The 57,671-nt window shown below is 29.7% G+C and carries 50 protein-coding genes, 1 tRNA gene and 1 other annotated feature (1 of these 52 running past the window's edge); of the genes, 35 read left to right on the plus strand and 16 right to left on the minus strand.

All coding sequences use genetic code 11. The features are described from left to right. Positions 1 to 340: 340 nt before the first annotated feature. Positions 341 to 1,669: a glycosyl hydrolase family 18 protein gene (locus HBE96_RS19575; RefSeq protein ID WP_169299401.1), complete on the minus strand. Its 1,329-nt coding sequence runs from the start codon at positions 1,667 to 1,669 to the stop codon at positions 341 to 343. 977 nt (positions 1,670 to 2,646) lie between these two features. Then, positions 2,647 to 3,780: an acyltransferase gene (locus tag HBE96_RS19580; protein ID WP_169299402.1), complete on the minus strand. Its 1,134-nt coding sequence runs from the start codon at positions 3,778 to 3,780 to the stop codon at positions 2,647 to 2,649. Positions 3,781 to 4,196: 416 nt separating this feature from the next. On the opposite strand from HBE96_RS19580, the gene HBE96_RS19585 reads away from it, so the two are divergent. Both HBE96_RS19585 and HBE96_RS19590 read left to right on the plus strand, forming a co-directional pair. Beyond that, a complete protein-coding gene (locus tag HBE96_RS19585) occupies positions 4,197 to 4,577 on the plus strand; it encodes a BlaI/MecI/CopY family transcriptional regulator (protein WP_169299403.1) in 381 nt (126 codons plus the stop codon). A 1,099-nt stretch (positions 4,578 to 5,676) separates the two neighbouring features. Continuing rightward, on the plus strand, positions 5,677 to 7,881 hold the full coding sequence (locus HBE96_RS19590; protein WP_169299404.1) for a M56 family metallopeptidase: 2,205 nt from the start codon (positions 5,677 to 5,679) through the stop codon (positions 7,879 to 7,881). A 199-nt stretch (positions 7,882 to 8,080) separates the two neighbouring features. Here the strand turns inward: HBE96_RS19590 and HBE96_RS19595 are convergent, their stop codons facing one another. The 3 genes from HBE96_RS19595 to HBE96_RS19605 all read right to left on the minus strand — a co-directional run bounded on the left by HBE96_RS19595 (position 8,081) and on the right by HBE96_RS19605 (position 12,733). Further along, on the minus strand, positions 8,081 to 9,223 hold the full coding sequence (locus HBE96_RS19595) for a toxic anion resistance protein (RefSeq protein WP_169299405.1): 1,143 nt from the start codon (positions 9,221 to 9,223) through the stop codon (positions 8,081 to 8,083). Between the two features lie 30 nt (positions 9,224 to 9,253). Beyond that, a complete protein-coding gene (locus tag HBE96_RS19600; protein ID WP_169299406.1) occupies positions 9,254 to 10,432 on the minus strand; it encodes a 5-bromo-4-chloroindolyl phosphate hydrolysis family protein in 1,179 nt (392 codons plus the stop codon). A 504-nt stretch (positions 10,433 to 10,936) separates the two neighbouring features. After that, positions 10,937 to 12,733, minus strand: a complete 1,797-nt coding sequence (locus tag HBE96_RS19605) for a C25 family cysteine peptidase (RefSeq protein WP_169299407.1) — start codon at positions 12,731 to 12,733, stop codon at positions 10,937 to 10,939. 1,336 nt (positions 12,734 to 14,069) lie between these two features. On the opposite strand from HBE96_RS19605, the gene HBE96_RS19610 reads away from it, so the two are divergent. The 4 genes from HBE96_RS19610 to HBE96_RS19625 all read left to right on the plus strand — a co-directional run bounded on the left by HBE96_RS19610 (position 14,070) and on the right by HBE96_RS19625 (position 19,704). Then, positions 14,070 to 14,228, plus strand: a complete 159-nt coding sequence (locus HBE96_RS19610; RefSeq protein ID WP_169299408.1) for a hypothetical protein — start codon at positions 14,070 to 14,072, stop codon at positions 14,226 to 14,228. Beyond that, positions 14,216 to 16,420, plus strand: a complete 2,205-nt coding sequence (locus HBE96_RS19615) for a M56 family metallopeptidase (RefSeq protein ID WP_169299409.1) — start codon at positions 14,216 to 14,218, stop codon at positions 16,418 to 16,420. Before HBE96_RS19610 ends, HBE96_RS19615 begins: the two co-directional genes overlap by 13 nt. A gap of 318 nt (positions 16,421 to 16,738) precedes the next feature. Beyond that, complete coding sequence (locus tag HBE96_RS19620) at positions 16,739 to 17,119, plus strand: BlaI/MecI/CopY family transcriptional regulator (RefSeq protein ID WP_169299410.1); 381 nt, start codon at positions 16,739 to 16,741, stop codon at positions 17,117 to 17,119. Between the two features lie 1,190 nt (positions 17,120 to 18,309). Continuing rightward, entirely contained in the window at positions 18,310 to 19,704 is a 1,395-nt protein-coding gene (locus HBE96_RS19625; RefSeq protein WP_169299411.1) for a CCA tRNA nucleotidyltransferase, read from the plus strand. Between the two features lie 172 nt (positions 19,705 to 19,876). Here HBE96_RS19625 and HBE96_RS19630 read toward each other — a convergent pair whose 3' ends face one another. Then, the gene (locus HBE96_RS19630) at positions 19,877 to 21,283 is read right to left on the minus strand and encodes an amino acid permease (protein WP_169299412.1); all 1,407 of its coding nucleotides are present in this window, start codon (positions 21,281 to 21,283) and stop codon (positions 19,877 to 19,879) included. Positions 21,284 to 21,618: 335 nt separating this feature from the next. Here HBE96_RS19630 and HBE96_RS19635 point away from each other — a divergent pair, with 335 nt between their 5' ends. From HBE96_RS19635 to HBE96_RS19665, 7 genes are all read left to right on the plus strand, one after another. Further along, positions 21,619 to 21,801 (plus strand): hypothetical protein, encoded by a 183-nt coding sequence (locus HBE96_RS19635; protein WP_169299413.1) that lies wholly within the window; start codon positions 21,619 to 21,621, stop codon positions 21,799 to 21,801. A 101-nt stretch (positions 21,802 to 21,902) separates the two neighbouring features. Then, positions 21,903 to 22,625, plus strand: coding sequence for a lysophospholipid acyltransferase family protein (locus tag HBE96_RS19640; protein WP_169299414.1), 723 nt, complete (start codon positions 21,903 to 21,905; stop codon positions 22,623 to 22,625). 107 nt (positions 22,626 to 22,732) lie between these two features. After that, positions 22,733 to 23,593 carry a sensor histidine kinase gene (locus HBE96_RS19645; RefSeq protein ID WP_169299415.1) on the plus strand — a complete coding sequence of 287 codons (861 nt, stop codon included), beginning with the start codon at positions 22,733 to 22,735 and terminating at the stop codon, positions 23,591 to 23,593. Between the two features lie 146 nt (positions 23,594 to 23,739). Beyond that, complete coding sequence (locus HBE96_RS19650; RefSeq protein ID WP_169299416.1) at positions 23,740 to 24,240, plus strand: NfeD family protein; 501 nt, start codon at positions 23,740 to 23,742, stop codon at positions 24,238 to 24,240. A 22-nt stretch (positions 24,241 to 24,262) separates the two neighbouring features. Then, complete coding sequence (floA, locus tag HBE96_RS19655) at positions 24,263 to 25,255, plus strand: flotillin-like protein FloA (protein ID WP_169299417.1); 993 nt, start codon at positions 24,263 to 24,265, stop codon at positions 25,253 to 25,255. A 5-nt stretch (positions 25,256 to 25,260) separates the two neighbouring features. After that, positions 25,261 to 25,728: a hypothetical protein gene (locus HBE96_RS19660; protein WP_169299418.1), complete on the plus strand. Its 468-nt coding sequence runs from the start codon at positions 25,261 to 25,263 to the stop codon at positions 25,726 to 25,728. Then, complete coding sequence (locus HBE96_RS19665; protein WP_342590205.1) at positions 25,679 to 26,476, plus strand: LytR/AlgR family response regulator transcription factor; 798 nt, start codon at positions 25,679 to 25,681, stop codon at positions 26,474 to 26,476. The genes HBE96_RS19660 and HBE96_RS19665 overlap by 50 nt, the downstream gene beginning before the upstream one ends. Before the next feature lie 161 nt (positions 26,477 to 26,637). On the opposite strand, the gene HBE96_RS19670 is transcribed toward HBE96_RS19665, so the two are convergent. Continuing rightward, entirely contained in the window at positions 26,638 to 27,675 is a 1,038-nt protein-coding gene (locus HBE96_RS19670; RefSeq protein ID WP_169299419.1) for a C40 family peptidase, read from the minus strand. Positions 27,676 to 28,012: 337 nt separating this feature from the next. Then, positions 28,013 to 28,888, minus strand: a complete 876-nt coding sequence (locus tag HBE96_RS19675) for an AraC family transcriptional regulator (RefSeq protein ID WP_169299420.1) — start codon at positions 28,886 to 28,888, stop codon at positions 28,013 to 28,015. A gap of 321 nt (positions 28,889 to 29,209) precedes the next feature. Here HBE96_RS19675 and uxuA point away from each other — a divergent pair, with 321 nt between their 5' ends. The 12 genes from uxuA to gatB all read left to right on the plus strand — a co-directional run bounded on the left by uxuA (position 29,210) and on the right by gatB (position 44,572). Then, positions 29,210 to 30,265, plus strand: a complete 1,056-nt coding sequence (gene uxuA, locus HBE96_RS19680; protein ID WP_169299421.1) for a mannonate dehydratase — start codon at positions 29,210 to 29,212, stop codon at positions 30,263 to 30,265. Between the two features lies 1 nt (position 30,266). Further along, positions 30,267 to 31,124, plus strand: a complete 858-nt coding sequence (locus HBE96_RS19685) for an SDR family oxidoreductase (protein WP_169299422.1) — start codon at positions 30,267 to 30,269, stop codon at positions 31,122 to 31,124. A 259-nt stretch (positions 31,125 to 31,383) separates the two neighbouring features. Continuing rightward, entirely contained in the window at positions 31,384 to 32,745 is a 1,362-nt protein-coding gene (locus HBE96_RS19690; protein ID WP_206155008.1) for an MFS transporter, read from the plus strand. 16 nt (positions 32,746 to 32,761) lie between these two features. Next, positions 32,762 to 34,162 (plus strand): glucuronate isomerase, encoded by a 1,401-nt coding sequence (gene uxaC / locus HBE96_RS19695; RefSeq protein WP_169299622.1) that lies wholly within the window; start codon positions 32,762 to 32,764, stop codon positions 34,160 to 34,162. Between the two features lie 88 nt (positions 34,163 to 34,250). Then, entirely contained in the window at positions 34,251 to 36,740 is a 2,490-nt protein-coding gene (locus HBE96_RS19700; RefSeq protein WP_169299424.1) for a TIM-barrel domain-containing protein, read from the plus strand. A gap of 106 nt (positions 36,741 to 36,846) precedes the next feature. Further along, positions 36,847 to 37,494, plus strand: a complete 648-nt coding sequence (locus HBE96_RS19705; protein WP_169299425.1) for a bifunctional 4-hydroxy-2-oxoglutarate aldolase/2-dehydro-3-deoxy-phosphogluconate aldolase — start codon at positions 36,847 to 36,849, stop codon at positions 37,492 to 37,494. 17 nt (positions 37,495 to 37,511) lie between these two features. Further along, on the plus strand, positions 37,512 to 38,459 hold the full coding sequence (locus HBE96_RS19710; protein ID WP_169299426.1) for a sugar kinase: 948 nt from the start codon (positions 37,512 to 37,514) through the stop codon (positions 38,457 to 38,459). 545 nt (positions 38,460 to 39,004) lie between these two features. Beyond that, positions 39,005 to 39,169 carry a zinc-ribbon domain-containing protein gene (locus HBE96_RS19715; RefSeq protein WP_169299427.1) on the plus strand — a complete coding sequence of 55 codons (165 nt, stop codon included), beginning with the start codon at positions 39,005 to 39,007 and terminating at the stop codon, positions 39,167 to 39,169. A gap of 316 nt (positions 39,170 to 39,485) precedes the next feature. Further along, positions 39,486 to 39,732 (plus strand) — a binding site (T-box leader). A 226-nt stretch (positions 39,733 to 39,958) separates the two neighbouring features. Then, entirely contained in the window at positions 39,959 to 41,242 is a 1,284-nt protein-coding gene (aspS, locus tag HBE96_RS19720) for an aspartate--tRNA(Asn) ligase (RefSeq protein ID WP_169299428.1), read from the plus strand. 44 nt (positions 41,243 to 41,286) lie between these two features. After that, positions 41,287 to 41,571 carry an Asp-tRNA(Asn)/Glu-tRNA(Gln) amidotransferase subunit GatC gene (gatC, locus tag HBE96_RS19725; protein WP_169299429.1) on the plus strand — a complete coding sequence of 95 codons (285 nt, stop codon included), beginning with the start codon at positions 41,287 to 41,289 and terminating at the stop codon, positions 41,569 to 41,571. Between the two features lie 79 nt (positions 41,572 to 41,650). Beyond that, the gene (gene gatA, locus HBE96_RS19730) at positions 41,651 to 43,111 is read left to right on the plus strand and encodes an Asp-tRNA(Asn)/Glu-tRNA(Gln) amidotransferase subunit GatA (protein ID WP_169299430.1); all 1,461 of its coding nucleotides are present in this window, start codon (positions 41,651 to 41,653) and stop codon (positions 43,109 to 43,111) included. A 21-nt stretch (positions 43,112 to 43,132) separates the two neighbouring features. Further along, positions 43,133 to 44,572, plus strand: coding sequence for an Asp-tRNA(Asn)/Glu-tRNA(Gln) amidotransferase subunit GatB (gene gatB, locus HBE96_RS19735; RefSeq protein ID WP_169299431.1), 1,440 nt, complete (start codon positions 43,133 to 43,135; stop codon positions 44,570 to 44,572). A 65-nt stretch (positions 44,573 to 44,637) separates the two neighbouring features. Here gatB and HBE96_RS19740 read toward each other — a convergent pair whose 3' ends face one another. The 3 genes from HBE96_RS19740 to iadA all read right to left on the minus strand — a co-directional run bounded on the left by HBE96_RS19740 (position 44,638) and on the right by iadA (position 47,389). Beyond that, positions 44,638 to 45,315, minus strand: coding sequence for an ATP-binding cassette domain-containing protein (locus HBE96_RS19740; RefSeq protein WP_169299432.1), 678 nt, complete (start codon positions 45,313 to 45,315; stop codon positions 44,638 to 44,640). 20 nt (positions 45,316 to 45,335) lie between these two features. Further along, a complete protein-coding gene (gene modB, locus HBE96_RS19745) occupies positions 45,336 to 45,995 on the minus strand; it encodes a molybdate ABC transporter permease subunit (protein ID WP_169299433.1) in 660 nt (219 codons plus the stop codon). Positions 45,996 to 46,213: 218 nt separating this feature from the next. After that, positions 46,214 to 47,389, minus strand: coding sequence for a beta-aspartyl-peptidase (iadA, locus tag HBE96_RS19750; protein WP_169299434.1), 1,176 nt, complete (start codon positions 47,387 to 47,389; stop codon positions 46,214 to 46,216). A 183-nt stretch (positions 47,390 to 47,572) separates the two neighbouring features. Here iadA and HBE96_RS19755 point away from each other — a divergent pair, with 183 nt between their 5' ends. Beyond that, a complete protein-coding gene (locus HBE96_RS19755; protein ID WP_169299435.1) occupies positions 47,573 to 47,953 on the plus strand; it encodes a zinc-ribbon domain-containing protein in 381 nt (126 codons plus the stop codon). A gap of 99 nt (positions 47,954 to 48,052) precedes the next feature. Next, positions 48,053 to 48,127, plus strand: a tRNA-Glu gene (locus HBE96_RS19760). Between the two features lie 68 nt (positions 48,128 to 48,195). On the opposite strand, the gene HBE96_RS19765 is transcribed toward HBE96_RS19760, so the two are convergent. Continuing rightward, positions 48,196 to 49,899: an ATP-binding protein gene (locus HBE96_RS19765; protein ID WP_342590210.1), complete on the minus strand. Its 1,704-nt coding sequence runs from the start codon at positions 49,897 to 49,899 to the stop codon at positions 48,196 to 48,198. On the opposite strand from HBE96_RS19765, the gene HBE96_RS26785 reads away from it, so the two are divergent. Genes HBE96_RS26785 through HBE96_RS19780 form a run of 3 tightly spaced genes read left to right on the plus strand, consistent with a single transcriptional unit; the run spans position 49,878 to position 50,720 of the window. After that, positions 49,878 to 50,012 carry a hypothetical protein gene (locus HBE96_RS26785; RefSeq protein WP_281064366.1) on the plus strand — a complete coding sequence of 45 codons (135 nt, stop codon included), beginning with the start codon at positions 49,878 to 49,880 and terminating at the stop codon, positions 50,010 to 50,012. The two genes, HBE96_RS19765 and HBE96_RS26785, sit on opposite strands and share 22 nt — an antisense overlap. A gap of 13 nt (positions 50,013 to 50,025) precedes the next feature. Next, positions 50,026 to 50,220 carry a hypothetical protein gene (locus HBE96_RS19775; RefSeq protein WP_243187001.1) on the plus strand — a complete coding sequence of 65 codons (195 nt, stop codon included), beginning with the start codon at positions 50,026 to 50,028 and terminating at the stop codon, positions 50,218 to 50,220. A 32-nt stretch (positions 50,221 to 50,252) separates the two neighbouring features. Then, on the plus strand, positions 50,253 to 50,720 hold the full coding sequence (locus HBE96_RS19780; protein ID WP_243187002.1) for a M15 family metallopeptidase: 468 nt from the start codon (positions 50,253 to 50,255) through the stop codon (positions 50,718 to 50,720). A 410-nt stretch (positions 50,721 to 51,130) separates the two neighbouring features. Here HBE96_RS19780 and HBE96_RS19785 read toward each other — a convergent pair whose 3' ends face one another. Then, positions 51,131 to 51,730 carry a TetR/AcrR family transcriptional regulator gene (locus tag HBE96_RS19785; RefSeq protein ID WP_169299436.1) on the minus strand — a complete coding sequence of 200 codons (600 nt, stop codon included), beginning with the start codon at positions 51,728 to 51,730 and terminating at the stop codon, positions 51,131 to 51,133. A gap of 380 nt (positions 51,731 to 52,110) precedes the next feature. Between HBE96_RS19785 and HBE96_RS19790 the strand changes: the two genes are divergently transcribed. The 4 genes from HBE96_RS19790 (at position 52,111) to HBE96_RS19805 (ending at position 55,613) form a co-directional block, all read left to right on the plus strand. Further along, the gene (locus tag HBE96_RS19790) at positions 52,111 to 53,103 is read left to right on the plus strand and encodes an HlyD family secretion protein (protein WP_243187003.1); all 993 of its coding nucleotides are present in this window, start codon (positions 52,111 to 52,113) and stop codon (positions 53,101 to 53,103) included. Positions 53,104 to 53,119: 16 nt separating this feature from the next. After that, positions 53,120 to 53,773: an HlyD family secretion protein gene (locus HBE96_RS19795; RefSeq protein ID WP_169299437.1), complete on the plus strand. Its 654-nt coding sequence runs from the start codon at positions 53,120 to 53,122 to the stop codon at positions 53,771 to 53,773. A gap of 16 nt (positions 53,774 to 53,789) precedes the next feature. Further along, a complete protein-coding gene (locus HBE96_RS19800) occupies positions 53,790 to 55,334 on the plus strand; it encodes a DHA2 family efflux MFS transporter permease subunit (RefSeq protein WP_169299438.1) in 1,545 nt (514 codons plus the stop codon). Positions 55,335 to 55,454: 120 nt separating this feature from the next. Beyond that, positions 55,455 to 55,613 (plus strand): hypothetical protein, encoded by a 159-nt coding sequence (locus HBE96_RS19805; protein ID WP_169299439.1) that lies wholly within the window; start codon positions 55,455 to 55,457, stop codon positions 55,611 to 55,613. Positions 55,614 to 55,681: 68 nt separating this feature from the next. Here HBE96_RS19805 and HBE96_RS19810 read toward each other — a convergent pair whose 3' ends face one another. Together HBE96_RS19810 and HBE96_RS19815 are read right to left on the minus strand one after the other, a co-directional pair. Continuing rightward, a complete protein-coding gene (locus HBE96_RS19810) occupies positions 55,682 to 56,677 on the minus strand; it encodes a biotin--[acetyl-CoA-carboxylase] ligase (RefSeq protein ID WP_169299440.1) in 996 nt (331 codons plus the stop codon). 104 nt (positions 56,678 to 56,781) lie between these two features. Beyond that, complete coding sequence (locus HBE96_RS19815; protein WP_169299441.1) at positions 56,782 to 56,952, minus strand: hypothetical protein; 171 nt, start codon at positions 56,950 to 56,952, stop codon at positions 56,782 to 56,784. Between the two features lie 352 nt (positions 56,953 to 57,304). Between HBE96_RS19815 and HBE96_RS19820 the strand changes: the two genes are divergently transcribed. Next, complete coding sequence (locus HBE96_RS19820) at positions 57,305 to 57,526, plus strand: helix-turn-helix domain-containing protein (RefSeq protein ID WP_169299442.1); 222 nt, start codon at positions 57,305 to 57,307, stop codon at positions 57,524 to 57,526. Between the two features lie 89 nt (positions 57,527 to 57,615). On the opposite strand, the gene HBE96_RS19825 is transcribed toward HBE96_RS19820, so the two are convergent. After that, positions 57,616 to 57,671 carry the end of an AAA domain-containing protein gene (locus tag HBE96_RS19825; protein WP_169299443.1) on the minus strand. The gene runs 3,988 nt beyond the window's last position, so only the last 56 of its 4,044 coding nucleotides appear in the window; its start codon lies beyond the right edge, outside the window; its stop codon occupies positions 57,616 to 57,618.

Genomic DNA, 57,671 nt, shown 5'->3' on the forward strand with positions numbered 1-57,671 from the left:
AATATATACAAATGACTTTTAATATCTGAGGTTGAAAATTTACTTTCAATCAATACAAATTAATCCAAAACTAGAAATCAAATTTTAATTATTTTTAGTGTTACCATTTTTAACATTTGTATATTATCCCAGTAGGCTTCGCCTAAAAAATTGGAAGCTAAAGGAATATTATGGTTAATGCTAACAGGAAATTATGTGCAAATATAAGTTTTATATTTGTACGAAATTTAGGTAATTAAAATATGAGTATTGGGTAATATGTGAGTATTATTTAAAAAGTAATTAACTTTTGATGATTTAATACAGATTTTTAATGTATAAGAACATTAGGTATGGATTGTTATTGCATAAGTTTAGTTTTTACTACTGTCCAATAATCAGCATTTTCTAAACCCAGTCTCCAAATTGCAATACCTAAAATGTTACTGCTATTTACTACATCTAGTTTATATGAAAGGCTTGTACTATTTTCAAACCATACAGTATGTTGTATGCCGCTAGCATCTGTGTAATTGAAATAAGGGCTTTGAGAAACTGAATCCCACATTATTTGAGCTCCATAAGTTGAAGCTAGGTTATAAACTCCACTAATACTGTATGCTTTAGTACCGTTTGATGACCAATCATATCCATAAGCAGCACATCCAAGAAGAACTTTGTTTGCAGGTATTACTGTCACTGCATAGTTTACAACATTCTTAACCCAGCCTATTGAAGCAATTGATCCAGCTGAGCCACCTGGATAATGTTCATCGTAAGCCATTAAAACTACCTGATCAGAGTAATTTGCTATTTGAGCATAGTCAAAAGCTCCACTCCAGGAATTAGTAGTACTATCAGAAGTTTTAGCTGGTACGGAAACTGTAACTGTGAATCCTTGTGGATGTAAAGCTGTATAAAGTTCGCTCATAAAAGTAGTAAAGTAGCTTCTGTCATAATAATAGATTCCTTCTAAATCTATATTAACTCCTTTATATGAATTAACCTTTAAAGCATTTGTTATATTGTTAATTAAAGTTTGTCTGTTAGTTGAACTTTCTAGTAAAGTTTTAGCTATGCTTCCATCAAAATTATTTGTTATCATAGCATAAGGCTTAATTCCATTGCTATTAGCATAGGATATTTGATTTGATGGAACAAGACCACTAATGTTCCCTAAACCATCTGTAGTAAAAGTATCTGTTGCAATTTCGTTTATTGCAGCAGAATTAGTTACCATAGAGTTATAGGATGAATTATCACCAGAATAATAGTAAGTTGCAAACCCTAAAACTACTTTACTAGAAGAAGGGACAACTACTACCTGATTGGTAGTGGCACTTATATGAGTAGAATCAACAGAAGTGCCATAAGAATTATATGCTCTTACGAAATACCAGTATTTAGCAGAAGTGTTTAATCCTGTATTTTTATAAGTGTTAGAAGTTAGAGTAGCTATTTGAGTATAATTAGAATCGTAAGTAGATGCTCTAAATACCTTATAGCCTGAAGCACCTGATACAGTATTCCAAGTTAAATTAATTTCAGAAGACGTTAAGTTTGTTACTGTAAGTCCAGTAGGCGCCGAAGGTGGTGGTTGTGATGAGCGAGGTTTTGCTAAAACAATACTGAAGTTAAAAATTGTTAAGAATAGGGCTAAGACTAGTGAAAGTACCTTTTTTTGTTTCATTTTCATATACCTCCATTGTTTTCTAATTTACTATTCAATTTTATTATCGAAAAATGTAGAATTAAGTTGAATGGAAATGTTTTCCGAAGGTTAGTTTAGTCATTAAAGCAAGTAAAATGAAAACAATAAGGCACATTCAATAAAATAACTAGTCAAAGATGTTAGTCTATTTTGTATCAGACAAGGAAGTAGGTAAATTTGTTGTTGATGTAATGAATGAAAGTTACTATGAGCTTATTGGTTGGTGAATTGATTATTGTATGATGTGACATGTTATAATGTAAAAAAATTAAAAGAACAGAAAATTGGTTATATTGTGTAAGGGAAAAGTAAAAAGAAGAGTCATCAATGTAGTATATTTACTATATTGATGACTCTTCAGCACTTTAACCGAAATCTACTTTTAGATTTTAGTAGTGCATATAAAGAATATAACAATCTATCTTGCACAATTATAGATAGCTTATCACCTCATTATGATATTGCTACCATAATAAAGCAAATCACAACCTATAATCATGGTTCGTTCAACCAAACAGAATACTTACTCAACCCTATGCAACCTTTCGGCTGCATAGGATCGAAAGGAATAAAATAAAATTTACAAAATTATAGTTAAAACCATAATGAATTGTGTTTTATTTAATCCGTTAGCACCCTGAGTAGTCTTAACTCGACCTTATAGAATAAATTGGAATCCCATTATAATCAATTGATCGATGTCGACTATAATAAAACTTTTCTCCACCCTATAAAATCTGCCCTCTGACTATATAACAGCCATTTTGACCATCATATAATCGTTGGTCGACCTATATACACCCAGTTTAATGAGCATATATAAGTCTTCGCTCAACTGTTATGTCCCTTATGCTATTAATATGTGCAGTTTTTGTTGAAAAATACATGGTAAACATAAGAAATTTATTTGGATATTAATTGAAAATAAAGTCATCATGATAATTATATTTTCAATCTTAAAAACTACGTTTAACAGTTTCAACTACTCTTTTTATATTTATACTTTTAATCATTTCTATATAAGATTTTTGTTTGTTACCTGTTATAAAATGACCATAAGGAATATGGCTAATAGCTTTAATTAAAATAGTATTTACTATACAAGATGAAATCCATAAAATTATTCCCACTGCTAGCCAATCTCTTATGCGATATTTGAACATTATTATTTTCAAGATTGATTGAATTAATAAAACATGAGATAAATAGCTACCAAAGGAATATTTACCAAAGAAATTAAAAATGCTATATGTGATAGTTTTGCTAGATAGAATAACAGAAATTACGTACCAGGCCAAAATAGAAAAAACAAAATAAAGCAAATACAATGATATAATAAATGGCATAATATTCATTTCATTTAAGTATGCATATGTAAATAGACCTATGTATATTATAATTACTAAAATTTTAAACTTTAAAACTGTCTTCTTAAAAATTTCATAATTTAATGCTATATATATTCCCATTATGAAATATAAAAACCAGAAAAAAGGAGATATATTTATGATTTTCATTTGAATTTCTGTAGGATTATTAAATATGAAATGGATTATTTTATCAGAAATTATATTTTGATATTTTGACACTTCATAATAGGATATAGCTACAGTAATAAAAACAGATAATCTCAAATAAAAACTTTGACTATGAATTTTTCTTGAAATCCATAAAATCACTGGCAAGTATATAAATAATCTTACTATCATTCCCATATACCATAAGTGATAAGAAGCATCTCCTGATAGTACTTGCATACATAAATTAGGGACATTAATATGCTTTTTAAAATAATTCATATATACTATTGACCATAATATATATGGTATAAATATATATGATAATTTTTTTATATAATATTTTTTTAATGAGAAGTTTTTTAAATATGAATAAGAAATTACTATTCCACTAATACAAAGGAAAGCCGCTACTGCTGGCTTTGCTAAAGTATATACAAATTTGAATATTTCATAATAAAAATAACTAATGCCTTTTATATTAAAATACCCACCCATAGTATGTTGCTCTACTACAAAAATAAAAGCAAAAGCTCTTAAAACATCTAATTCTTTTAATCTAGTATTTTTCAAGTCTATTTCCCCCTGCCTGATTTAACTGTTTGTCCATATTGCATTATAACACAAGCTTTTAAAAAGCAGCATAAAATTACTATACCTTTAAAATAATTTTTACATTTAATTTTATGAAAATTGTATAAGGCATATGAAAGAAAATAGCAAGTCAAAGATGTTAGTATATTTTGCGATGGACAAGGAAACAGGTTCCGCTGATAGTTGTTCTATCAAAGGGTTCTGTTGACGCAGTATGACGCAAAATATACTAACATACTGACTTGTTATTTTTTTGAATATGCCTAAGATGGTCTGAAGATAATTATTGATTAGATAATTATATAAGCTATTATTTTTAACTTGACAATTATATTTTACAAATGTAAAGTATAATTGTAGGTCTACATTTGTAAACTTTAAGGGAGGAATATAGCATGAAAGATGTACCAAAAATCTCAGCAGCTGAGTGGGAAGTAATGAAGCTTTTGTGGAAGGAAAATCCTTTAACTTCTGAAAAAATAATTAATTCGTTAACAAATAAAATGAATTGGTCAACACAAACGGTAAAAACATTTATAACTAGGCTTTCAAAAAAAGGAGCTATAAGTTTTGATAAAGTAGGCAGAACCTACAATTATTATCCACTAGTATCTGAAAATGAATGCATAAGAGCTGAAAATAAATCTTTTTTACAGAAAGTATATGATGGAGCTGTAGGAATGCTATTTACAAAGTTTTTAGAGGAAGAGTCTTTATCTGAAAAAGAGATTGAAGATTTGGAACAGCTTCTTAAAAATAAAAAGAAAGAGAAGTAAAATTTTAACATGCACTATGGATTATAATTATCATAAGATTTATAGTGCTTATAGAACTTTAAGGCAAATTTAATTTATTTAATTTGTGGAGTCTTTAAAAAAGGTGAAAACTATAAATGATTGCTAGGTAGCACCTTTAGCAAATTCTAATAATTATAAGTTAAATACAAATCATAGTGGAAATAATGGAAGTATATCATCTGTACAAGGAAAAAATTTGAAAGATTATAATAATGTGAAGAAAAAAGTTAAGCCAACAAATAGAAATATTAGTTACTTTTACAGTGAAATATTTAAGCTTTTTTATATTTTAACAAAGCCAGCAGTAATTTTTCTTTTTATTAGTGGAATAGTAATTTGTTATTTACTTTTAAAAAGTTTTATATTAAGAAAATATTATGCATATTTCAATTATATATATTATGGTTCATAGCATATAGGATTTATCATAAGAGCATGTTAATATTTTTGTAAGGTCATTTTAATAGTAATTTTACCATTAAAAATGATCTTTTTATTTTAAGTTAAAATTCTAGTAATAGGCTTAGGACAAATTATTTTGTATAAATATAGACAGTTTATCTGTAAGTGGCTTTTAAACTAACAAAAGTACAAAATAATGAAAAAGTGCACATTTTTTCTTGACAGTTTTAGTTTACAAGTGTAGACTGTAGTTGTAGGTCTACAACTGTAAACTAAGCTGGATAGTATGATAGGAAAGAGGTAATTAAAATCTCAGCAGGTGAACAGAGAGTAATGAAATTTCTTTGCAAAGAGAATTTTTTAACATCTAAAACTAACTAATTCATTAGCAAACACAATGAGTTAGTTAGTATGAACAGTAAAAGTATTTATAACTAGACTTTAAAAAAAGCAATAGATTTCCATAAAATAAGTACAGCATATAACTATTCTTTAACACATGAAAATAAGTTTTTGTTCAAAAACTATATGATGGAACTATAGAAAGCTATATACAAAATTGGTAAAGGAAAATTCTTTATCTGGAAAAATGAGGAAGATAGAACGGCGTTTTAAAAATAAGAAGAAAAGTAAGATTTAATTAAAACTTTGAAATTAAAGATAGGAGGATGCTTAAATGGATATTTTAATTAGAAGCTTTTTATGGGTTTTCCATGCTTCTATAACAGCAAGTATTGCAGCGCTATTAATAATTTTAATTTCAAAGTTATTTGATAAACATATTTCAATAAGACTTCAACATGCGTTATGGATTATAGTTGTTATTAAATTAATAATACCTATAGAGTTTCAAAGCAATTTAAGCTTATTTAACTTGCTGCATGAAAGGCAGAATAATAGTTCAAATATTGAAAATAGAAATACAGTAAAAAATATCACCTATGCTGCAGCTGACTTTTTGAGAGAAGGAAAAGCTCAGCAGAAACATACGGCTAAAAATCAAATATCACAAGGGGCTCAATCTAAGAAAGAAAATGCAAGAGAATATATTATTACTAACGCTTGGAAAATAGCTTCTTGTATATGGATAGGCGGATTTTTTATTGCAGTTGCATTTTTGCTAGTCGTTAAGTATAAATTTAAAGGAAAAAATTCAAATTTAGAGGAAGTAAAAGATTTAGAAATTGTAAAATTGTTTAACAAGTGTAAAAACGAAGCAAAAATAAATAAATATATACCTGTTTATACTTGCGATAATTTTGAAAGTCCATGTATATTGGGAATTGTTAAACCTAAGATTTATATTCCACGGTATATAATTAGTGAAAATAATTTTAAACAATTATATCATATACTTTTACATGAATTAGTTCATTATAAAAGAAGAGATTTAATTTATAATTTTCTTGCTGTTTTTGCTGTTATATTGCACTGGTTCAATCCTATTATATGGTTTTGTATGAAAAGAATGAAACTTCAAAGAGAGTGTGTTTGTGATGCTTATGTACTTGAAATTATAGGAGAAGAGCAGGCTGAAGAATATGGAATGACATTAATTAATTTTTCTAAATTAATGTCAATTAACAAAAGGCCTCAATTAGTAGCTTTTTTTGAAACAAAAAATCAAATTAGGGGGAGAATAAAAATGATAAAAAAATTTAAAAAAGGTTCTTATAAAATGTCAGTGGTTGCGGTGTTATGTTGTGTGTTAGCTTCAGGAGCTGTACTTACTACTTCTGTAAGTGCTAAAGGAATGAAATTAGATAATGCTGCTGCAGTGACTAGCAGTAATGGTTTATCAATAAAAAGTGAAAATAATAAATTCCTTATTGATGCACCAGTTAAAGTTTATGATAATTTAAAGAAAGCAGAAGAAATTACAGGATTTAAAATTAAAGTACCAGATTATCTCCCAGCCAATTATGAAGTATGGAGAGGTTTTAAGGTTGTAAAAGTTTCTGATAAAGATAATTATTTAAAAGTGTATTTGAGAGATAAACAAGAAGGTGGCCTTTTTAGTTTCCAAGCTTCTAAGGTTAATTTGGAAGAGTGCTTAAGCCATGGAGCAGAAAATGTAATTAAGATGTATCAAAGTCAAACTTCTGATACGACAAAAGATTCAAAAAACGGAAAAATTCAAATTAGTAAAGAAAAAATAAATTTATCAGGAATAAATGGGACTAGTATTACTGTAAAAATTATAGATCCTGAATTGCCTAGATTTGCTGATGTAAGAAAATATTTTGTATGGCAAAATGATGGAATGTATTATGGCATAGAATATAATTATGGTATACAGGTAGATGGAGAAATTCCAAAAGATTCCGTGATTCCACAAAGTGAAGTGGAGAAAATTATATCTTCTTTAAAATACATTAAGGATATTAAAAATGTAAATTATTCTGTACAAACAGAAGTTTCTCCAAAAGTTGAAGCCTTATCAATTTATGATAAAGAGGATTTAAAAAGAGCTAAGGAGTTTTTGGGATTTGATTTTAAATTTCCATTAAGTATTAATAAGGATATAACGATAGATAGTTCTGGAGTAGCACCATCAGAAGATTCTGATATAAAAAATGGAAAGATTAATTATCAATTAAATACACGATATAATGCAAAAGCTGAACAAGTATTGTTTACACAAGAAAAAAGCTCCAAAAGTTATGATTATACAAAGAAAACAGTTAAGCCAATAAATATTGGTGATAAAGAAGTTTTTAAACAAGAAACTTATAAAAAGTCAAAAACAAATGAACAATTAAAAGAATATATATATACTTGGAAAGAGGATGGATTTTATTGTAAGCTCTCTACAGCAGAGAGTAATGGAAATCCAGATAAAATAGCTAAGGAATTTATTAATTCAAAATTAATAAATTAAATTTGATTCAAGCATTATGTTAAAGAAATTTGATATGCATTGGAAGATTAGTTTGATTTTTGTAGAAAAATTTAATATGTACAAAATGTGCATTTTAACTATTAAAAATTAACTATCAATTAATTAAGTAAAGGGGGTCATTTTAATAGTAAATTAACTATTAAAATGACCTTTTAATTTTAAATACAAGGTATATTATCTATCTAAGCTTTAAAAGCCTATTTTTTAATTGTTCTTCAATGTTTTGTAATTCTACTTCAGCTTCTTTGCGCTTTTGACGTCCTTCTGTTTGTATACGAAGCACTTCATCAAGAGTAGAAATTAATGATTCATTTGTTTGACGAAGAGTATCGATATCAACAATTCCACGTTCAGATTCTTTGGCCACTTCTATAGTTGACATTTTAAGTGTTTCTGCATTCTTGCGTAGAAGTTCATTTGTCATATTGGTTACTTCATTTTGAACTTTAGCTGCATTGCTAGAATGAGCAACTCCAAGAGCTAATACTATCTGACTCTTCCAAAGTGGAATTGTATTCACAATAGTAGATTGTATTTTTTCAGACATTAAGGAATCATTATTTTGAACTAAACGAATTTGAGGAGCCATTTGAAGAGAAATCATTCTAGTCAGCTCCAAATCATGAATTTTTTTCTCAAAGCGGTTACAAAGAGCTACAAAATCATTTGTTGCTTGTGCATCTTCAGGAAGTCCACTAGCTCTTGCTCTTTCTGCTAGAATAGGAAGTTCTTCTTTTTCTAGATTTGAAAGCTTCTTTCTTCCAGCTAAGATATACATGCAAAGTTCTTTAAAGTATACCTTATTTATTTCATACATTTTATCAAGCATAGCAATGTCTTTTAAAAGCTGTATTTGATGCTTTTCAAGGGTATTGCAAATTTTATTTATATTTCCCTCAACTTTGTCATATTTTGTTTTCATGTGATCAATCTTTTCTGAAGCTTTTTTAAAAAAGCTAAAAAATCCTTTTTTCTCTTCTGAAGTATCGAAATTTTTTAGTTCAACTACTACATTAGAAAGCATATCACCTATTTCACCTAGGTCCTTAGTTTTTACATTATTTAAGGCAGTTTCAGAGAAATCTGCAATTTTTTTTTGAGCACCTACTCCATATTGAAGAATTGAATTTGTATTAGTTATATCAATCTTATCAACAAATTCATCTACCAGTTTTTTTTCCTCTTCTGTTAAATAGCTATCATCAAGAACATCTGGTTGATTCTTTTCCTCTTTTATTTTATTAATGGGAAGCTCATCTTGAAAAGGTTCAAAGCTTAAGCTTGGTGTCATATCAACATTTTCCTTAAATTCATTATCCAATTTTAATTTACCCCCTTTGTTTTTTAGCTGTTACTTTTTAAAATCTTCCTTAGTCAGTCCTTCTTGTGTAAATAGTGTTTCAAGTACAGAAATATCTGTGGAAATATCTAAAGCTACTTCACCAAATAAGTCATCTAACAGTTTTTCGAAGGCAGTATTTATGACATCTATACTTCTTTCAATTTCATTTTTTGCATTTTTTATGTTATCACCTTGAACTGGCTGTTCATTTAGCTCCCTATAGGAATTAACTAGCTTTAATGTAATTGGAAGATAGTGATTGGTAAATTTATTAACTTCAGGAAGCTTTTGAGGATTATTCTCTAAATGATGAAATATTTGACTTACAACATTTTGAAGTCTGCATAATTTTATTGAGATTTTTTCTTTATTAATAGCTGTGTTTGCACTTCCTATTTGTTCAATATAGTTTTTTCCTAATTCAATTACATTTCTTAATTCTTTTTTTTCTGGATCGTTTAGTTCGTCTTGTCTTTTTAATTCAGCTTCATTGCGGCGCTTAAGAGACTCTTGTGACTCTAAGTAATTGTCATAAACTTCATCATTTAACATGAAATATGTCTGTTTATCGTCAATATGTGCTTGTGGAAACATATTTAAATCAATCATTTTTCTTAAATCTTTAACAACAAATTTATTATTTCTTCTAGCATCAGATGCTAATTTTTCTATTGAACAATAATCAAGGCCATTGAGGGTACTTACATAGCCTTTAAAACGCTTTACCCTTTTTCTTAAACTTAGCCCCCTTAAGGCTAAAGCTATACTTGCAATAAAAAAAGAAAATAAAAGTCCCAAAGTAATAAAGTTAACTGTTGAAATTATACTTAGAAAAGAAATGAATATAGAGTATGAAATTAGCATGACACATAAAGTTCCGCTGCCAATAAACCCGAAAACTGTATAAAGTATTCCTGATATACTTCCAACTGGTTTTTTAGCAATGTACATTTTGGTCTTATTTGTGTCCTTGGAAGCCATACTTTTGTGTCTGTAATATCTTTTTCTTTTTATTTTTTCATTAAAATAGTGTGACCTATCTCTTAACTTTGCTTTAACTTCATTTAAAGAATTTTCAGTTCTATCGTTAATATCATCTTTTAATCCAGCGAAGTCTATAGCATCGAATGTATTTTTTAACGTATCTCTGATTTGATCTTCAAAATCAGAAAAATCCTTTCTTCTCATTTTGGCAGCCTCCAAATTATTTTCGTATAACTTAATTAAAATAATATTTCGCATATATTATATATCATTCTTATATAAATTACAATTTGTAACAGCATCCTGTTTATGTCAAGTTAAAATGAACAATTTCATTTTTTATTTTTCCCATTACAAATTTAGCTGGAAGTTTTATTTTCAAAGGGCTTTGCCCATAGTCCGAAAGGGCGAACTTAATATGTTTATTTAGTAATTGATGATGAAATTTATGACCTATGAATTGAATAATCTCAAACTAATAAAACAAATTGTAGGAAATTTGTGTTTGATAAAGATAGCAGATAGTATAGTGTGAGTTCCATAAATTAAATGAAAAAATTTTACATATAAAAAATCCCATCTAAATGTTTTATTATAAGTGTGACTAAACAAAATAAAACAAAGGATGAGATTTTTTAAAATCGTATCAATTGTAAATTAGGATATGAGGGTTACTTAGAATTTTATCATTTTAATTTATATTTTTGTTTACATTGTGTGACTTGGTAGAATTTGTATAGATGGATCGCCAAACAGTGTCCAGGTATAAAAGGTTAATAAATCAGAACTCGTACCATTAGCTATCATTGGAGTTTCTCCTGAGTAGCATAAACCTCCTAATGATATTTTGCTGTTGCTGCAAAGTGCATCAATTATTCCATCTTGCCCATGCATAGGAGGTATCCAAGGCTGATTTACTGTTGACATTAGAGTACCAATTGCTCCTATTGGATTTCCACTGCTATCCTTTGAACGCAACCAGGTTTCTGCAAAGCAAGTACCATCCTGAAATTTTCCACTTACACAGGAAACGCTTATAATAAAAGGAAGATGACCTGCATTATGAAGTTTTTTAATATCAGAGTTGCTAAATTTTGTTGTTACCCAGTAGGTTGGTGCACCATGTCCACAGTAGTTTATTATTCCTCTGCCATCATTTAGACTATTAGTAACTGAAGAAGCATATGCAGAAGGAGCATAAATACTATCTATCTGCGTATATCCTGCATTTAGCAATTTATTTTTTATGTTAGTAATATGATGTGCATCAGATTCATTTGAGCCTCCATCATAGCCTTCAGCTGAGGCAATACCAACACCTTTTTTAAACCAGTCAGCTGCATTGTCTCCGTTTTCTTCGAAATCAATACTTCTTTTTATTTGAGTTTGAACGTCATCAATACTTTCAGCAGAAAAGCGACCTACATATATGTCTGGATAATCATCATTTCCTGCGACTAGAGTATAGGTGGGATCTGAAACTCCATTGGAATATTCAGGAGAAGAAACCTGTGCATAGTCACCTACAAGAAGTACATATGCCAAATCTGAATGTTCATTATAATAATTCTGAATATATTTTTTTATTTCAGATGGATTATTTGATGGTGATACAGTCGACATATTTACTAGTGTAGTTTTTATTCCTCTTGAGTTTTTCCACTGAATAAAAGGACTCATAGCACTGCTAAATTTATCATATGAAATTATAAGCATTGAACCAGATTCTGAAGAAGCATTTCTTAATGTATTATTTAAGATTTTAATGTTGTTATAATTAATAAATGTATTTGAATAAGCTGGTTCAAAATCTTTAGTAATTTGTTTTGAATTTGAAATTTCAGATGAATCTGTTGAGTAACCGCTATCTGTAACTATCTCAGCAGTTACGGATTTATAAACTCTTAGTGTTTCGGCTGTAGGCTTATATTGAAATGCATTTAAAGCTATAGTTACTCCTCTTAATTCTCTCATAATGAATGGTTTGCTCAAAGTAGCTAATGATGATGGATAAAAGGATTCACTTTTATATTCCTTTCCAAATTTATAAGGCTTTTTATTAGGATCTTCATTCCTTGTTATAGAGCCTTTTGATGGAGCTATAGGTAAGTTTTTATAATCCTCATATTCTGATGATAAAATATTGAGCTTAGCATTAGAACTATTGGGAATAACAATATTGCGGCAGATACGAGGAAGTAAAGGTGCACCTTCTTCATATAGCGTACTAGTATTTTCACACTTTATATTATAGTAATTTTTATTATCTATAGTAACCAATGTTTTACTAAAATTGTTTATCTGAAATTTTACAATTGTATGACGAGAATTAGATTCCAAAACAGTAACATTAACGTCATTAGGGTTGTTTTTGACAGTTTTTGAATTAGAATTGGAATTAGAAGCAAAAACAGTGCTAGGTGTGAGTGGAATAAAACACTGAGTTCCTAAAAGTGCTAATACAAACAAAAATGTTGTCAGTTTTGATTTTAATAAATTTTTCATAAATACCTCCTAAAAATAATTTAATAGTAATAGAATTAATAATACACCCTGGTCATAAGACATTCCCCTTTCAAATTTTAAGATTTTTTATTAGTGCATACAATATAAATATATTCCATATAATGTAAAATGTATACATTATAATAATGATTTTTAATATAAAGTTTAATGACTGATGCAATAAAAATAACAATTTTACTTATTCTTGGACAACTTAAATACTACTTATTTGATTATGAATGATATTTTTTAATTTAAAGTTGGAAATAAATTTAATTGATATGATAAACTTTTTGACCATATAAAACATAATACTATATTTTTTTAATGATACCGCTTTGTATCATTGGCAGAGTGGGAAGTGATTAAGTTCTAAGTGTATTTGCATTTGCAGCTTTAAGAGTTAAGAATACAATTTTTTAACTATGATCATTGAAGTAAATTAATAAGAACACAAAAAAGCTAGAACACACAATTGTATTATTGTTTTCTTATACTTTTAATTTTAAAGAATTTTAGGAGAATATTAATACAGAAGATTATGTGAAATGTTAATAATACATTAGAAGTAAAAAGATTTGCTTTTATTTTTATTTAAACTAGTGCATTTACATAGTTATGATCAATAATTATCATGATGAAACTTAAAAATAAAAAGGTCATATTAATAGTATATTTACCATTAATATGACCTCTTCTATTTTTAACTGGAATTCACTACGAAAGTCCAGTAATTTAAATAAAGAATATAACAATCTACCTTGCACAATTATAGATAGCTTATCACCTCATTATGATGTTGCCACCATAATAAAGCAAATCACAACCACTAATCATGGTTCGTTCAACCAAACAACATACCTACTTAACCCTATACAACCTTTCGGCTGCATAGAATCAACAGGAATAAAATAAAATTTACAAAATTATGGTTAAAGCCATAATGAATTGTGTTTTATTTGATCCATCGGCACCCTGAGTGGTCTTAACTCGACCTTATAAAATAAATTGGAATCTCATTATAATCAATTGATCGATGTCGACTATAATAAAACTTTTCTCCACCTTATAAGATCTGCCCTCTGATTATATAACAGCCATTTTAAATGACCATTATATAGTCGTTGGTCGACCTGTATATACCCCGCTTTTAAGGAGCGTATAGAAGTCTGCGCTCAACTGTTATGTCCCTTATGCTATTAATATGTGCAATTTTCTTAGAAAAATACAAGGCAAAAAAAGGGAAAAATCATATTTTTTTCTTGACATTTTTAGTTTACACATGTAGACTGTAATTGTAGATCTACAAATGTAAACTAAGAAGAAGGGATATAATATGAAAGATATGGTTAGAATCTCAGCGGCTGAGTGGGGAGAAATGGAATTTATTTTGGGAAAAAAGTTTTTAAAATTTGAAAAAGTAATTAACTTTTTTAATTGTTATCCATTGATATCTAAAATAAAAATTGGAGGATATTTAATATGGATATTTTAATTAAAAGTTTCTTATGGGTGCTTCGTGCATCTATAGCAGCAAGTATTGCAGCATTATTAATAATTTTGATCTTAAAGTTATTTAATAAAAAAATTTCAGTAAGATTTCAACATGCATTGTGGATTATAGTTCTTTTGAGACTAATAATACCTGTTGAGTTTCAAAGCAATTTAAGCATGCTTAATTTATTACATCAAACCCAGCAAAGCAGTTCTAATATTGAAGATAAAAGTACAATGAGAAATATGACTTATGCTGCATCTGATTTTTTAAGAGATGGAAAAGTTCAATTGAAATATAAATCTAAAAATCAAATATCTCAAGTTGGGCAATTCTCCGAAAAAGTAGTTTATAAAAAAGAAAATACAATAAAAGAATATGTAACTGATCATATTTTAGGCATAACATCTTGTGTATGGCTTACGGGAGTATTTATCATGAGTATATTTTTATTGATGGCTAAAGGAGAATTGCAGAGAAAAACTTTAAAAATGCAAAAATTAAATGATTTGGAAATTACAAAATTATTAAATGAGTGTAAAAAGAAAGCAAATATAAACATAGACATACCTGTTTATATTTGCGATAGCTTTAAAAGTCCATGCACATTAGGGATAGTAAAACCTAAAATTTATATTCCTAAATGTGTATGTACTAAAAATAATTTAGAACAATTATATTATATACTTTTGCACGAATTAATTCATTATAAAAGAAAAGATTTAATTTGTAATTTCCTTACTGTTTTTGCTACTATACTGCATTGGTTTAATCCTATTGTATGGTTGTGTATGAAAAGAATAAAACTTCAAAGGGAATATGCTTGTGATGCTTATGTACTTGAAATTATTGGAGAAGAGCATGTTGAAAATTATGGTATGACACTAATAAATTTTTCAAAATTGTTATCAAATAACAGAGTTCCACAATTAGCGGTTTGTTTTGAAACGAAAAATCAAATTAAAAGGAGAATAAAAATGATAAAAAATTTTAAAAAAGGTTCTTATAAAATGTCAGCAGTTGCAGTAGCATGCTGTGTATTAGCTTCAGGAGCTATACTTACTTCTGCTGTAAATGCTAAAGGCATGAAATTAGATAATGCTTATGCAGTGGTTAGCAGTAATAACTCATTGGTAAAAAATCAAAATAGTAAATTTCTCATTGATGCACGAGTTAAAGCTTATGATAATTTGAAAAGAGCAGAAGAAAGTGTAGGATTTAAAATTAAAGCACCTGATTATATTCCAACAAATTATACAGTAGGTAGTATTCAGGTTATAAAAATTTCGGACAAAGATTATTCCTTAAAGATGAGTATGGGAAACGATAATAATGGCATTGAATTTTTAGCTTCTAAAGTTAATATGGAACAATGCTTAAAACAGATTACAGAGGATGCAAATAAAGAGTCACTACTAACAGTACCAGATGAATTAAAAAAACAAAACAAAGAAAAAGTTGAAGTAAGTAAAGAAGCAATGAATGTGTCAGGAATAAATGGATCTAATATTACTATAAAAAGTACATTACCTGGGGATTATACAACAGTAACTAAATTTTTTGCATGGCAAAATGAAGGAATGTGGTATGGTATAGAATACAATATGGAAAAACAAGGAAACAAAGGTTTCGCAGTAGGAACTCCTATAGGTGATGTAGGTAAAATTGCATCTTCTATAAAATATATTCAAGATATTAAGAATGTAAATTACTCTGTGCAAAAGGATATTTCTGCAGAAATAGCAACTTTATCAATATATGATAAGGAAGATTTAAAAAAAGCTAAGGAACTTTTAAAGTTTAATCCTAAACTTCCGCTAAGTATTAATAAAGACATAATTATAGAAGGTTCATCAGCGGGACTTACGAGAGAATCTGATACAAAAAATAAAAAGCTTGATTATGAATTAGATGCATGGTATAAAGCCAAAGTTGGGGTAGTAACATTTATGCAGAGTAAAAATTCAAAAGTTTATGGGGCAGAAAAAGGAAGAGTTAACTCAATAAACATTGCTGGTAAGGAAGTTTTTAAATATGAGACTTATGAAGAAGGGGAAGGAAATAAGAAAATAAAAGAATATATATATAATTGGGAAGAAAATGGAGTTTATTATGAAGTTTCTACGATAGAGGGCAATGGAAATCCAGATGAAATAGCTAAAGAATTTGTTAACTCAAAATCAATAGATTAAATTTAATGTGAATTTGTTATACTAATTAAATTCCAAATATATTGGAAGATATGAGTTTGATTTTTATAGTAGAATTTTGCATGTAGCAAACCTGTATTTTCAATATAATAAATTGAGCGCTAGATAATTAAATATAAAAAGGAATTGTTGCACTAAATATTTATATTATAGTATTATTTTTAATGCAACAGTTCCTCTTAATTATAAATGCAAAATATGGTAAACAACAAATTACGAATGTAATCTTGACAGTTATAGGTTAAGAATGTAAGCTAAAATTAGACATCTACGTTTGTAAACTGAAATGGAGGAATAAGTATGAAAGAGATCCCTAAAATCTCAGCAGCTGAATGGGAAGTAATGAAGCTTTTATGGAAGGAAAATCCTTTAACTTCTGAAAAAATAATTAATTCATTGACAGTTAAAATGAACTGGTCAACACAAACAGTTAAAACATTTATAACAAGGCTTATAAAAAAAGAAGCAGTAGGATTTGAAAAAGTAGGTAGAACCTACAATTATTATCCACTAATATCTGAAGATGAATGTATAAAGGCTGAAAATGAATCTTTTCTTCAAAAGGTATATGATGGAGCTGTAAGTATGCTTTTTACTAAGTTTTTAGAAGAAGAACCATTATCTAAAAAAGAAATTGAAGATTTAGAACAGCTTCTTAAAAGTAAGAAAAAAGAAAAGTAGAGGTTAAGTCCTTAGGGTTAAAATAATGGGATATTAAGTGATAATAGTATTAGAGAGTTATGAAGGAATTTATATATAAAATCATAATCATAATCATAGATGTAAAAGACACGACAAAACAATAATTGGGCCTTTTGTGACATTACATGTTTTATCAACATTTTAATATTTTAAATATAAAAAAGGTCATATTAATAGTATGTTTACCATTAATATGATCTCTTCTATTTTTAACTGGAATTTACTACGAAAGTCCAGTAATTTAAATAAAGAATATAACAATCTACCTTGCACAATTATAGATAGCTTATCACCTCATTATGATGTTGCCACCATAATAAAGCAAATCACAACCACTAATCATGGTTCGTTCAACCAAACAACATACCTACTCAACCCTATACAACCTTTCGGCTGTATAGAATCAACAGGAATAAAATAAAATTTACAAAATTATGGTTAAAGCCATAATGAATTGTGTTTTATTTGATCCATCGGCACCCTGAGTAGTCTTAACTCGACCTCATAGAATAAATTGGAATCCCATTATAATCAATTGATCGATGTCGACTATAATAAAACTTTTCTCCACCCTACAAGATCTGCCCTCTGACTATATAACAGCCATTTTAAATGACCATTATATAGTCGTTGGTCGACCTGTATATACCCCGCTTTTAAGGAGCGTATAGAAGTCTGCGCTCAACTGTTATGTCCCTTATACTATTAATATGTGCAGTTTTTTTGAAAAAATACGATAACAAAAAATGTAAATTTTGTAAAAGTTCATGAATGAGTAATATATAAGGTTAGCAAACATGTTATAGCATTAATATAAGACATAAGTAAGTTTTATTGAATTAAAACTGAAGGTGAGTATAGAATATGTAATGAAAAATGTTTAATTAGATTAGTATGATATAATTTAATAGTTAATAACGCAACTTTCGCGGTTTAGAAATATTGAGGAACAATATTTTTAGTTAATAATTAATAATGAAAAATTAATAGTTAATGTAGATTTTTTCCTTTACACTACAAAAAATCATCTTTCACTATTAATTTTTAATTATTAACTCTTAATTTGCAAAGCTTTGCTTCGCATTATGTTTATTATATTAAGTTAAAACTTTGTATGTCCGAAAGTTGAGTTAATAATAATGAAAATTAGTATAGGAGCACAACAAAAAATGGATGATTATAGAATTTTTATACCACAGGATACAAAACATATAATGAAAATTTTAAAAAATAGAGGATATGAGAGTTATGTTGTAGGTGGATGTGTAAGGGATAGTCTAATAAATAGGGAACCTAATGACTGGGATTTAACGACTAATGCACTACCAGAGCAGACTTTAGAGATATTTAAGGCTGAAGGATTTAGAGTTATAGAAACAGGAATAAAACATGGAACAGTAACCATTCTTATGAATTGCAATTCTTATGAAGTTACAACTTATAGGGTAGATGGACAATATTTGGATAATAGGCATCCTGATAATGTGACTTTTACAACTTCATTAAAAGAGGATTTATCACGCAGGGATTTTACTATTAATGCAATGGCCTATAATGAAGATAAAGGCTTAATTGACTACTTTAATGGAATTTCTGATTTAAAAAGGAAGATTATTAAATGTGTTGGAAATGCTGATGAAAGATTTAATGAAGATGCATTAAGAATGCTTAGAGCAGTGAGATTTTCTTCTGAACTTGAATTTAAATTGGATTATCAAGATGCATTTAGCGCTATTAAGAAAAATTGTAATCTAATAGAAAATATAAGTGCAGAACGTATAAGGGAGGAACTTTGCAAAATTTTAATATCACATAAACCAAGTAGTGGAGTTTTAGCTTTAAAGGAAACTAATCTTTTGAAGTATATTTTACCAGAAATAATTCCTTGTATTGGATTTCAGCAGCATAATATACATCATGATAAAGATGTTTTTTATCATACATTATCTGTGTTGGATAATGCTCCTAATAACATTAATATTAGATTAGCAGCATTACTTCATGATATAGGAAAACCAAAATGTTTTACAATGGATGATAAAAATGTAGGACATTTTTATGGACACAATAAAGTGAGTACTGAAATTGCAAGGAAAATATTGACGAAATTAAAATTTGATAATAAAACTATTGATACAGTTTGTGTACTTATTTATGAGCACATGAGCAAATTTGATAAGATAAAACCTTACAATATTAAGAAGTTTATGAATAGAGTAAAAATTGAAAATTTAGAAGACCTATTTGAGCTGCAAATAGCAGATATTAAAGGTTCGGCAAAAGAGTATCAGGATTTTAGCAAAATTTTAATGCTTAAACATAAATGTGAAATTATACTTAATGAAAGGCAGCCGTTAAATATAAAAGATTTAAATATTAATGGCAGCGACTTAATAAATCTAGGTATAAAACAGGGAAAACAAATAGGAGAAATACTTAAGGTTCTTTTAGATAAAGTTTTAGAAAATCCTAATATGAATAGTAAAGAGAAACTTTTAGATATAGTTTATGATGATTATATAAATAAAGATGGTGTGGGAAAAAAGTTATCAAGTGATTCTTAGGTTCAGATGGAGTTTCCTTATGAGAATGACTTTCTCCAACTGAACCTTAGAAGAACTTATCCAGGCGTGTAGCAGTGCTTATCCCCCGATTTGATAGAAGATGGGGGTGTTAGCAATGGTAGCGATCCGATAAAATAAGCATATTGCAAAGTTTTGCAATATGCTTAATATGTTATACAGCATCTATTTTTGAATTTGTATCCTTACTATTTTGAAGAACACTATGCTTTATACCATAAGTAAAGTAAACGATCAATCCTAATACCAACCAAACACAAAAACCTATCCAAGTTTTTGCTTTCATATTGGCTAATAAGTAACCACAAGCTATTACAGTTACTATAGGAGTAAAAGGTACTCCTGGACATTTGAACTTTCTTTCGAAATTAGGCATAGTTTTTCTAAGCACCATAACTGCTATAGATACACACATAAAGCTTAATAATGTTCCAATACTTAAGAATTGTACGATAATATCAAGTGGTAATAAACCAGCTATTACTGCTGCTGTAATACCAGTTAGTGCTGTAGAAATATATGGAGTCTTATGCTTAGAATGTACCTTTGAAAACATCTTAGGAATTAAGCCGTCTCTTGACATAACCATAAATACTCTAACTTGTCCATAAAGCACTGCCATGATTGTAGAAATCATTCCAAGTATTGCACCAACTCCTACTAAAGCAGAACCCCAAGTTATACCAACTCTTGCTAATGCACCAGGTACTGCATTTTCAGCTATTATTTCCTTAAATGGAACCATTCCTGTAAGTACAAAAGCAACTGATATATATAAAAAACTAACTATTGCTAAGCACGCTATTAAACCACGTGGAATATCTTTCTTTGGATCTTCAGCTTCTTCTGCTGAAGTTGAAATTGCATCAAATCCTATGTAAGAAAAGAATATTGTAGATGCTCCTGCAGCAACACCCTTCCATCCAAATGGTAAAAGAGGAACGTAGTTAGATGGTTGTATATGTCTTACCCCTAAAAATATAAATAAAAGAATTATACATACCTTAACACCAACAATAATGTTATTTACTCTAGCACTTTCCTGCATTCCATAATATAAAAGATAAGTTATAGCTAAAACTATTAAAATTGCTGGTAAATCTACAAATCCACCTTTACTTGGTGATGCGATAATAGCATTAGGTAATGAAATATTAAATGTTTTTAATATACCAACAAAAGTTCCAGACCAACCAGAAGCAACAGCACTGGCTGCAACTAAATACTCAGCTGTTAAACACCATCCTATTATCATTGCAATAAATTCACCAAAAGTAATATAAGCATAAGAATAAGTACTTCCTGACACAGGAAACATTGTTGCAAGCTCTATATAGCATAGTCCACAAAGAGTTGCTACCATACCAGCAATAAGAAATGAAATAATAATTCCTGGACCTGCCATATGAGCTCCCTCACCTGTAGCAACAAAAATTCCTACACCTACTACTGCACCAACACCAAGGGCTGCTATGTCCCTGGCTTTAAGGTTTTTCTTTAGACCAGTTTTTTTGACCCCATCCATTAACTGATCTAAGGATTTTTTCTTGAAAATGTTCATAAAAAAGCCCCCTTAAATTATTAAATTATATAAAATTAATTTGAAGCTTGTACAAAAATATACAATTTCAAATATTAAATTATTCAATACACATTTTATTAAACTCAGACAATTTATCAGTATGCAGTTTAATAGTATACAGTGTAATAAGAATAATGTTTATATTATATAAAACTTTTAAGAAAAATGAAAGTTTAAATTTTATTATTTCATTAAAATAACTTAAATTTAATCATTATATCTCATGTTATTAACATTTCTTAACTTTATAATGTAAAAAGATTATGGAATAAGATATTATAATACAGTGTTTTTTAATATTTTGCGAATATTAAATGAATTACAAAATTAACATGCTGAATGTAAATGTTACAAGTATGTTTTTAAGTTTCAGCCTTATAAGAAAATCAAAATTCAAATTAGTTAAAAAGATGAAAGAAAATAATGCAAATAATTCATCAGAAAATATATTTGCTGTTAGTTTTAAGGTGCAAGTAAAAAAACAAAACAGACAATGAAAATTTTTTATAATTTATAGTTTATAAAGAGAAAGTTATGATAAAATACTATTTGGAGAGTTTTGGTTATATTATAATGAAATAGTAAGGAGAAAGTTATAATGATAAAATTATTATGGTATAGTTATTTTGGAGTCTATCTTTTAATTAAAAGTATAGAAACTAAGATAAATTTACTTTTTTTAAAAGAAAAATCACAAGAAGCGATTGATAAATGTGTATATAAAAGATCAAAGGAGATATCAGATCATGTTTTAAAAAAATCTAAAACGTCTAGTTTAGTAATAGGGAGAGAAAATGTACCTGAAGGACCCTGTGTTTTTATATCCAATCATCAGGCAATTTTTGATTGCTTTCTTATATATTCTAATATACATAGACTTACAGGGTTTATGGCAAAAAAAGAAATAAAGAGTTATCCATTAATTAGTAACTGGTTGAATGTGATGCACTCTGCATTTATTGATAGAAAAAATATAAGAGAAGGAATGAAATCTATTAGTCAGGGTGTAGAAAATTTAAAAAAAGGATATTCAATGATCATTTTCCCTGAAGGTACAAGAAGTTTAAAATCAGAAATGGGCGAATTTAAAAAAGGAAGTATGAAGTTGGCTATTAAGGCTAATGTACCTATTGTTCCTATTACCGTGGATGGTACTTACAGAGTTTTAGAAGTTGGAAACAAGGTATGTGGAAATAAAGTGAAAATGATAATTCATAAACCTATATATATAGACAATCTATCACAAGATGAGAAAAAAGGCTTATCAGAGATGCTGCATGGTATAATTAAAAATGGATTAGAAGAATTAAAGAAAAATTAGAAAATATGTTAACGGTGCCCCACTAAAATCTATTTTAGTGAGGCACCGTTAGTTTATGATATAATTAATTTATATGGAAGAGTTTAGAAGGGAGTTTAGTTTTTATAATGAAGAAAAAGCTGGACATAAACAAAACGATTACTACAGTAGTAGTTTTAAATGTAATTCAAATAAGTACAATTGTTTTGGTTATATTGTACAATTATTTTCATAAAAATGTTCTAAATTTTCAAGAAAAGATTTACAGTGGAGAACTTTTTATATACTTAATCATATGTATAGGAATTGTAAATAGTTTTTTTGCAGTTAAGGATATTCGTTCTCTAAATGGGAATAATGATGAGTACAATATGCTTAAAAATACTTTAGAACAATTAGAAAATCTAAATAAAACCCTTAGGGCTCAAAGGCACGATTTTATGAATCACCTGCAGGTAGTATATAGTCTTATGGAGATGGAAGAGTATAGTGATTCAAGAGAATATATAGAAAAAGTTTTTAAAGATATTCAAAAGGTAAATAAGGTATTAAAGACTTCTAATCCAGCAGTTAATGCATTGCTTCAGGCAAAAATACTTTATGGTGAGAAAAGAGGAATAAAAACGGAAATACTAATTACTTCATCACTTCAAGATTTAAAAATACCATCCTGGGAATTTTGCAGGGTACTTGGAAACATTGTAGATAATGCTATTTATGCACTTCAGGAGAAAATGGAAAACAGGATTATACAAATAGAATTATTTGAAGACTTGAAGGTGTATGGGTTTAAAATAAAAAATAATGGACCAGAAATTCCAAAAGAACTTATGAAGAAAATTTTTAAGGCGGGAGTTACTACAAAGGGGGAGAAAGGTGAAGGAATGGGACTTGCCATTGTAAAGCGTGTATTAGAAGAGTATGAAGGTGGCGTTAAAGTATACATGGAAAAGGAATTTACTGTTTTTTATGGATGGATTCCAAGGTAAATAGAGTTTTTATCATCAGGTAAAACTGAAAATATGACATCTTAAACTACCTTATGTATTTTTCAACCACTATACGTTTATTTTAAGATGTACAAGAAGTATTATATTAATATAAACAAAGGTTATGATAAAGGGAGGTGGGAGAAATGGAGCTAGTAAGTTTCCTATCTGGTATAAGTTTGGCTGCTGTGTTATTTTTTTCATTTGGATTTTTGCTGGTAGTTATAGAAATGTTTCACCCAGGCTTTGGAATACCAGGTGTTTTTGGCGGAATATTCCTTATTTTAGGAATAGTAATAACAGCAAGAAGTGTTATGGAAGCATTGATTTTAGTTAGCATTATTATTGCAGTGTTAGGAGTAGCACTTACTTTAGTTTTGCAATCTGCAACTAAGGGAAGGCTTTCAAAAATACTAATTCTACGTGAAACCCAAAAGAAAGAAACTGGATATACAGGCTCTGAAGATTTACAGTATTTTGTGGGCCAGCAGGGAATAACCCTTACGGTTTTAAGACCAGCTGGTATTGCAGATTTTAATGGAATAAAGATGGATGTGGTTTCAGAAGGTGAGTTTATCCCAAAAGATGAAAAGATAAAAATTATAAAGGTAGAGGGAAGAATAATTGTAGTTAGAAAAATATTTTAAAAAATAAGGAGGAATTGATATTATGAATGGTCCTGTTACTGTAGTCGTATTTTTAGGTATACTAATAATTTTTTTAGCATTGTTTTTTAGTTTTGTGCCGGTTGGGTTGTGGATTTCAGCATTAGCTGCAAATGTAAAGGTAAGCATTTTTAATTTGGTTGGAATGAGGCTTAGAAGAGTTACCCCCAAAAGAATAGTTTTTCCACTAATAAAAGCAACAAAAGCAGGTTTAGAGGTAAGTGTAAATCAATTAGAAGCTCATTATTTAGCTGGCGGAAATGTAGATCAGGTAGTAGATGCGCTTATTGCAGCTCATAGAGCAGATTTTAAGCTACCTTTTGAAAGAGCAGCAGCAATAGATCTTGCAGGAAGAGATGTACTTGAAGCCGTAAAAATGAGTGTTAACCCAAAAGTAATTGAAACACCTAATGTTTCAGGCGTTGCAAAAGATGGAATTGAACTTTTAGCAAAAGCTAGAGTAACAGTAAGAGCAAACCTAGAAAGATTAATAGGAGGAGCTGGTGAAGCCACAGTACTTGCTAGAGTTGGTGAAGGTATTGTAACCACAGTTGGTACATCTGTTTCACATAAAGAAGTTTTGGAAAATCCAGACGCTATATCTAAAACGGTTCTAGCAAAAGGATTAGATGCAGGAACTGCTTTTGAAATATTATCTATAGATATTGCAGATGTAGATGTGGGAAGAAATATAGGAGCACAACTTCAAACTCTTCAAGCAGAAGCAGATAAAAACATTGCCCAGGCAAAGGCAGAAGAAAGAAGGGCTATGGCGGTAGCAAGAGAACAGGAAATGAGAGCTGCAGTAGTGGAAGCAGAAGCAGAAGTACCAAGAGCTATGGCTCAAGCTTTAAGAGAAGGAAAATTAGGGGTAATGGATTATTATGATATGCAGAATATAATATCAGATACAAAAATGAGGGAATCCATATCTAAAGTTGGTAAGAAAAAGGATCAAAAAGGCTCATATGGCAATCCTAGTGATGTTAAGGAGTAAAAATTATGGCATATTCTGATTTTGATTTTAATGATTTAATGGAACTTGCTAGTATGTCAAAAAAAATTTTCAAGGATACCATAGAAGCTTCTCGCGAAAAAGTAAAGAGTTTAACAAATGAAGCAAAGGGTTTAACGAACCAAGATAAAAATACTATTATGGATGACAATAATAAAAGGGATAATTATAGCTGGGTAAAGGAAAATGATCTGGTGGAAAATTTCAGTGGTAATTTTGAATATAGTTCTGAGGGCAATTCAAATTTAGAATGTGAAATAGTCCATAGAGAAAAATTAGAATTAGAAAGAAAAATAGAATATGAAAGAATCAAAAAAGTATTGTCAAAGAAGAAATTAGAGGAAGAAAGAGTATCAATAGATTTAGATTTTAAAGAAAAAAATGTTGTGCAGGCTGTAGTGTATAGTGAAATATTTGGAGAACCTAGAGCAAAGAGAAGAAGAAGAAGGTGGTGATTTATTGGAATTTAAAGTTTTCATTGGGGATGACGAGGAAGGAATGAGAATGGTATTAAAAAAAGCCATTGAGAAAATAGAGGGATTTAAATTAATAGGAGAGGCAGCAGATGGAGAGGCTGTCCTCTCCTTTGTAGAAGAAAAACATCCCGAAATTATATTTTTAGATGTAGAAATGCCCAAGTTAAGTGGGGTAGAATGTGCAAAAAGAATAATGGATATAAATCCCAGAACCATAATTATATTTGTTACAGCACATGATTCCTATATGTCAGATGCATTTCAGCTTTATGCATTTGATTATATTGTAAAACCTTTTAAATTAGATAGGATCTATCAAACTTTAAATCGTATAAAAACTTTAAATGAGGTTCAAAATGAAGAAAACATGTATAAAATAATTCGTCATGAAAAAGGACTGAATAAAATATTAATAAGAAATAAAGATGGTATAAGTTTTATAGATATGAAGGATATTATTATTATTCAAAGGGAAGATAGAAATACAGTTATTTATACAGTAGACAATTCTTATATTACATCTGAAGGGATGAGTGAATTAGAAGAAAGGTTGGATAAAACCCAGTTTTTTAGAAGTCACAAGTCTTATATTATTAATTTATCTATGATTAATAAAATATATCCTTACGGAAGATGGACATATATAGTGAAATTAAAAAATACAGATAAGGATGCACTTATTACTCATGAAAGATATGACATACTTAAGGAAATGTTTAGTTTTTAATTGTTTAACTTAATCAGAATTAATGTGTTTTCTAATTTTATCAGAAATAATGTTTTATTAAATAAAGAAAAAAATATAAAAGAGGCTTCATCTCAATACGTAAATATGTATTGAGATGAAGTCTCTTTTGATTAATATAATACCTAAAGTAATAAAATTACTTATTTAAATACCCTTCTGGCAGTTAAATAATCACTCCTAGTTAGAGGAGAAATTTTAATTACATCTCCTGTGTGAGGTGCGTGAATGTATGCTCCAAAACCTATATACATACCTACGTGATGAGGATCACTAGCAGTTCCGAAAAAAATTAGATCTCCTGGTTTTAAAGAGCTTCTAGACACTTCTGTACCATCATTTATTTGGTCATAAGTAGTTCGTCCAATAGATACCCCAAAATGTGCACACACATATTGTGTGAAGCCAGAACAATCAAAACCTGGTTTTGGTGACGTTCCACCCCATACATATGGGGTTCCTAAGAAAGTAGTAGCATAAGCTATAACTGCATCTATGTCAGAAGGCGAATTTGAGGAAGCTTTACTTTTAATACTATCTAGATATTTAAAGGCATCTGCTAATGCAACTTGATCGCTTCCAGAATAAGAATTTTGAGCAGCTTGAGCTTCAATTAAAAGTTTCTTCTGTGATTCTTTAGCACTATTTAATTGAGTTAACTTTTTTTCATTGTCAGCCTTTAATGCAAGTAAAGTGTTATTTTTTGCAACTAAGTTATCTTTTTTATTACTTACTAAATCCTTATTTTGCTTGTACTTATTAATAGTATCTTGATTTAAATTTATTAATTTTACAAGTGTATCAGTATTTGAAATTAGGTCTCCAATATCTTTAGATTGGAGAAGTACATTTAAATAACCGTCAAATCCGTTTATATACATTGTTTTAACTCTTTTGTTGAACAGATCCTTCTCCTTATTAAGATTAGCTTCAGCATCTTGAAGTTCCGTTTGAGTATTTTTAATGCTAGCTTCAGTAGCTGCTATCTGTTTATTATTATCATCAGTTTGTTTCATTACAGTTTCTATTTCATTATCAAGTTTTTCAATGTTAATTTGTAAACTTTCTATAGTAGTTTTTCCATTGTTAGCATTATTTTGAACGGGTTCAGCATAAGCAGTTGTAGTAAATACTATGGACATAGTTAATGCTAAAATAGATTTTTTTAATAATGAATTCAAGTTTATCACTCCTAAATTATTGTGAAGTTTTTAATTGTAAATTTAAATTACTACAAATAATATTATAACATTTTGTCCAAATATAGAACATGAATATATTGTTAATAAAATGATTGGATGGATAAAAACAAAAAAGGATATGTGATGTATTTTTGCACGTTATCAGTTCTATTAGGCATATGAAAGAAAATAGCAAGTCAAAGATGTTAGTATATTTTGTGTCAGACAAGGAAACAGGTTCCGCTGATAGTTGTTCTATCAAAGGGTTCTGTTGACGCAGTATGACGCAAAATATACTAACATACTGACTTGTTATTTTTTTGAATATGCCTTATGGTTAATTCTTAAAATTTGATGCTACCATTAACTCATAAAACTGCTTAGGAGTAACACCATATTCATTCTTAAAAGCTCTAAAAAAATTTGAGTAATCACCAAATCCAGATTGTTTGTAAACGCTATTTATTGGATAGTCTTTGAGAATTAATTCTTTTGCTTCAATTAATTTTTTCTGCACAATATACCTATGAATTGTAGTGCCTGTATGCCTTTTAAATTCCCTAGCTAAGTGAAATTTACTAAGATAAAACTCTTTAGAAAGTTCATCAATGGTAATGTCTTTATCCAGGTGATTGTTAATATACTCAACTATTCTATCAATGAGATTGCTCTTTTTTACATCAATATTTGAGTTTGATTTATCGTCTAAAACAAAATTGCTTAAGTTTATGATAAGCTCAACAATATAAGCCTTATATAGTAAATCTTTGCCAAAGTCTTTGTGATTCTCAAGTAGCAATAGCTTATTGAGCTGCGTTTTTATATTTTGCTGAGTTTCAATATCGGCTCTTATTACGCTTCTTTTTTCTATGCTTTCAAAGCATAGAGTAAGATCAGTTGTTGGTGTTGATAACCCTTTCAGAAAGGATTTGTTTATCCAAAGTACAATACGCTCATAGGGAACCTTCATACTATTAATAACTGCTTGATGGAGCTCTTTTGTATTAATTAATATAATGTCACCTAGTTTCAAATTATAGGATTTGCCTTCGATTAAATATTTAACATCTCCAGAAATGAATAGATAAAACTCATAAAAATCATGATGATGTAAGTTTACAATATTAAGATCAGTATTTAAATAGTGAAAAACTTCATAATCACTAGAAAGCATATATTGGCGTGTTAAATATTTGTGTATATTTTTTCTCATTTTATTATCACCTTCTTAACAAATTGTATAAATTGCATTAGACTTGCTGAAGAATTCCTATGTTAAACGTTATATTTGCAAAAAATGGATAAATAAAGTGGCGATTTATAGTTGAGGTTAACTACATCATATTTTATTACAGCAATTTTTGCAAGTTTTAAAGCAATTAAAACATATTTTTTTTGTTTCTATGCAGCTATAATTTAATCATAGTGATTGAATTACAGCAGGTGAAAAGATTTACACAGCAAAATCTTGATAATTTAATCACAATGAAAAATTAAAGGATTTATTTTGCACAAATTAAGAGGAGGAATAATGATGAAATTATCATTTAGATGGTATGGAAACGATGACCCTGTAAAAATCGAGTACATTAAACAAATTCCAAACATGGATAGTATCGTAACTGCTATATATGATGTTCCTGTAGGAGAAAAGTGGAGTATGGATAGCATACTAAAGCTTAAGAAAAGAGTTGAGGATGCTTGTTTAAAATTTGATGTAATTGAAAGTGTTCCAGTACATGAAGATATTAAACTGGGTCTTCCTACAAGAGATAAATATATTGAGAATTATAAAGAAAATATAAGAAATCTAGGTAAAGCTGGAGTTAAGGTAATATGCTATAATTTTATGCCTGTATTTGACTGGACAAGAACGCAGCTAGATAAGAAATTAGAAGATGGATCAACTGCTCTTGTTTATTATGTTGATCAGATTAAAGATATGGATCCTCTTACTGGTGAACTTTCTCTACCAGGTTGGGACTCAAGCTATACAAAGGAATCTTTAAAAGAAGTATTTGATAAATATGCCAAGGTAGATAAAGAAACTTTATGGAGTAACCTTGAATACTTTCTTAAGGAAATTATACCTGTTGCCGAAGAAGCTGACGTTAAGATGGCAATTCATCCAGATGATCCACCTTATGATATCTTTGGACTTCCAAGAATAATTACAAATGAAGAAAATTTGGACAGATTCTTAAAATTAGTAGATAGCAAATATAACGGTATTACCTTTTGTACAGGTTCTCTTGGCTCGGGAAACTTCAATGATGTAGTAAAGATGATAGACAAGTATGCTAGCCAGGGACGTATACATTTCATGCATGTTAGGAATGTAAAGCTTTTAGAAGATGGTAGTTTTGAAGAAAGTGCACACTATTCACCTTGTGGATCTTTAGATATTGTTGAAATTATGAAGGTACTTTATAAGAATAACTTTGATGGATATCTTCGTCCAGACCATGGAAGAATGATTTGGGGTGAAACAGGAAGACCAGGATACGGTTTGTACGATCGTGCATTAGGTGCAATGTATATAACAGGAATATGGGAAACTCTTGAAAAAACAAGTAAAGGAGAGAAATAAAATGAAATTACCTTTTAATATAGATTTAAATAATAAAATAGTAGTAATTACTGGTGCTGGTGGCATACTTTGTGGCGGTTTTGCAAAAGCAGTAGCTCAGTGTGGAGCTAAGGTTGCACTACTTGACCTGAATAAAGCAGCAGCTGATAAAGTTGCAGAAGAAATAAATGCAGCTGGAGGAACTGCTATTGGTGTTGAAACAAATGTGCTTGATATTGAAAGCATTAAAAAAGCGAGAAACGAAATAGCTGAAAAATTTGGTACTTGTGATATTTTAATAAATGGTGCAGGTGGAAATAATCCAAAGGGGACTACTTCGAAGGATTATTTATTTAAAGAAGATTTAGAAAATAAGGAAGAAGGAATTAAAACTTTCTTTGATCTAGATCCTAAAGGAATAGAATTTGTTTTCAATTTAAACTTTTTAGGAACATTACTTCCTACTCAAGTTTTTGTGAAGGATATGATAGGTAAAGAGGATGCAAGCATATTAAATATTTCTTCAATGAATGCATTTACGCCACTTACAAGAATTCCAGCTTATAGTGGAGCGAAAGCAGCTGTTTCAAACTTTACTCAATGGCTTGCAGTACATCTTTCAAAAGTAGGAATCAGATGTAATGCTATAGCACCTGGATTTTTCTTAACAAATCAAAATAGGGGATTACTTGTAAATGAAGATGGAAGCTATACTGAAAGAGCTCAAAAGATAATAAATGCTACTCCAATGGCACGTTATGGGGAGGTTGAAGAGCTAACAGGAACACTTTTGTGGCTTTTAAATCATAAAGCTTCAGGCTTTGTAAATGGAGTAGTTGTACCAGTTGATGGAGGATTCTCAGCTTATTCTGGTGTTTAATAATCATTGAGTTATAAAAAAATAATTCACTGCTAGGTACAGCTGTTTACATAGCAGTGAATTAGAACAATTATATGAAATAAAATTGCCAATTTTCATACACCAAAATATAGTCTGAATAGTAAAAATAATAAGTTAACAGCAAGAAAATAATCAAATTCATAATTTTTAATACTGTTGTAATGGTTTAAAATCTTTTAGCGGAGTCTTAATTTAATTTCTTAAACAAATATAAAAAATAAGAATGGGGAGATGCAACATGGAAAATAAACCGAAACAAAAATTAAGTTTAAAAGAAAAGATTGCTTATGGATTTGGAGATCTGGGAAATGGATTTATGTTTGACTTAGGGCAATCATATCTTCTAAAGTTTTATACTGATATACTAAGAATTCCAGGTGCTGTTGGAGGAAGTGTTTTCTTAATATCAAAAATATTTGATGCCTTTGCAGATACAACTGTTGGAACAATTGTAGATTCAAGAAAGAATATAGGTAAAAGAGGAAAGTTTAGACCATTTATTCTATTTGCAACTATACCACTTGCAATTGCTACAGTACTATCGTTTTTAGCTCCTGATATATCAATGAATGGAAAAATAACCTTTGCTTATTGTACTTATATGCTATTTGGATTAGCGTATTCTTTTGTAAATATTCCATATGGTTCATTGGCATCTGCAATGACTCAAGATCCAGTAGAAAGAACTCAGTTAGCTTCTTTTAGACAGGCTGGTTCTTCATTAGCTTTGTTGCTTACAGGAGTAGCTGTAATACCTCTAATACTAAAGTTTTCTAATTCTAAAGTAGGTTATCCAGTAGTTATGGGGTTAATGGCATTAATCGGTGTAGTATTTCATTTAATTTGTTATAAAAATACAGTAGAACATATAAGAGTTGATAATCCAGAGAAGAAAAAAGAACCTTTAAGTAAGATGTTTAAAGCACTTTTTTTAAATAGACCGCTAATGGTGTTAAATCTAATGAGCTTATTAACAATATCATCTTATAATCTTAAGGTAGCTATGATGGTATATTATGCTCAATATAACCTTGGTAATGCAAAATTAACAGCAACTTTAAATTTCGTAAGTATAGGTTGTTCATTAATAGGTGTTGCAATAATGCCATTTGTTGTGAAGAAGATTGGAAAGAAGACTACTTATTTAGTAGGATTATTTATATGGGTAGTTGGTGATTTAATAAACTATATGCTGCCTGGAAGTGCGAGTACATTTATGATATTTTCAGCTATTGCTTGGTTCGGAACTGCCTTTATGAATGGTTTAAACTGGGCATTTATATCAGACACTATTGAATATGGTGAATGGAAAACAGGAGAGAGAACAGAAGGAATTATTTATTCTACCTATAGTTTCTGTAGAAAACTTGCTCAAGCTTTAGCGGGATTTATTCCAGGAGTAGTTTTAAGTATAATTGGATACGTTCCCAATGTTCATCAATCAGCAAGAACATTGGCAGGATTAAAATCATTAATGCTTTTATTTCCAGCTATTGGAGCAGGAATTGCTATTCTAGCCTTTATATTCCTATATAATTTAACAGACGAAAAATACAAAGAGATTTTAGCTGACTTAGATGCAAGAAAAAATGCTATTTAAAGGTAAGGTGATTATGTTGAAAAAATTTATGGATGAAAATTTCTTATTAGTTAACAATACAGCAGTAAATTTATATCACAATTATGCAAAGGAAATGCCTATTATTGATTATCACTGCCATCTAAATCCAAAAGAAATTTATGAAAATAAAAAATTCAAAAATATAACAGAAGCATGGTTATATGGGGATCACTATAAATGGAGAGTTATGAGAAGCAATGGTATAGAGGAAAAATACATTACTGGAGATGCCAGTGATTATGAAAAATTCATGGCGTGGGCTAAAACAATGCCAATGGCTATAGGCAATCCTCTTTATCACTGGACACATTTAGAGCTTCAAAGATTTTTTCAAATATATGAGCCTCTAAGTGAAAAAACTGCTCCTGTTATATGGGAAAAAGCAAATGAGCTAATTAATGGAGAAGATTTTGGAGCAAGGAACTTAATTAAAAAGTCAAATGTTAAAGTAATATGTACAACAGATGACCCAACAGATTCATTAGAATACCATATAAAACTTAAGGAAGATAACCAATTTGATACTAAAGTTTTACCAACCTTTAGACCAGACAATGGTGTTGAAATAAATAAAGCTGGATTTAATTCCTGGGTTGAAAAGCTTGCACAAGTAGTTGGAAAGGCTATTAACAGCTATGATGAATTTTTAGAAGCGTTAGAGTTAAGAGTAAGGTTTTTCAACAGCGTAGGATGCAGGGTATCAGATCATGGTTTAAGCAGTGTAACATATATGGAAGCCTCAAAAAAAGAACTAGCTGAAATATTTGCAAGGGCTTTGAATGGTGAAGTTGTAAGTAAAGATGAAGAAAGTAAGTATAGAACATATACAATATTATTTTTAGGCAAACTGTACTCAGAATTGGGATGGACAATGCAAATTCATATGGGAGCTTTAAGAAATAATAATACTAAGATGTTTAAAAGATTAGGAGCAGATATTGGATTTGATTCAGTTAATGATGAACAAATAGCATATCCTCTTTCTAGATTACTAGATTCATTGGAAGCAGAAAATTCTCTTCCTAAGGTTATATTATATAACTTAAATCCAAAGGATAACTATGTTCTTGGTACTATGCTTGGAAACTTCCAAGGGAGTGAAGTACCAGGAAAGATACAATTTGGGTCAGCTTGGTGGTTCCTTGATAATAAACAAGGTATGATAGATCAAATGACAGCATTAGCTAACTTAGGGTTACTAAGCCGTTTTGTAGGAATGCTAACTGACTCCAGAAGTTTTTTATCCTATCCAAGACATGAGTATTTTAGAAGAATACTTTGTAACTTAATTGGAGAATGGGTTGAAAATGGAGAAATACCAGAGGATGTGGAACTACTAGGAGATATTGTCCAAAATATATGTTACAATAACGCAAAAGAATATTTAGACATATAGGATAGTGCTGTACATGCATTTGCTTAGAATAAAACAAATATAAAAATAAGTTAACACAGTTAGGGTAACTTTTAGGAGGAAAAATTAAGTGAAGATAAGTAATAAAATTTTAAGTATAAAGAATCATGACAATTATTTAGACATTGATACTAATGCTGCTAAGTATAGAATTATATTATTAAATGATGAAATTGTAAGAATTCGTTGTACTTTTGATGAAGAATTTGAAGAAGAAGCATCCTATACATTAGTTATGACTGCATGGAAAGATAAAATGGATGATTTGCTAAAAGGGGAAAGAAAGAGAGTAGAAGCAGTTAGCAGCAGATATGAAGATTTTGATACCTATATCCTGTTATCCACAAAAAAATTAAACATAAATATTTATAAAGAACCTTTTGCCATAGAGATTACGGATAAGGAAGGTAATGTGCTGCATTCAGACCTAAAAGAAAGATCCTATGTAAAAGATACTTTAGGAAGACTTTATCATTATTCTTGCATGGATGATGAAGATTATTTCTATGGATTTGGAGAAAAAACTGGCTATTTAAATAAGAAGAAAAGAAGAATGAGAATGCATAACGTAGATACTATAGGTTATGATTCAGAATATACAGATCCGTTATATAAGCACATACCATTCTATGTAAAATATAACAATACAAACAGTATAGCAAGTGGAGTATTCTATCACAATTCTTATGACTCAACTTTTGATATGGGATGTGAGAGAAGCGGTTACTGGAATAAGTATAGCTATTTCTGTGCTGACGGCGGAGAGCTAGATGTATTCTTTATCTATGGTCCAAAGATAAAAGATGTTATAAGAAATTACACTGACTTAACAGGAAAAACTGCAATGCCTACAAAATATTCCTTGGGATATATGGGATCAACTATGTACTATACAGAATTAGATAAAAACTCGGATAAAGCTATTCTACAATTTTTAGATAGATGCAAGGAAGAAGGAATTCCTTGTGATGGCTTCTTTATGTCCTCAGGATACACAACAGGAGAAGATGGTAAAAGATATGTATTCAATTGGAATCAGGATAGATTTGAAAACCCTGCAAGCTTTGTAAGTCAAGTAAATGAAAAAGGGGCCTCATTAGCACCTAACATAAAACCAGGTATGTTAACTTCTCACCCACTATATAAGAAATTTGATGAAGCAGGGGCTTATATAAAGGATGAAAAAGAAGAAAAATCACAAATTGATAGATATTGGGGAGGTCCAGCTTCCTTTGTAGATTTTACAAACCCTAAGGGTAGAGAGTTGTGGAAGAAACATTTAACAGAATCTTTAGTTTCTCTTGGAATTACATCTATATGGAATGACAACAACGAATATGAAATAAATGATTCAGAAGCTGTTTGTTATTTTGAAGGCATGAAGAAAGAAGTTAGTGCTTTAAGACCAATAATGCCAAACCTAATGGCATTCATGGCAAAGGAAACAATAGCAGAAGTATATCCAAATACAAGACCATATATAACAAACAGAGCTGGATTTGCAGGAATCCAACGTTACGCTCAAACTTGGGCAGGAGACAACAATACAAGCTGGAAGAGCTTAAAATTTAATATTCCTGTAATACTAGGAATGGGACTTTCAGGGGTTGCAAACCAAGGTTGTGATATAGGTGGGTTTTTCGGTCAAGCACCTGAGCCAGAACTATTTGTAAGATGGGTTCAAAATGGAATATTCCAACCAAGATTCTCTATTCACTCTTGTAACAATGATAACACTGTTACTGAACCATGGATGTATCCATCTTATACAAAATATATAAGAGAAGCAATAAAACTTAGATATAAATTAGTACCATATTTATACTCAATGCTTTTTGAAGCAGCTACAGAAGGATCTCCAGTTATGAGACCTTTAGTATATGAATTTGAAAATGATAAAAAGGTACTTGAAGAAAGCTTTGATTTCATGTTTGGAAGTTCTATATTAGTTGCAAACGTGGTTGACAAGGGTGCAAAAATAAGAAAGGTTTACCTTCCAAAAGGAACTGCTTGGTTTGATTGGAATACAAAACAGATCTATCAAGGAGGACAGACAATTGAAGTTGAAGTTGCACTAGGTTCAATTCCAATGTTCTTTAGAAGTGGAGCAATCATACCGATGGCTGAAAGTTTAATGAATATTCATAATGATTCAATAGAAACACTTAAGTTCTTAATAGAGCCATCAGAGGAATCTAGTTTTGTATTATATGAAGATGATGGCAATACTAATAACTACAAAAATGGAGAATATTTAAAGACATTAGTATCATTGAAGAGAAATAACGGAGTTAAAATTACTTTTGAAAAAGAAGGTAATTATGACAAGCAACCTAAAGAAATAAATATAGATTTAATATGTAAGGACATAGCTCCAGTTCAAGTAAGCTTAAAAGATAAAAAGCTTCCTATGTTCCTAGATATAAGACAATGGGAAGTAAGCGAAGAAGGCTGGTATTTCGATATAGAGCAAAAAACAGCTAAAATAAAATATGCAAATATAGTTGGAAATTATGAGCTTAATATTAACTTTAGTGTAAAAGATTTAATTTCTATATAAATAGAGTTTATATAATCAACTAAGAATCAGGTAGAGTTTGAAACTCCATCTGATTCAAGTTTTCACTTCATAAAGAAAAAGATTTACTAGTACGAGGAGGATTAAGATGAAAAGAATTGAAATTATACAAAAGATAATGGAATGTGGCGTTGTAGCGGTAATAAGAGCTGAATCAAAAAAGCAGGGAATAAAAGTTATAGATGCAGTAAAAAAAGGTGGAATAAAAGCTTTAGAGATAACTATGACTGTACCTGGGGCAATAGATATCATAAAAGAAATATCAGAAATATATAAAGATGAGGATTTAATTATAGGGGCAGGAACAGTACTTGACCCAGAAACAGCAAGAGCTTGTATACTTGCGGGAGCAAAATATATAGTAAGTCCGTATCTAGATATTGAAACTATTAAGCTATGTAACAGATATAGAATAGCAGTGATGCCAGGAATAATGACTGTAAAAGAAGCAGTTGAAGCATTAGAATATGGTGCTGAAATACTAAAGGTATTTCCAGGAAACGCTTATGGTCCATCAATTATTAATTCTTTTAAAGGTCCAATTCCACAAGGAAACTTTATGCCAACAGGTGGAGTTAATTTAGATAACATAAAGGACTGGATAAAAGCAGGAGCTGTAGCAGTGGGTACAGGTGGAGATTTAACTAAGGGTGCTAAAACAGGAGATTATGAATTAGTTACTGAAACAGCAGCAAAATTTGTTGAAGAAGTAAGAAAAGCAAGGGCTAATATTTAAGTGAGGTGTAAGCATAAATGGAAATATTAACTTTTGGGGAAACTATGGTGCTTTTTAACCCAGAATCAAATGGTCCTTTAAGATATGTGCATGGTTTTAATAAGTCTATAGGTGGAGCAGATTCAAATGTTGCTACAGCACTAGCAAGACTTGGACATGAAGTAGGATGGTTTTCAAAATTAGGTAATGATGAGTTTGGAAAGTATGTTCAAAATACTATAAGAGGAGAAGGTGTAGATGTTTCAAGAGTAAGAGTTACTAGTAAAGCAAATACAGGTATTCTTTTTAAAGAGAGATTTAGTGGCGAGAATCCAAATGTTTATTACTATAGAAAAGATTCAGCAGCAAGTAAGCTTTCTATAGAGGATTTAGATTTAGAATATATAAAACAAGCTAAGATAATTCATATTACAGGTATAACGCCAGCATTATCTGAAAGTGCAAGAAATGTAGTATTTAGAGTTATAGAAATTGCAAAAGAAAGTGGAATAGTAATTTCTTTTGATCCAAATATTAGATTAAAATTATGGACCCTTGAGGAAGCAAAGCCAGTGCTATTAGAGATAGCAAAGATGTCAGACATAATTTTACCAGGAATTTCAGAAGGAGAAATGCTTTTAGGAACTAATGATGAAAAAGAAATAGCAGACAAGTTTATAGCTATGGGGTGTAAAATAGTAGCTGTAAAGCTTGGAGCTGATGGATGTTATGTAGTAGATCAGAATGATAGCAAATATGTAAAAGGATATCAAATTGAAAAACCTGTAGATACTGTTGGAGCTGGAGATGGATTTGCAGCAGGTTTTTTATCAGGAATATTAAAAGGTTTAGGTATTGAGGAATGTGGAAAGTTTGGCAATGGAGTAGGAGCTATGGCCACTCTTGTTCAAGGGGATATGGAAGGATATCCTTATCTAGATCAGCTTTTAACTTTTATGGGTAAGAAGAAGGGCATAGATAGATAGCTACTTTACGCACCTGGATAAGTACAGGCAAATTCCAACTAAGTCTAAGAATCACTTGATAATTGTTGATATGGTGGTATGTATTTACTTGAATATTTTCCATAATATCTGTTTTTTATGGAAGTGCATTGATTATGGCAGGATTTTGAAAGATTTTTTACTGTAGATCGCACAATAAATGGAAATAGCACAGGTCTTGGATTTGCTATAGCAAAGGAATTAATACTTAAAATGAATCAAGAAATTTATTCAGAACCTAATGAAGGAAAATTTAGTATAGTAATAAAGATTAGATGTTGAACTATATGCTTATAATTTTTTTAGTATAATTATTTAATTTTTGGATATGATAGTTTTTGAAGGATAATATTATATTATGGTGTTTAAGTATAAATATGTATATCGCAAATGCTATTTACTATATGATGTTATACTTGTAAATTTGTTTATGGATTAATTATTTTTAGACAATGCTTTCTTAATTATGAGGATAGATAGTCAAAAATTAGTTAAATCCAAAAATTATTCAGGAGGTACATAGAGATATGGCAGATAAGACAATAGTATGCAAAGATTGTAATTCAGAATTTGTTTTTACAGAAGGTGAACAGGAATTTTACAAAGAAAAAGGATTTGAAAATGAACCACAAAGATGTCCATCTTGCAGAAAAGCAAGAAAACAACAAAGAAACAGCGATAGAAGATATTAATTCCAAGAGAGTTTTTTAACTTTTCACGATGTTTATTAACCCCATACTTTTTTAAGTATGGGGTTTTGTTGCATATAATTTATAGAAAATTTAAGTAATGTATTTCATTGTATAAAGATGTGCATAATAGTAAAATAACATTTAATGCGGATAATAATTGTATAAAAAAATCCATGCTATGCTATAAAGTTATCAAATAATGCAATATAAATCAGATAAAATGAAAAAAGTATATATAAATATTTAAAAAAGTATCAAAAAACTATTGACTTATATTTATACAGTAATTATAATATAAACATAAATTAAAAATGTTCAGAAAACAATGATAGGGAGAGTAAATATAATTTGGATTTTAAGCGAGTTCGGGAAGGTGGAAGCCGAATATGAAGGTTATATTGAAGAACACTCTGGAGTATCTAACCGAAATTTTTATAAAAGTAGGCTTAGACGTAATTCCCAATGTTATAAGGGATAGGTATCGATAAGTTTTGTTATCTGTACCGATAAGAGATAGCTTTAAAGCTAAGTTAGGGTGGCACCGCGGAATATCCGTCCCTATACCGAAAGGTATAAGGGCGTTTTTTTATATTCAAAAATAACTTAATTCCGCTGGATTACAAGTTCCCCTAATAAGGTGATAACTCTTATTGTATGTGAAAAGTAAGTGTTTTAAAGCTAAATTAGGGTGGCACCGCGAAAAATTCGCCCCTGTATTTTTTAAATACAGGGTTTTTTTGTTTAAGAAAATAATTTTAAGAAAATATATATTTTAGGAGGCGCAATATTATGGAAAGAGTATATGTAGAAAAAATTAAGGAAGCCGTTTCGGATGAAGTTTTAGTTCAAGGTTGGATTCATAAAATACTTGATTTTGGAAAATTTGGGTTCATTCATTTGAGAGATAAGACAGGAATAATTCAATTAGTAGTTGGTAAGGAACTTTTAAAGGGATTAAGATTAGAAATGAGTTTAGAGGTTGTTGGAACTAAGGTAGCAAATGAAAAGGCTCTAGGTGGAATTGAGCTGCAGGTTAAAGAATTAAAGGTTTTAGGAAAAACTTATTATGATAAACTTCCAATAACAGTAAATGAAAGAAAGAAAACAGCGCATTTAGAGACGGAATTAGATTATAGATATATAAGTTTAAGAAATCCAAAAACTAGAGCAGCATTCAAAGTTCAACAGGAAATAGTTACAGCTTTTAGAAATTACTTATTAGACAAAAACTTTTCAGAAATCCACACACCAAAGATTATAGGTACAGGTACTGAAGGTGGTTCTGAAATGTTTACTGTAAACTACTTTGAAAGAAGAGCATTTCTTGCTCAAAGTCCTCAGTTCTATAAGCAAATGATGGTAGGAGCAGGTTTTGAAAGAGTATTTGAAATAGCGCCAGCATATAGAGCAGAACTTCATAACACTTATAGACACTTAAATGAGTATATAAGTTTAGATTTAGAATTAGGATTTATAAAAGATGAAAATGACATTATGGATATAGAAGAAGGTTTTATGAGATATTTGTTCCAGCATCTAAGAAAGACTTGCAGTAAGGAATTACAAATGTATGATGTAAATCTTCCAGAAAAAGTAGAAATTCCAAGAATACCTCTTGCAGAAGCGCACAGAATACTTTTAGAGAAGTATGGTAAAAAGTCTCCAGTTGGAAATATTGATGCAGAAGGAGAAGAACTTTTTGCAAAATATATAAAAGAAAAGTATGATAGTGATTTTGTATTTTTAACAGCTTATCCAGTAGCAAAGAGACCTATGTATGCAATGCCAGATGAAAATGGAATGACAAAAAGTTTTGATCTTATATATAAAGGACTTGAAATAACTACAGGAGGCCAAAGAATACATGATTATGAAATGCTAAAAGAAAATATAATAAAATTTGGATTTAACCCAGATGATTATGGCTTCTATTTAGAAAGTTTTAGATATGGAATGCCACCACATGGTGGATTGGCTATAGGACTTGAAAGAATTACAATGAAAATTCTTAACTTAAGCAATATAAGAGAAACTACATTGCTTCCAAGAGACATGAAGAGATTAGAGCCTTAGGATATTGAAAGCATATCTTAATTTAGAAATAGGAGGATTTTAAAATGATAAGTATTGATGAAGTTAAATATATTGCAAAGCTTGCAAAACTTAAAGTTACTGATGAAGAAGCAGAAAAGATGGCTAAAGAGTTTGAAGGAATATTAGGGCATTTTGAATCTATAGATAAGTTTGATTTGAGTGGTGTAGATTTGAATAAATATGATGAAGGATTAAGGTCTTTTGTTAGAGAAGATGAAGTAAAAGTTTATGAAGATAATAAAAAACTATTCCAGAATGTTAAAACCATGAGAGACACTTATGTTGAAGTTCCAAAGATAATAGAATAATTAAATTAGAATTAAGGTGGTTTAAACTTATTAAAGTATCTTAATTCTAACTTTAATTTAAAATCAGGAGGTTGTAAATATGGAAATACAAGCTATGACAGCTTTTGAAATAAAAAAGGGTATAGAAGAGGGAAAATTTACTTCAGAAGAAATTGTAAAAAAGCTTTTTGAAAGAATAAAAGAAGTAGATCCAAAGGTAGAAGCATATATTACACTTTGTGAAGAAGAAGCTATAAAGTGTGCTAAAGCAGTGGATGAAAAAGTTAAAAAAGGAGAAAAGCTTGGAAAATTTGCAGGAGTACCTATCGCTATTAAAGATAATATATGTACAGATGGAATAAAAACTACTTGTGCATCAAAAATATTAGAAGACTTTATTCCTCCTTATGATGCCACTGTAATTAAAAGGTTAAAGGAAGAAGATGCCGTTATTATAGGAAAGACTAATATGGATGAGTTTGCTATGGGATCTTCCACAGAAAATTCAGCTTTTATGAAAACTAAAAATCCATGGGACTTTAAAAGAGTTCCTGGTGGATCTTCAGGTGGATCTGCTGCAGTAGTAGCAGCTGGAATTGCACCAGTATCATTAGGTTCTGACACAGGTGGTTCAATTCGCCAACCAGCAGCATTTTGTGGAGTAGTTGGATTAAAGCCAACTTATGGTTTAATATCTAGATTTGGACTTGTAGCATTTGCATCATCTCTTGACCAAATAGGACCTTTTGGAAAAACAGTTGAGGATTGTGCAATGACACTAGAAATTATAGCAGGTCATGATAAAATGGACAGTACTAGTTCAAGAGAAAATGTTGAAACAGATTATTTAAGTGCATTAGATGGAAGTGTTAAAGGATTAAAAATAGGAGTTCCTAAGGAGTTTTTTGGAAAAGGCTTAAATGAAGAAATAAAAGCTTCTTTGGAAAAGGTTATAGAAAAGCTTAGAGAAATGGGTGCCATAGTTGAAGAAACTAGTATGCCTATAACAGAGGAAGGACTTTCTTCTTATTATATAATATCTTCAGCAGAAGCTAGCTCAAACTTAGACAGATATGATGGGATAAGATATGGTTTTAGAGCAAAGGATTATGAATCTGTTGATGATTTAATGGCACAAACAAGAACAGAAGGCTTTGGAAAAGAAGTTAAAAGAAGAATTATGCTTGGAACATATGCATTATCTTCTGGTTACTATGATGCTTACTATAATAGAGCTCAAAAACTTCGAAAAGAAATAAGTAGACAGTTTAAAGAAACTTTTGAAAAATATGATTTGATATTAAGTCCAACTTCACCTGTACTTCCATTTTTAAGTGGAGAAAAGAGCGAAAATCCTATGGAAATGTATCTTGCAGATATATACACTGTAAATATAAATTTAGCTGGAGTTCCAGCATTATCTCTTCCTTGTGGTTTTAGCAAAGAAGGTCTTCCAATAGGAATTCAAATTATAGGACCTCATTTTGGTGAAAAGAAAATATTAAAAACTGCTTATGCTCTAGAAAAAGAATTAAAAATTGATACTTTAGCTATAAAATAAGCAGGAAGGGAGCTATAAATTATGAGTTATGAAACAATAATTGGTTTAGAAATACATGCTGAATTAAATACAAAGACAAAAATATTTTGCAGCTGCTCTACTAAGTTTGGAGCTGAGCCTAACAGTAATACATGTCCAGTTTGCTTAGGATTACCAGGAACCTTACCTGTATTAAATGAAGAAGTTGTTGATTTAGCTATTAAAGCAGGAAAAGCTTTAAACTGTAAAATAAATAAATTAAATAAAATGGATAGAAAAAATTACTTTTATCCAGATCTTACAAAGGCGTATCAAATTTCTCAGTTTGATTTACCAATCTGCAGCGGAGGATATGTTGAGTTTGAATTAGATGGAGTTAAGAAGAAAGTAAGATTAAATAGAATACACATAGAGGAAGATCCAGCAAAACTTATTCATTTGGAAGATGAACCATTTTCACTAATAGATTACAATCGTGCAGGTGTACCATTAGCAGAAATAGTTACAGAGCCAGATATTCACTCACCAGAGGAGGCAGTAGCTTTTCTTAAGACTTTAAAATCTTTACTAGAATATGCAGAAGTGTCAGACTGCAGAATGGATCAGGGATCTATGAGATGTGATGCTAATATTTCTATGAGACCAGTGGGACAGGAAAAATTAAATACTAAGGTAGAAATTAAAAATATAAATTCATTTAAAGAAGTTCAAAAAGCATTAGAAAAGGAACAAAAAAGACAACAAGAACTTTATAACTATGGAGAAGGTCATAAGATAAAGCAGGAAACTAGAAGATGGGATAGCGGAAAAGGTAGAACTGTTCCTATGAGATCTAAGGAAGATGCTGATGATTATAGATATTTCCCAGATCCTGATTTAGTACCAATAGTTATTAGTGACAGTCAAATAGAAAATATAGAAAAGTCTATTCCAGAGCTTGCACCACAAAAGAAAGTTAGGTTTATGGATCAATTTAAGCTTACAGAAAAGGAAGTAGAAATTTTAGTTTCAGATAAGGCCCTAAGTCATTTCTATGAGGATGTTGTAGGATTTGGAGCAGATGCAAAAACTGCTGCAAATTGGATTTTAGCTGAAGTTCTTAGAATATTAAAGGAAAAAGGAATGGAATGCAGTGACATGAGCTTAAAGCCAGAAATGTTTTATAAGCTTATAAAATTAATAGGAGAAGGAAAAATAAGTAATACGGCAGGAAAAGAAGTATTCAATGAAATATTTGAATCAGGAAAAGATCCTGAAGAAGTAGTAAAGGAAAAAGGGCTTTCTCAAATAAGTTTATCAGATGTGCTTGAAAAGATAGTAGATGAAGTTTTAGAAGCTAACCCTAAATCTATAGAAGATTATAAGAGTGGTAAGCAGCAAGCAGCAGGATTCTTAATGGGTCAGGTAATGAAGGCTTCAAAGGGGCAGGCAAATCCTAAGGTGGCAAAAGAACTTATTGAAAGTAAATTAAAATCTATGTAAATAAGGTGTATATAGTAAAAGCTATGAAACTAAGGTATTAACCCTATGTTTTATAGCTTTTTAAATTATTCAATAGCAACGTCGGCTGCTAAGGCTGCAGCATTTTCAGCTTCTTTAATTTTTCCATAGCTTATATGTATTATTTTATCTCCTAATAAACGAGCTTCTTCAGGATTGTGCGTAACTAAAATAATATCTATAGAATATAGTTTTTTTAACTGTAAAAATTCTTCATATACTATAGACTTGGTTTCAACATCTAAAGCTGAAAAGGGTTCGTCTAAAAGTAGAACATCAGGTTTTATAGATAGAGCTCGAGCTAGTGCTACTCTTTGTTTTTCACCACCTGATATTTGCTTAGGGTATCTTTTTTTTAAGTGATCAATATTAAAAACCTTCATAATATGTTTAATGTAGTTAGTGTCCTTTAAACTTTTACATTCCAAACCAAATAATATATTTTTTTCTATAGTCATGTGAGGAAAAAGAGCATAATTTTGAAATACATAGCCTACATTTCTATCCTTAATTCTCATATTTATATTTTTTTCAGAAGAAAATATAGTTTTGTTTCCTATAGATATTTCTCCAGTTTCAGGAGCTTTGAGACCAGATATACAATCTAAAATTGTAGTTTTGCCTGAACCGGAGTGGCCCTGTATAACAAGTACTTCTTTATTAATGGAGAAATTCACATCTAAATCAAAACAATACATCTTTTTAAATATTTTAACGTTAAGCATAAAATCCATCCTTAAAAATATTATTTACAATTTCGCTTTGTCCATATATTAAGACTATATATAGTGGTAAAACTGAAAATCAAAACTATTGCTACGAGTATATTAGCAGTTCTGCTGTCTCCACTTTCTACAGCAAAATATATGGCAAGAGGAATGGTTTGAGTTTTTCCTGGAATATTTCCAGCTACCATTAAAGTAGCACCAAATTCACCTAAGGCTCTAGCAAAGGATAAAACTAATCCACTTATTATACCAGGAAAAGCCATTGGTAGAGTGATTTTAAAAAACACTTTAAGCTCACTTGCTCCTAATGTTCTTGCAGCATTTTCATAAACTTTGTCCATGTTCACAAAGGCTGCTTTACAGCTTTGGTACATTAATGGAAGAGAAACTATAAAGGAAGCTATACAAGCAGCGGTTAAAGTGAAAATTAAACTTGTATTAAAAACATTGAAAATAAGTTTACCTATGAAACCATATTTACCTAATATAACTAAAAGGCCATATCCTGTAACAGAAGGTGGTAATACCATAGGTAATATTATTAAAACTTCTAAAACATTTTTGCCTTTAAAGTCATATTTGGTAAATAGTCTAGCTAAAGCGATTCCTATTATGCATGTAAAAATTGTGGAAATTAAAGAAACCTTTAAAGAAATAATTATTGGACTTATTATCATTTGTAACAACCTACTTCTGTTTATTTTTTCAATTAACGTTATACTAATAATAGTTTAACGTAATAAGCTTTTAATGTAAACCATTAAATTTATCCGACCGCTACCATTGTTACTACCCATCTTCTATTAAAGAAGGGGATAAGTACTGCTATGCGTCTAGATAAGTTCTTCTAAGGTTCAGTTGTAGAGTAGTTCTCATAAGCAAAGTCAATCTGAACCTAAGAATCACTTGATTTTGAAAAAGTTCCATACACTGTAGGTTTGTAATTGTTTACCATAATTTTACCTTTACATATGACTGTACTTAAGTTTAGATTTTTATCTAATATTAATAGATCAGCGTCAAAACCTTCGCTAATTTTACCTTTATTTTTAAATTTTAAAAGTTTAGCTGGGGAAGAGGTTAAAGGAATAAGAGATTCTTCCATAGATATACCGTTTTCTATGCACTGTCTTACGGTTTCCATATTTGTAGATGGAAGACCTATTTTTAAAGAAACAAGTTTACCTTTTTCATCAAATATAGGCATACTTCCGCCTGAATCTGAACTCATAGTAATATGGTAAGGAGATATATTTTCTTTAAGCATAGTTTTGTAAACATCAAAAGCAAATATGGAAGCATCTCCTTCTGGTTTAATACCTGTAGTTATATCAATAAAACCTCCATTTTTAGCATATTCTATAGAATGTTTAAATACTAATGGATTTCTATTTACATGAGTAGGAAGTAAATTTTCATAAGGTATTTCGGAATCTTCTATTATGTTAAATACAGGGGTAAGTCCTTTCTTTCCATCACCTATATGTATATGTAAAATACCACATTTACCTGACAGCATACCTCCAACTCTAGCTTCAGAAGCAAGGTGAATTAAATCTTCAGAAGAAGGATTACTACTCCTATGATCTGATACGGCAATTTCACCTACTCCTATTATTTTATCTACTAAAACAATATCTCCTCTAGCACTATCAGTTATTGTTCTTGTAGGCATTTCATAACATCCTGTCCAGCAGTAAGTGTTTATGCCTTCTTCCTCCAACCCCCTTGCTTTGGCAACTAGGCTTCCCATACTTCTTGTAGTACCATCTGTTCCTAATAATCCCACGCAGGTAGTAATACCATTAAGAGTAAAGTCTGTAAGGTTTAATTCGGGAGCTCTTGTGGTAAAGCCGCCTTCACCACCACCACCGATAATGTGAACGTGAAGATCAATGAATCCAGGAGTTAAAGTAAAACCATCTCCATTAATTATTTGAATTTCAGGAAAATCTTTATCGGGCACCTGGATGTTTTTGGATATACAGGCTATTTTATCAAAGCATATGAGAACATCATTTTTACCTAAATATTCTGGTGAATAAATTTCTATGTTTTTTATTAATATCATAGTAAACATCTCCTTTTGAATTAGTAAGCAAATTATTACTTATTATATGTAGTAAAGCATATATTTTATGCTTATGTGCTAAAATATACTATGTTTAGATTAGTTTGTATTGTAAATTGAGGATTTTTGTTGTAACATTATGAAGTGGATTTCTTAGTATATTCAATACTTTAGGAGGGTATTATGTTTTTTATAGGTATATTTGGAATAGAAGATAAACAAAAAGAGATAAAAAATATAAATACTGTAGATTGCAAGAAGTGTAATGGAAGCAGGCATACATTAATAAAGCAGTATTCTTTTTTTCATATATTTTTCATACCGATTTTTAAATGGAATATAAGATATTTTTTAATATGCAACAATTGTAATACTATTTATGAAATATCTAAAGAAAAAGGTATGAAGGTAGAGGCGGGAGAAGATTCCGCTATTACTTATTGGGATTTGAAAATTATAGAAAATGATTATGGAATGTATGGACAGCTAAGATGTGGTAATTGTGGGAGAAATGTAGATTCCAATTTTGAATTTTGCCCTTATTGCGGACAAAGATTAAAATAGTTACAAAAATTGTTGACATATAGCAAAAAATATATTATTATAATAAACGTAGTCGAAAATCCAAAGAAAAAACTTAAATAAACAAAAGAAAAAATATGAGGCCCCTTGGTCAAGCGGTTAAGACACCACCCTTTCACGGTGGTAACAGGAGTTCGAGTCTCCTAGGGGTCACCATTAATTAAAATGTCAGTGTATTAAAATTTAATACACTGACATTTTTTTGATTCAAAGTGTGGCCCTTTCTAATTTATAATTTTTAATGTAAAGAAGAAACAAACACCATTTGGTGTATTTGTAGCACCGTAATCACTATTATGAAGTTCAAGGATTGCTTTTGATATAGCAAGTCCAAGACCTGTTCCTCCAAATTTTTTATTTCGAGATTTCTCAACTCTATAAAAGGTTTCCCAAATTCTACTTATTTCAGCTTCATTAATATTTTTACCAGAGTTTTCAATTGATATTTTTACGTAGGTGATCATGTTTTCTAAGGACAACTTAATATATCCCTTTTCGGGTGTGTTATCTATAGCATTATTTATGAAGTTCAATAATAATTGGCTTATACGAAACTCATCTCCTATGACTAATACATCACTGTAGTTGCTGAATTCCAATGTAATGTTTCTTTCCCTAGCAATATTTTCATATTTAACGCTTATTTTGTTTATAAGATTATTTATGTAGAATTCACAAACATTAAGTTTATATCCTACAGATTCTAAAGTTGACAGCTCTAATAAATCTTTTACAAGCTTATCCATTCTTTCTGTTTCATCTAGTATGGTTTTAAAGGCTAATTCTCTTTCTTTTCCTTGTGCAACATCGTCTTTTATACTTTCAGTGTAACCTCTTATTAATGTAATAGGTGTTTTAAATTCATGAGTTACAGCACCTAAAAATTCCTTTCGAAGCAAATCAAGTTCTCTTTGCAAATCTAAATCCTTTTGTAATTTTTCATTGGCATTAGAAAGTTTATGAAGTGTATTTTCAAGGTTGTATGACATAATATTTATAGTTTTAGCTAAACTTCCTATTTCATTTTCGTTTTTTATCTCACACTTTTCAGAAAAATTTAAGCTTGCTATTTTAGCTGCAGTTTTATTTATTTTCAATATAGGTTTTGCCACCCCGTATGCAAGGATTATAGAAACAATAAAAATTAAAATAATTAAAAACAAACATATACAAATAGCATACTTTTTTAATATATTTGAATAGGTTGATGTAAAAACTTCTGGAATAATTGCAGTTACATAAACATAATCAGTTTTTGATGACATATAGACTTTTTCAAATACTATATACTTAGTAGGAATTTTATATTTATTGTAAATACGGAAAAGAGGCATTTCATTCCCCACGTCAGGAAAGTAATGTATACTAAATTTATAATTTATGATTTTATTTTTAATATAATCAACATAATAAGGATCAAATTTTGATTTTGTATTTCGTGTGATTTTTACATTATTTAAATCTTTATCAAATATAACAAAGTTTATTAGGTTTTGCTTTTCAAAGTCTTCCAAAGAACTTAATTGTATTTTTTCAAAAGCAGTGGATTTAGAATTTATTCCTTCATTTTGGATTAAAAATTTTAATAAATCATATTCTTTATGTGTCAGTACTATTTTTGAGTTGTCCACAGTAACTTCACCAGAATTGAAATTTATAATAAAACCATCTTTTGAAAAAATATTGTCATTAGCATTTAATTTGTTATCAACTCTATTTAAAAGAGCATTGGTCTTTGCTACAAGCACTTTAGGACTGAAAGGCTTGGTTACATATGCATCAGTACCTTCATCAAAGCCCTGTAGTATATCTTGTTCTTCAGTTTTTGCAGTAAGCATAATAATGGGTACATTAGAGAGCTTCCTAATACATTCACAAACTTTAACAAAATAAGGAGGGGTTAAAAATGAAGATTCTAAAAAGAAAATTTATTTTACTACTAACATTTATCTTCACGTTTCAATGCTTTTGTTTTAATACAGTATTTGCAGAAGTAAGTTCAGATAAAGCAGTTTCCACTAATTTTATTGTTGAAAATTGATAATATGTATATTATGGGTATAACACAGGAAGATGTTCAAAAATATCGTGATGAAATTCTTTCAACTACAGCAGAGGATATACAAAATTATGCACCTATGATGGATGCTATCATGAAGCAAAATAATCTGTGTGTAAGCGGAAATGAAAATATAATAAATTCAAATAAAGCATTGTTTCAAAGTATAAAGAATTTATGTGATAATTAAAAGTTGTAAACAACTTATGGAGGCGTATAGAATTGAAAAAGTTATTTATGATGCCAGGTGAGGCAGCTAGGGCTTTAGAAAATTTATTTGCATACGCTGGTAAGCAAGATATAAATTTATATGGTAACTCTGGTTATAGGTCTTATGCATCACAAAAGCAAGTTTATAAGGAAAGAATAAAAAAGGTTGGTAAAAAGCAAGCTGATGAGTATGTGGCAGAACCTGGAGCTAGTGAACATCAGACTGGTCTTGCAATGGATGTAACTAATAAAGAGGGGGCGCAAGGTCGATTAATGTTAGACTTTGGACAAACAAGAGAGGGAAAGTGGCTAAAGGCTAATGTCTATAGATTTGGATTTATTATGAGATATCCAAAGGAAAAAGAATCTATAACAGGTTATAATTATGAGTCCTGGCATATCCGATATGTTGGAGTAAAGGCAGCAAAGGAAATGTTTAATAAAAATTTGGTATTGGAAGAATACTTAGGTGAGAAATAATTTGTATTTTAGAATGAAGTTTATAAAAATAATGCCAAGCAAGTAACCGAAGAAACGTTAAGCTGTATTACGGCTGATATATGTTATGCAGGAACACTCACTTCATTAAGAAGTTCTAATTGCTTGAGATATTGAAAAATACCTACCTCTTCAAATGCGACGTCCTGGCAAAAATTACGGTATTTTTCAATATCTCAAGCAAAGAACTTCTAAAATTTGTTCGAATGTTCCTGCACAACATATATCAGTCTTCATACCGCTTATCCTATATCTCGTAGTAAAAGTTAAAATCAAAACTTTCACTGCACTTTGCTTAGCATTATGCTTATATTAAGCCCAAATTGAATATACGAAAGTCGAGTAATGAATTTATAGATGTATTACATGAAAAAATATTGTTGAATTTTGTGTTACTTACCTTGAATAGATTCAATTAATAGTTCAATATAATCATATCTAACATTTTTATTTTTATAATCAAGACCAGCAATATTTTCTATTTTATTACCTAATAATATAGGAAATATCAAAGTGCTAATTATTTGCAATCCCATCATATGCAAATGATAATCATCTTTAACATCCGTCAATTCTTTTAAAATATTCATTAAGCTTGAAATTCCTTCTTGTTGAAGAAATTTCATATATTCAGGTTGAATTTCTTCATTATATATAAGTTTATTAACGAAGTTTTTAAATACATCAGGATATTCTGTACTAACATCTGAATAACTTTTAAGAAAATTTCTAAGTCTTTCTACTGGAGTTAATTCATTGTTGTCGAGAATCTTAAAGGAATTTCTAAACATACCAGTAAAACATTTTAAAGCTTCATTAATAACATTATCTTTTGATCCAAAATGATAATTAATAGATGCTATATTGACATCAGCGGCAGCTGCTATTTTTCTTGTGGTAACATTCTGGAAACCTTCTTTTCCAATGATGTAAAGTGTTGAATTTAGTATTCTTTCTTTTGCATTTGATGCATTTTTTAAATTATTTTTCATATGAGTTCCTCCTAAGCTGGTAACAAAAATCTATGATTTTGTATAAATAGCTTATTACTATTTTACATGTAAACAATGTTTAAAACATATTTCAATATTATCATACTAATTTATATGTTTTTTGTCAATAACAAAAGGCATATGTATATATTTTTTTTATTATAATTTACAAAGGTATTTGGCTAACATAAAGGCATTTTCAAAAATGATTTTTTTGTATTCTAATTTTAAAAAGAAAAATTATATTGACAATTACTGGTGTTAGTATTAATATTTATTTAAACAATGTTTAAAACATAGATTAAAACCATGTTTATTTTTTTGAGTATCAGCTGATTTTTATTGATAACAGAGCTTTTAATAAAGGAGGAAATATGTTTATGTTCACTAAAAAAAGAATAAAAAAGTTAATGCCATTGTTATTATCATTAACCATTACAACATTATTTGCAGGATGTTCCTCAAGAGAAAATAACTTTAGAAGGAGCAGTGAAAATAAAACACAATCTGAAGATACATACATTTTAAGTGGAAAAATTCAAGCAGATAATTATGCCAATATATCTTCTCAAATCAATGCAAAAGTAACTGAAATTAAAGTAGATGTGGGTACCAAAGTAAATGCTGGGGATCCAATCATTTACTTAGACAATAAAGACCTTCAATCTCAAGTGGATCAAGCAGAAGCTGCTGTTTCAACCAATCAAGCCAACTTAGATAAAATTAAGGCTGGAACAAGACCGGAATCAATTGCTTCCCAAAGGGCACTTGTAGCTGGAGATAAAACAGCTTATGATATTGCTCAAAAAAATTATGCGCGTCAAAAACAACTGCTTCAGGGAGGTAACACTGCTGAAGTAAACCTTGAACAAGCACAGCAGGCATTCTCTGCTGCAAAAGCTAAGTATGATGCAGATTCACAAGCTCTAGCTTCTATGGAAAATGGTCCAACACAAAGTGATATAAATGCATCTCGGGCACTTGTAAAGCAAGCTGAAGCTGCGGCAGAAGTATCCAAAACTTCATTAACTCATACAGTTATTACAGCACCCATATCAGGAACAATTACTGTAAAAAATATAAATGTAGGAGAAATGTCTGGTGCTAACCAACCTCTTGTTACAATTGTAAATGGTGATGGACTTCATATAGATAGTTATGTACCAGAGAACTTACTTGCCAGGTTAAAAAGAGGGCTTCAAGTTAATGTGAAAGTATCTGGATTTTCAGATAAAGTATTTCAAGGCGAAATTTCAACAATAAACTCACAAATAGATTCTCGTAATAAAAATGCTTTAGTAAAAATAGTTCTTAAAGATCACAGTGATATTCTAAAACCAGGTATGTTTGCAGAAATAGGGTTAAAAAAATAAGGTGGGTGAATAAATTATGAAATCAAATAAAAAGATGTTATTAATTCCTGTGTTTATATTAATGTTAGTAGTTGTAGGAGGTATAATTGCATATTATTGGTACGATTCTACATATTTTGTATCAACAGATGATTCAACAGTTCAAAGTGATTTGGTAAAAGTAGCACCACAAATTACAGGTAAACTTGCAGAAATAAATATTAAGGATGGTCAGTATGTGGAAAAGGATCAAATAGTGGGTAGAATTGACATGGGAAGCTTACCAGATACAAGTATGGATTCTTCCATTGTAAGAGCACCTATTGATGGAGTTGTATTAAAAAAGCAGGGAACTGCAGGAGAGATAGTTACTGCAGGACAACCACTTGCTACAATGATAAATCCATCTGCTATATATATAAATGCCAATATAGATGAAACAAAGGTTAAAAAGGTGAAGATTGGACAAAAAGTTGATATTACTATAGATCAATATGATGGTTTAAAGTTAACTGGTAAAGTTACTGATATTGGTGAATATGCTAATTCTGATTTGGCTATTATTCCTACGTCAACTAGTGGGACCTTCACAAAGGTTGTACAGAAAATTCCTGTAAAGATTTCACTTTCTGAAAATAATTATAAACTATTACCTGGAACAAATACTGTTGTTAAAATCCACGTTAAATGAAAAGAGGTAGATTTTTATGGAAAAAGATATTACATCAGATTCATATAGATGGTTTGCCCTTGCAGCAGTGGTTATGGGTACGTTTATGGCTATTCTTGATACTAGCATAGTAAATATCGGAATACCTAAGATGATGGCAGTTTTTAATGTATCTTTGGATTCTGTGCAGTGGGTGTTAACTGCATATACACTTACATTAGGTGCTATTGTACCTCTTACAGGATTTTTAGGAGAAAAATTTGGGAACAAGAAATTATATATTTTTGCATTAATTTCATTTACACTGGGTTCCTTTCTTTGCGGTATGTCCTGGAGCAATTCAGCTATGATAGTATTTCGTATACTGCAGGCTCTTGGAGGCGGAATGATTATGCCAGTTAGTATGACTATTATTTTTCAGATGTTTGGACAAAAAGAACGTGGACTTGCTATGGGCTTTTGGGGAATAGCTAGTATGGCAGCTCCTGCTATTGGTCCTACTCTTGGTGGTTTTATTATTGAAAAATTAGATTGGAGATTAATTTTTTATGTAAATGTTCCTATTGGAATCATTGCAATAATTTTATCTGCAATGTTATTAAAGGAATTTCCTCATAAAGCTCCTGAAAAAGTTGACATGATGGGTTTTTTATTTTCAACAGTTGGAATTGTAAGCATTTTATATGTGCTAAGTGAAAATCCTATAGATTGGAGTGATGTGAAAAATCCTGTTATATTAGCAATAGGAATTTTTAATCTAATATTGTTTGTTATAAATGAATTAACTATCAATGAACCACTTTTAGATTTAAAGGTACTTAAAAAATTGGATTTTTCCTTTTCTTTAATTGCACTCACATTAATTAATATGGCGTTGATGGGAGGTGTGTATGCAATACCTTTGTTTTTACAAAGACTTAAAGGATATACAGCTATGCAAACAGGTATATTAATGTTTCCGTCTGCAATTGTTACAGGATTAATGATGCCTATAAGTGGAAAAGTAGTGGATAAAATAAACCCAAAGATAATAATACTGCCTGGACTAATTTTATTAGGTTTGTCATCATATCAATTGGGAAAGATAGATTTAGATACTTCTAGGAATATGACAAATTTGCTTTTAATACTTAGAGGTGCAGGGTTAGGACTTACTATGATGCCGCTTACTACATTGGGAATGAATGTTTTACCACAGAATTTAATTTCCCAAGGTTCAACTCTTCAAAATACTTTTAAGCAAATAGCAGGATCTGTTTCTATAACTATGATGACGCTTTCTCTTACAAATAAATCAGATATATATTATTATAGGTTATCAGAGCAAGTAACGCCTTTTAATATACAAGCAGCAGCGTTTTTTAATCAAATGCAAAATAAACTAACACTTAACGGAATATCTTTAACTCAATCCCAAGTTCAAGCTAAAAGCATTCTTATGGGACTTTTAAAGAAGAAGGCTTCCGTAGATGCTTTTGATTATATATTGATGTTATGTGCACTGTTTGTATTGATAGCGTTAATTTCAACTTTATTAATAAAAATCAAACCTAAAGTGGAAACCCAGTCTGCTGAGAGCTAAATTTTATTATATATAGTAGTAAAATAAAAGTTTTAAAAGTATAATTGGCATAAAAACAGTTAATATGATATAATTGGACGATAAAGTTAAATTTCATATTAAGAAGGGGGATAAACCATATTGAAACTAAATAAATTTAGATGTGATTGTGGTTGTTATAAATTTAAAACAATAGTGTTTAATGTTCAAAAAAATAGTGAAATTTTAAAATGTACGCAGTGCGGTCAAAAATGGACAAGAATAGGTTCAGTTTATAAAGAACAAAATAATAAAAAATAGGGCAATTCTCAAAATGCATGTGTATGCATTCTGAGAAATCCCTTTTATTTTTTTAGATAGCGCTTTTATTATTGGGGAGTGTAACTATCATTTATTCCTCTAATTGAAACTTCACCAGAGACAACTTTGTATATATTTCCATCCTTAAGCTCAACTATTAATTCTCCATTTTCATCTAAATCTAATGCTTTAGCCAAAGTTTCCTTATTTCTATTTATAATTTTAATTTCTTTTCCTATGAGTATGGAATTTTTTCTGCATATATTTATAGAAGTTTTTATGTTATCTTCTTCTACAAATTCTTCATATAGTTTTTCAAAATTATTAAGTAAGATACCTACAAATTCTTTTCTCTTTATGTAATTTTTTGTTTCAATACTTATGGAAGTAGCTTTGTTTTTTAATTCTTCAGGAAAATCATTTTCATCTATATTTGCATTTACACCTATGCCCATAACTACATAGTTAACTTTATTTAATTCTCCACTCATCTCGGTTAAAATTCCGCAAACTTTTTTATTATTTAAAATTATATCATTAGGCCATTTAACATTAACATTTATATTAAAAGCTTCACAAGCTTTAACGACAGCAGCGGCTCCTATTTGAGTGATTTTTGGTACTTTTAAAGGATCTATATCTGGTCTTAGGATAATAGATATCCAGATACCTTTATATTTAGGAGATAAAAAAAATCGTCCTAATCTACCTTTGCCAGCAGTTTGTTCTTCACTTATTATTATAGTGCCATGGGAAGCATCCTTTAAAGCAAGTTCTTTTGCTTTTGTATTTGTAGAATCTAAGCTTTCAAAATAAAATAAGTTTCTTCCTATATATTTGGTAGTTAAATTTTCGTTTATTTCTTCAAAAGAAAGTAAATCTGGAGAAAAAGTTAAATTATATCCTTTATTTGATATGGAATCTATATGATAGCCTTCGTTTCTTAAAGTATTTATGTATTTCCATATAGCAGTACGGCTTACACCTAACTTTTCACTAATTATTTGCCCTGATATAAAATTTCCCTCATTTTCTTTTAGCAAATGAAGAATCCTATTTTTCATTAAATTCACCTCACCTATATTAACTAGTATATTATACTACAAAAAATAAAAAAGAGGCAAAGTCTTTCATACAATGACAAACTTTGCCTCTTTTGGCTTATGAATTATATATTGTGTGATAGTTTTGAACGTTTAGTAAATTTTTTACCATTAGAGTGAGAACCTATTTTATCCCCTTGAATTATACCTATGTCAGAGCCATCTTTAGGATACATTTTTCTAAGTTCAGCATTAGATTTATCATCGCTTCTCATATGACTTTTATTATTATCCATGATTATACCTCCATATAAAAATGAAATACTTAGTTATAACATACCCCAATAACAAAAGTTTATTTATCCAATTGATACCAAAAACTATTAAGGAAAAATTAATATCAATAATTATTATGTTTAAATTAGTATCAAGTTAATATAAAATGAATACTTTGAGTTATTTATTTTATATAGCCATATATTGCGATTTAATCTAATAAAAAACACTATAAATAATGAATGTAGCTATAAAAATCTTAAATATGCAAATTCCTTAAATAATAAAAAACATATAAAAAGTACTATAAATATTCCGAAAAAAAAGTTATAATTGAAGTAGGAACTTAATAATTAAATAGGGGGTTTTCTTATGTTAGACGGTAAAAAAATTCGTGATATAAGATTAAATTTGGGTTATACTACTTTGGATATCCAAAATCTTACGAACAATCCGAAATATGAAACTTCAATTTCAAAATCTTATTTAGAGGAATTAGAAAGAGGGGACAAGAGAAATCCGAGTTTTAAAAAAGTAGTTGTCCTTGCAAAAGTTTTAAGATGCAAGGTAGATGAACTAATATTAAGTGCCTAATAAATTGATTACGTAAACGAAAAAATAAAGTGGCAGCAGTACTAAAGTTTTACATACAGCTGCCGCTTTTAGTTTTATTTAAATTTAACTTATACTCGGTTTGATTGCAAATAATGAACAATTTTATTTATACTATTTTCGGGAT

Origin of the sequence: Clostridium muellerianum, assembly GCF_012926525.1 — a bacterium.
GTDB classification, from domain to species: Bacteria; Bacillota; Clostridia; order Clostridiales; family Clostridiaceae; genus Clostridium_AM; species Clostridium_AM muellerianum.

Excerpts from the sequence above, each read along its gene's own strand:
- HBE96_RS19775 (WP_243187001.1), top strand. The coding sequence starts at position 50,026 with ATGGGTATAACACAGGAAGATGTTCAAAAATATCGTGATGAAATTCTT.
- gatB (WP_169299431.1), top strand. The coding sequence starts at position 43,133 with ATGAGTTATGAAACAATAATTGGTTTAGAAATACATGCTGAATTAAAT.
- HBE96_RS19615 (WP_169299409.1), top strand. The coding sequence starts at position 14,216 with ATGGATATTTTAATTAAAAGTTTCTTATGGGTGCTTCGTGCATCTATA.
- modB (WP_169299433.1), bottom strand. The coding sequence starts at position 45,995 with ATGATAATAAGTCCAATAATTATTTCTTTAAAGGTTTCTTTAATTTCC.
- HBE96_RS19815 (WP_169299441.1), bottom strand. The coding sequence starts at position 56,952 with ATGGATAATAATAAAAGTCATATGAGAAGCGATGATAAATCTAATGCT.
- HBE96_RS19755 (WP_169299435.1), top strand. The coding sequence starts at position 47,573 with ATGTTTTTTATAGGTATATTTGGAATAGAAGATAAACAAAAAGAGATA.
- iadA (WP_169299434.1), bottom strand. The coding sequence starts at position 47,389 with ATGATATTAATAAAAAACATAGAAATTTATTCACCAGAATATTTAGGT.
- floA (WP_169299417.1), top strand. The coding sequence starts at position 24,263 with ATGAATGGTCCTGTTACTGTAGTCGTATTTTTAGGTATACTAATAATT.
- HBE96_RS19630 (WP_169299412.1), bottom strand. The coding sequence starts at position 21,283 with ATGAACATTTTCAAGAAAAAATCCTTAGATCAGTTAATGGATGGGGTC.
- HBE96_RS19645 (WP_169299415.1), top strand. The coding sequence starts at position 22,733 with ATGAAGAAAAAGCTGGACATAAACAAAACGATTACTACAGTAGTAGTT.
- HBE96_RS19600 (WP_169299406.1), bottom strand. The coding sequence starts at position 10,432 with ATGAGAAGAAAGGATTTTTCTGATTTTGAAGATCAAATCAGAGATACG.
- HBE96_RS19715 (WP_169299427.1), top strand. The coding sequence starts at position 39,005 with ATGGCAGATAAGACAATAGTATGCAAAGATTGTAATTCAGAATTTGTT.
- gatC (WP_169299429.1), top strand. The coding sequence starts at position 41,287 with ATGATAAGTATTGATGAAGTTAAATATATTGCAAAGCTTGCAAAACTT.
- HBE96_RS19575 (WP_169299401.1), bottom strand. The coding sequence starts at position 1,669 with ATGAAACAAAAAAAGGTACTTTCACTAGTCTTAGCCCTATTCTTAACA.
- uxuA (WP_169299421.1), top strand. The coding sequence starts at position 29,210 with ATGAAATTATCATTTAGATGGTATGGAAACGATGACCCTGTAAAAATC.
- HBE96_RS19810 (WP_169299440.1), bottom strand. The coding sequence starts at position 56,677 with ATGAAAAATAGGATTCTTCATTTGCTAAAAGAAAATGAGGGAAATTTT.
- HBE96_RS19640 (WP_169299414.1), top strand. The coding sequence starts at position 21,903 with ATGATAAAATTATTATGGTATAGTTATTTTGGAGTCTATCTTTTAATT.
- gatA (WP_169299430.1), top strand. The coding sequence starts at position 41,651 with ATGGAAATACAAGCTATGACAGCTTTTGAAATAAAAAAGGGTATAGAA.
- HBE96_RS19800 (WP_169299438.1), top strand. The coding sequence starts at position 53,790 with ATGGAAAAAGATATTACATCAGATTCATATAGATGGTTTGCCCTTGCA.
- HBE96_RS19785 (WP_169299436.1), bottom strand. The coding sequence starts at position 51,730 with ATGAAAAATAATTTAAAAAATGCATCAAATGCAAAAGAAAGAATACTA.
- HBE96_RS19710 (WP_169299426.1), top strand. The coding sequence starts at position 37,512 with ATGGAAATATTAACTTTTGGGGAAACTATGGTGCTTTTTAACCCAGAA.
- HBE96_RS19635 (WP_169299413.1), top strand. The coding sequence starts at position 21,619 with ATGAATTACAAAATTAACATGCTGAATGTAAATGTTACAAGTATGTTT.
- HBE96_RS19795 (WP_169299437.1), top strand. The coding sequence starts at position 53,120 with ATGAAATCAAATAAAAAGATGTTATTAATTCCTGTGTTTATATTAATG.
- HBE96_RS19650 (WP_169299416.1), top strand. The coding sequence starts at position 23,740 with ATGGAGCTAGTAAGTTTCCTATCTGGTATAAGTTTGGCTGCTGTGTTA.
- HBE96_RS19610 (WP_169299408.1), top strand. The coding sequence starts at position 14,070 with ATGAAAGATATGGTTAGAATCTCAGCGGCTGAGTGGGGAGAAATGGAA.
- HBE96_RS19605 (WP_169299407.1), bottom strand. The coding sequence starts at position 12,733 with ATGAAAAATTTATTAAAATCAAAACTGACAACATTTTTGTTTGTATTA.
- HBE96_RS19790 (WP_243187003.1), top strand. The coding sequence starts at position 52,111 with ATGTTCACTAAAAAAAGAATAAAAAAGTTAATGCCATTGTTATTATCA.
- HBE96_RS19620 (WP_169299410.1), top strand. The coding sequence starts at position 16,739 with ATGAAAGAGATCCCTAAAATCTCAGCAGCTGAATGGGAAGTAATGAAG.
- HBE96_RS19675 (WP_169299420.1), bottom strand. The coding sequence starts at position 28,888 with ATGAGAAAAAATATACACAAATATTTAACACGCCAATATATGCTTTCT.
- HBE96_RS19820 (WP_169299442.1), top strand. The coding sequence starts at position 57,305 with ATGTTAGACGGTAAAAAAATTCGTGATATAAGATTAAATTTGGGTTAT.
- HBE96_RS19740 (WP_169299432.1), bottom strand. The coding sequence starts at position 45,315 with ATGCTTAACGTTAAAATATTTAAAAAGATGTATTGTTTTGATTTAGAT.
- HBE96_RS19690 (WP_206155008.1), top strand. The coding sequence starts at position 31,384 with ATGGAAAATAAACCGAAACAAAAATTAAGTTTAAAAGAAAAGATTGCT.
- aspS (WP_169299428.1), top strand. The coding sequence starts at position 39,959 with ATGGAAAGAGTATATGTAGAAAAAATTAAGGAAGCCGTTTCGGATGAA.
- HBE96_RS19660 (WP_169299418.1), top strand. The coding sequence starts at position 25,261 with ATGGCATATTCTGATTTTGATTTTAATGATTTAATGGAACTTGCTAGT.
- HBE96_RS19685 (WP_169299422.1), top strand. The coding sequence starts at position 30,267 with ATGAAATTACCTTTTAATATAGATTTAAATAATAAAATAGTAGTAATT.
- HBE96_RS26785 (WP_281064366.1), top strand. The coding sequence starts at position 49,878 with ATGAAGATTCTAAAAAGAAAATTTATTTTACTACTAACATTTATCTTC.
- HBE96_RS19590 (WP_169299404.1), top strand. The coding sequence starts at position 5,677 with ATGGATATTTTAATTAGAAGCTTTTTATGGGTTTTCCATGCTTCTATA.
- HBE96_RS19585 (WP_169299403.1), top strand. The coding sequence starts at position 4,197 with ATGAAAGATGTACCAAAAATCTCAGCAGCTGAGTGGGAAGTAATGAAG.
- HBE96_RS19705 (WP_169299425.1), top strand. The coding sequence starts at position 36,847 with ATGAAAAGAATTGAAATTATACAAAAGATAATGGAATGTGGCGTTGTA.
- HBE96_RS19625 (WP_169299411.1), top strand. The coding sequence starts at position 18,310 with ATGGATGATTATAGAATTTTTATACCACAGGATACAAAACATATAATG.